Here is a 40,852-nt window from a genome sequence, read left to right as displayed (position 1 = left end):
TAAGTAATATCCGGGAGACACACGGCGGGTGCTAACGTCCGTCGTGAAGAGGGAAACAACCCAGACCGCCGGCTAAGGTCCCAAAGTTCTGGTTAAGTGGGAAACGATGTGGGAAGGCTCAGACAGCTAGGATGTTGGCTTAGAAGCAGCCATCATTTAAAGAAAGCGTAATAGCTCACTAGTCGAGTCGGCCTGCGCGGAAGATGTAACGGGGCTCAAACCAGGCACCGAAGCCGCGGATTCACACTTATGTGTGAGTGGTAGGGGAGCGTTCTGTAAGTCTGCGAAGGTGTATCGAGAGGTATGCTGGAGATATCAGAAGTGCGAATGCTGACGTAAGTAACGATAAAGGGGGTGAAAAGCCTCCTCGCCGGAAGACCAAGGGTTCCTGTCCAACGTTAATCGGGGCAGGGTGAGTCGACCCCTAAGGTGAGGCCGAAAGGCGTAATCGATGGGAAGCAGGTTAATATTCCTGCACGACTTGTAATTGCGATGGGGGGACGGAGAAGGCTAGGTGGGCCAGGCGACGGTTGTCCTGGTGAAAGTGCGTAGGTGGTGTTTCTAGGCAAATCCGGAGACACAACACTGAGACACGAGACGAAGCCACTACGGTGGTGAAGCCATTGATGCCCTGCTTCCAGGAAAAGCCTCTAAGCTTCAGATTACAAGTCATCGTACCCCAAACCGACACAGGTGGTCGGGTAGAGAATACCAAGGCGCTTGAGAGAACTCGGGTGAAGGAACTAGGCAAAATAGAACCGTAACTTCGGGAGAAGGTTCGCTCTTGACAGTGAAGTCCCTTGCGGATGGAGCAGTTGGGAGTCGCAGTGACCAGATGGCTGGGACTGTTTATCAAAAACACAGCACTCTGCAAACACGAAAGTGGACGTATAGGGTGTGACACCTGCCCGGTGCCGGAAGGTTAATTGATGGGGTTAGCGCAAGCGAAGCTCTTGATCGAAGCCCCGGTAAACGGCGGCCGTAACTATAACGGTCCTAAGGTAGCGAAATTCCTTGTCGGGTAAGTTCCGACCTGCACGAATGGTGTAACCATGGCCATGCTGTCTCCACCCGAGACTCAGTGAAATCGAATTCGCCGTGAAGATGCGGTGTACCCGCGGCTAGACGGAAAGACCCCGTGAACCTTTACTACAGCTTGGCACTGAACATTGAACCTACATGTGTAGGATAGGTGGGAGGCTTTGAAGGCGTGACGCCAGTTGCGCTGGAGCCGTCCTTGAAATACCACCCTTGTATGTTTGATGTTCTAACGCAGGTCCCTGAATCGGGATCGCGGACAGTGCCTGGTGGGTAGTTTGACTGGGGCGGTCTCCTCCCAAAGAGTAACGGAGGAGCACGAAGGTTGGCTAATCCTGGTCGGACATCAGGAGGTTAGTGCAATGGCATAAGCCAGCTTAACTGCGAGACGGACAGGTCGAGCAGGTACGAAAGTAGGTCATAGTGATCCGGTGGTTCTGAATGGAAGGGCCATCGCTCAACGGATAAAAGGTACTCCGGGGATAACAGGCTGATACCGCCCAAGAGTTCATATCGACGGCGGTGTTTGGCACCTCGATGTCGGCTCATCACATCCTGGGGCTGAAGTCGGTCCCAAGGGTATGGCTGTTCGCCATTTAAAGTGGTACGCGAGCTGGGTTCAGAACGTCGTGAGACAGTTCGGTCCCTATCTGCCGTGGGCGTTGGATGATTGAAGGGAGTTGCTCCTAGTACGAGAGGACCGGAGTGAACGAACCTCTGGTGTTCGGGTTGTCACGCCAGTGGCACTGCCCGGTAGCTAAGTTCGGAATCGATAACCGCTGAAAGCATCTAAGCGGGAAGCGAGCCCTGAGATGAGTCATCCCTGACCCCTTGAGGGTCCTAAAGGGCCGTTGGAGACCACAACGTTGATAGGTGGGGTGTGTAAGCGCGGCGACGTGTTGAGCTAACCCATACTAATTACCCGTGAGGCTTAACCATACAACACCCAAGAAGTGTTCTGAGACTTGTAGCAAGTGCGAGACTACTTACCTAATTCAGTGATAACGACCAGGCAATAGCCAATCAGTCGTTACTCACGTCAGCTTTCCGAGATTGAAGTTATTTGCCTGGCGGCCATAGCGCCGTGGAACCACCTGATCCCATGCCGAACTCAGAAGTGAAACGCGGTAGCGCCGATGGTAGTGTGGCATTCGCCATGCGAGAGTAGGACACTGCCAGGCACCCAATTAAACGGTGATGTGAAAACACATAGCCGGCTGCGAGGATGACACCTCAATGAAGCGGCAGACAATTTAGCAAAAAGCTAACCAGACAGCGGAGCGGTAGTTCAGTCGGTTAGAATACCGGCCTGTCACGCCGGGGGTCGCGGGTTCGAGTCCCGTCCGCTCCGCCAATATTTGAAAAGCCCTGAACGCAAGTTCAGGGCTTTTTTCATTTTAGATATCCAAGAATTCAGCATTCGCTGCCAGTCCTTCCCCTCTTCCAGTATCCATACCACCTCATCCGATGATGTCGCGGGTCCTTGTTGCCGCTATAATGGCCGCCCTCAAGCAAGGTGGTGGTATGAAAGCAGAATATCTACAGCGATTCGGGGGCATTGCCCGTCTTTATGGTCAGAGTGCACTTGGCTCCTTCAGTCAGGCCAGGGTCTGCGTGGTGGGAATAGGCGGGGTCGGCTCCTGGGCGGCCGAGGCGTTGGCCCGCGCCGGCATCAATCAGATCACCCTGATCGACATGGATGATATCTGCATCACCAACACCAATCGCCAGATCCACGCCATGCAGGGTACGGTCGGCCGCCTCAAGACCGAAGTGATGGCAGAGCGCATTCGTGCCATCAATCCGGATTGTGAAGTGGTCGAGGTGGATGATTTCGTCACTCCTGACAACCTGGCCGAGCATATCAAGCGGGAGTTTGACTATGTGGTGGACGCCATCGATTCGGTCAAGGCCAAGGTGGCGCTGATAGCCTTCTGCAAGCGCAACAAGATCCCTGTGATAGTGGCTGGCGGTGCCGGCGGGCAGATGGACCCCACCCAGATCACAGTGGCCGATCTGGCCAAGACCATTCAGGATCCACTGGCGGCAAAGGTGCGCTCGGATCTGCGCCGGCTGCACAACTTCAGCAAAAACCCTGCTCGCAAGTTCGGGGTGGAGTGTGTCTTCTCAACCGAGCAGTTGAGTTATCCCGACGGCAATGGTGGCACCTGCCAGGCCAAGGCGGCCAGCGACGGCAACATGAAGATGGATTGTGCCTCCGGCTTCGGGGCCGTGACGCCGGTGACGGCGACCTTTGGACTGGTCGCCGCTTCCCGGGTGCTGAAGAAGATTGCCGAGCGGGGGGCCAAAGTGGAGCGCCTTGAGGCAGCCGCGAAGGCAGAAGAGATATCGCGGGTGGCCGGAGATCAGACCGACGCCTGATCCCGGATCGCCAGTACTATCGCCCTGAGCCCGTTACCCCGTGACGGGCTCAGGTGTTTTTCCAGCCCCAGTTCGGTGAAATAGGCCTCCATATCAAAGGCCTGAATCACTTCTGCGGATTGGTGGTTGAGCGCCGCCAGCACAATAACGATAAGGCCGCGTACTATGCGGGCATCGGAATCGCAGGCAAAGTGCCAGCATCCATCCTCGGTACTCTCTCCTTTTAGCCAGGCCAGGCTCTCACACCCCTTAAGGCGAAACTCCTCCTGCTGCCATTCGGGCGGCAGCGCAGGCAGTAGCTTGCCGAGCTGGATGATGAGCCGGTACTGGTTCTCCCAGCCGTGGGCGGCGGCGAATTGTCGGCGAATTGCTTCAGCGTCGGGTTCCAGGCCTATAGGGGTGTAGTGCTCGAGGCTTTTCATGTCGGTCATGGCTTAAAAGAAATCTTCCAGTCTGGTCAGGGCTGCCAGCAAGGCATCCACGTCGTCGTGATTGTTGTAACAGGCCAGCGAGGCCCGCATGGTACCGCCGATACCCAGGCTCTCCATCAGCGGCATGGCGCAGTGATGGCCGACCCGCAGCGCGATTCCCTGCATGTCGAGCAGGGTGGCTGCATCCTGCGAGTGGATATCCTGCAGCAGAAAGGAGACGGCGCCGGCGCGCTGGCCGGGTTCGCCGATCAGACGCAGGCCCGGCACCTGCCGCAGACCCGCCACCAGATAGTCGGTGAGAGCCTGCTCATGGCGCACCAGGGCAGCTCTGTCCAGCGTTGTGATGAAGTCGATGGCGGCAGCCAGGCCTATGGCACCGGCGATGTGCGGGGTGCCGGCCTCGAACTTGAACGGCAGGGCGTTGAAGGTGGTGCCGCTGAAACTGACCCTGTCGATCATCTCGCCGCCCGCCTGCCAGGGTGGCATGCGTGCCAGCAGTTCGGTTTTGCCCCACAGCACACCGATCCCGGTCGGGCCATAGAGTTTGTGCCCGGAGAAGGCATAGAAGTCGCACCCTATGGCCTGCACATCCACTTCCAAGTGAGCTACCGCCTGGGCGCCATCGATCAGGGTCAGGGCGCCAACCGCCTTGGCCGCGGCTACTATCTGCGCGACCGGATTGACGGTACCGAGCGCATTGGAGACATGTGCCACGCTCACCAACCGGGTGCTCGGTCCCAGCATGGCTAGATAGGCGGCCATATCGAGATCGCCCCGCTCATCGAGGGGGATGACCCGAATAATGGCACCGGTGCGCTCGGCAATCAACTGCCAGGGCACTATGTTGGCGTGGTGCTCCAGGGTGCTGAGTACGATTTCGTCCCCCGCCTTGAGCTCGCTCAGGCCCCAGCTCTGGGCGACCAGGTTGATCGCTTCCGTGGTACCACGGGTCCAGATCACTTCTCTGCTGTGAGGCGCCTTGATAAAGCGAGCGACCGTCTCGCGGGCGGTCTCGAAGGCCCGGGTGGCGCGGCTGCTCAGGGCATGGGCGGCGCGGTGCACGTTGGCATTGTCGGCACTGTAGTAGTGATTGATCGCATCCAGCACCGCCTGGGGTTTCTGGGTGGTGGCGGCATTGTCCAGATAGACCAGAGGGTGGCCGTTGACCTGCTGCGCCAAGGCCGGAAACTGGCCGCGCAGCCTCGCGTGCTGTTGCTGATTCATGCTCCCCTCGTCATCATCTGGAAAAGTCGGCCATGATCCTGAAAATGGCGCTCGAACACAAGGCGCACGATGCTTGCCGACTGATGGTGTGTGGCGCAGCGATGCGGCTCGCCCGCTGATTTCTGTTACAATGCCGCCCCTCATCATAAGCCAAGAGATCCGGCCCATGAAGCTCAACCCCAATCAGAACGAAGCGGTCAAGTTTGTCTCCGGCCCTTGCCTGGTGCTGGCGGGAGCCGGATCGGGCAAGACGCGCGTCATCACCAACAAGATCGCCTACCTGGTGCAGCAGTGTGGCTATAACGCCCGCAACATAGCTGCCGTCACCTTCACCAACAAGGCGGCGCGGGAGATGAAGGAGCGGGTCGGTCAGACTCTGGGTCGCAAGGAGGCGCGGGGACTCATGGTCTCCACCTTCCACACCCTGGGTCTCGACATCATACGCCGCGAGCACAAGAGTCTGAATCTCAAGGCTAACTTCTCCCTGTTCGACGACACCGACCAGCTGGCGCTGCTCAAGGAGCTGACCGAGGCTGAGCTGGATAACGACAAGGACAAGCTGTCGGCCCTGATCAGCCAGATCTCCAACTGGAAGAACGACCTCATACTGCCGGCGCGGGCCATGCGTATCGCCCAAGGGCCGGAAGAGGTGCTGATGGCCCAGCTCTACGAGCGCTATCACCGCCAGATGGTGGCCTACAACGCGCTCGACTTCGATGACCTTATCGTGATGCCGACCCTGCTGCTCAAGAGCAATGACGAGGTCCGCACCCGCTGGCAGAACAAGATCCGCTACCTGTTGGTCGATGAGTATCAGGACACCAACACCAGCCAGTACGAGCTGGTGAAGCAGATAGTCGGCGAGCGGGCCCGCTTTACCGTGGTTGGGGACGATGACCAGTCCATCTACTCCTGGCGTGGCGCCAAGCCGCAGAATCTGGTGCTGCTCAACGAAGACTTTCCGAGCCTCAAGCTCATCAAGCTGGAGCAGAACTACCGCTCCAAGGGACGCATTCTGAAATGCGCCAACATACTGATCGCCAACAATCCTCACGTGTTCGACAAGGCGCTCTTCTCCGAGCTCGATTACGGGGTGCCGGTTAAGGTGTTGTTTGCCAAGAACGAGGAGCACGAGGCGGAGCGGATCGCCGCCGAGCTGATGGGGCACAAGTTCATGAACCGCACCCGCTTCAAGGATTACGCCATCCTCTACCGGGGCAACCATCAGTCGCGCATCTTCGAGAAGGCGCTGATGACCAACCGCATCCCTTATCGCATCTCGGGTGGCACCTCGTTTTTCTCCCGTACCGAGATCAAGGACATCATGGCTTACCTCAAGCTGCTGGTGAATCCGGACGAGGACACCGCCTTCCTGCGGGTGGTCAACCTGCCGCGGCGGGAGATAGGTCCCACCACCCTCGAGAAACTTGGCCAGTATGCCAACCAGCGCGGCAAGAGCCTGTTTGCCGCCAGCTTCGAGCTGGGGCTGGAGCAATCGCTCTCCGGCCGTGGTCTGGTGGCCCTGCAGGCCTTCACCAACTGGCTGGTGCGACTCGGCGATCAGGCCCTGCGCGGCAACCCGGTGGAGGCGGTGCGGGACATGATTAAGGAGATCCACTATGAGGAGTGGCTCTACGAGACGTCCCCCAGCCCGAAGGCGGCCGAGATGCGGATGCAGAACGTCTCCACCCTCTATCGCTGGATCACCGAGATGCTGGAAGGGGATGAGCTGGAGGAGTCGATGACGCTCGCCCAGGTGGTCACCCGCCTTACCCTGCGTGACATGATGGAGCGCAACGAGGGGGAGGATGATGCGGATCAGGTGCAGCTGATGACGCTGCACGCCTCCAAGGGGCTGGAGTTCCCCTACGTCTTCATGGTGGGGATGGAAGAGGGCCTGTTGCCCCACCAGACCAGCATAGATGAAGACAATGTGGAGGAGGAGCGACGTCTCGCCTACGTGGGTATCACCCGCGCCCAGACCGAGCTGACCTTCACCCTCTGCAAGGAGCGGCGCCAGTATGGCGAGTCGGTGCGGCCCGAGCCGAGCCGCTTCCTGCTGGAACTGCCTCAGGACGATCTGGAGTGGGAGAACCAGAAGAAGGTGACGGCCGAGGAGCGCCAGCAGAAGGGGCAAGTCGGGGTTGCCAACCTGAGGGCGCTGTTCAAGAAGGATTGAGTCGGCGGCTAGCCGCGCTCACTCTTGGTCTGGGTGAGCAGGGGTGTGATATCGGCTCCCGGCATGGGGGGGGAGATGTAGCGCCCTTGCCCCATCAGGCAACCCATGTCGATCAGCTTCTGCAACTGCTGCTGGTTCTCGATGCCTTCGACTACCAGGGTGAAGTCCAGATCCTGGCAGATATCCCGCATGGCGCGGATCAGCGCCAAATCCTTGGGGGATTGCAGCATGCGATGGGTGAAGCTGTCATCCACCTTGATGTAATCCACCGGGAAATGGAACAGGGCGTTGAGGGAGGAGAAGCCGGTGCCAAAATCATCCAGACTGATCTGAATGCCCTTGGCCCTCAGTTCGTGCAGGGAGGTGAGGGCGTCGGAATCCTGCCGCGACAGCTCCCGCTCGTTGAATTCAAAGATGAGATAGCCAGGCGCTATCCCCTCGGTTTCTATGATGTCCATCAGCCGCATGATCTGCTCGTGATTGACCAGATGCTTGCCGGAGAGGTTGATGGCGACCTTGAACTTGCTCTGGCCCGAGATGGGCAACCACTCTTTCAACTGTTGGCAGGTGTGGCGCAGGATCTGGTAATCCAGCTCCTGAATGAGGCCGCACTGCTCCGCCAGTGGGATGAAGTCGAAAGCATCCTTGAGCACCCCCTCTTCGGTGATCCAGCGCGCCATCACCTCCAGTCCGGTCAGGCGGCTGTCCTTGAGCCGGATCACCGGCTGGAAATAGGGCAGTATGCGGCCCTCCCGCAGGGCCCTGGCCAGCATCTCTTCCGGTGAGGCCCAGGTCTGGGCAGAACACTCTTCCGAATAGCTGACGATACGGCTGCGCCCGTTGCGCTTGGCTTGGTACATGGCCAGATCGGCTTGATGCAGCAGCTGGCTGATGTCGGTGGTCTGCTCCGATACGCTGGCCACCCCCAGGCTGACCGTGATGCTCAGCTCGTTGCCTTGCAGCCGGAAGGGATAGGAGAGGCGGCTGATGATGCGATTGAGCACAGGGCTGATGTCATCCTCATTCTTGCTGTTGTCCAGATAGATGACGAACTCGTCTCCTCCCAGCCTGGCCACCATGTCGTTCTGCCGGATGCAGGTTTGCAGACGGCGGCTCATCTCCTTTAGCAGTTGATCGCCGGCGCCATGACCCAGGGTGTCATTGACCTGCTTGAAATGATCCACATCGATGAAGATCAGCGAGAACCCGGGGGATTTGTAACGGTGGAAGTGGGTCATGGCATGGTTGAGGTGGTTCATCAGCAGGGCCCGGTTCGGCAACTGGGTCAGCGGATCGTGCAGGGCATCGAACTGCAACCTGCGCTCCAGCTCCTGATGCTGCTTGAGCTGCTTCTGCAATCTCAGGTTGGTCTGCCGCAGCTGTTGCAGGCGTTGATTGATGGAGTCTTCCGAATTGATATCGTGCAGCTGTTGCCGGATCCGTCTCAGCTCCAGTAACAGAGTCAGCTGGCTGCGCAGGAAGTCGAGGAACAGCCGATCGTCCGTCTCCAGTGGCTGCGGGGTGCTGATGATGAAATGGGCGAAATATTGCTGCTGCAGCCGCAGAGGCTGGCTGTACCAGAACAGCTGCTCCCTGTGCTGCTCCATGTTGTTGGTGCTGTGACACATGCCTGCGATGAACTCATCGCCGTGCAGCGGCAGCTCGGGATAGATCTTTTCCAACTGGTGGCTGTCGATGCGCACCAGCAGCATGTCCTGGATGCTCAGCATCTGGCGCAGCACGGCTTCCAGCTGGGAGAACAGGGCCTGGCTGGGCAGGGTATTGGCCAGGCGAATGATGCGATTGATGCTCTCGATTTTTTTCTGCCAATCCGGATCCTTGCGGATGAGCGGAGAAGCCAGTTCCGAGAGTTGCGAGCCGGCCTGGGTTTCATTCAATCGCTTGGCGAGGCACTCCAGCAGCAGGCGCAGGGTGGGCAACTCCTTGGGCTGGCTGCAGGCCAGCAACCACTGCACCTGGCCATGCTCGATGGGAAACACGCACCAGCCCTGGGCTTCATCAAGCTGGGTCAGCTGTTCTGTGAGTCGTGATTCCTCCAGCCCCAGCTGCAGCTTGAAACTGTCGGAAATCTGATGTTCGCATACCCAGTGCAGCCCAGCCTCTGACAAGCCCAGCATGCCGAAATGTTGCAGCGGGCAGAGCTGGTCCAATTGCTGGATCAGGGTGTCGTAATCTTTGGGCGTGGCAGAGGAGGGGGCAGGGAAATCCATAATAGCGGACACCAACGCCAGCAAGGGAGTCGAATACTGTGGTGCTATGGGTTGCGCTGACATAGAAACTCCCGGTTTGCCTACCCTACAAAGAGTAGTCGGAAGTGAACAGATTGAAAGGGCCGCAATTGCGGCCCTTTCAATCACTTAGAGCTTGTCGATCATATAGTGAATTGCGTTTTCGATCTCTTCATCGCTACAGGTGGCGCAAGTCCCCCGTGGCGGCATGACGCCGGTCTTGCCAGCGAAGCCTTCGATGGCATGTTTCTTCAATGTATCAATGCCTTGGGCAATACGTGGCTCCCACGCTGCCTTGTTACCGCGTTTCGGTGCACCGGCAATCCCCATGTCATGGCAGGCGAAGCAAGCGCCCTTGAACACGGCCTCGCCATCGCGTGGGCCTGAGGGGGCCGCCGTTGCAGGAGCTGCGCCTGCGGTCGCAATTCCTTCCAGATCCTTGGCGGTATAGACTTGACCGACAGGCTTGATCCGTTCGGCAATCGCTTCCGGTGACATATCATCGGCAGCAAGCACCACGCCGGACAGACTGGCAGCCGTCATCCCGACAACCAGCAAATAGCTCAGTTTTTTCAACACGCTCATGTACTCCCAGCAGGCTTTTATTATCCCTAGAAAACGACTGGATTATAACCGAATAGTTACAGCCATTTAAACGCTTGTGTGTGAAGTGTTAAGCACTCTGCGTGCAAAGTTTCTTCGTCAGATCACAAACTGGCGAGGAGAGGCGCAGAAAAAGAAACCCGGTCTTCACCGGGTTTCATGGGATTGAGCCGCCGGGAGGCTTATTTATCCCAGCTGAGGATCACCTTGCCGGACTGGCCGGAGCGCATGGCATCGAAGCCCTGCTGGAAGTCATCTATATCAAAACGGTGGGTGATGATGGGGGAGAGGTCCAGTCCTGACTGGATCAGGCTGGCCATCTTGTACCAGGTCTCGAACATCTCGCGACCGTAGATCCCTTTGATAAACAGACCCTTGAAGATCACCTTACCCCAGTCGATGGCCATGGTGGCGGGCGGGATGCCGAGCATGGCGATCTTGCCGCCGTGGTTCATCTTGTCGATCATGTCCTGGAAGGCGCTGGGCACACCGGACATCTCCAGCCCCACATCGAACCCTTCGGTCATGCCCAGCTCGCTCATCACGTCGGAGAGTTTCTCCTTGGCCACGTTGACTGCGCGGGTGGCGCCCATCTTGCGGGCCAGCTCCAGCCGGTATTCGTTGACGTCCGTGATCACTACATGGCGGGCGCCCACGTGGCGGCAGACGGCGGCAGCCATGATGCCGATGGGGCCTGCGCCCGTGATCAGTACGTCTTCACCGACCAGGTCGAAGGAGAGGGCTGTGTGCACCGCGTTGCCGAACGGATCGAAGATGGCGGCCAGTTCATCGGGGATGTTGTCCGGCAGCTTGAAGGCGTTGAAGGCCGGGATCACCAGATACTCGGCGAAGGCGCCCGGGCGGTTGACGCCCACGCCTATGGTGTTGCGGCACAGATGGGTGCGGCCGGCGCGGCAGTTGCGGCAGTGGCCGCAGGTGATATGGCCTTCACCAGAGACGCGATCCCCCACGGCGAAGCCGCGCACTTCCTGGCCGATGGCGACCACTTCCCCGACGTATTCATGGCCGACCACCATGGGCACCGGGATGGTTTTCTGGGACCAGTCGTCCCAGTTGTAGATGTGGATGTCGGTGCCACAGATGGCGGTCTTGCGGATCTTGATCAGCAGGTCGTTGTGGCCGAGCTCGGGGGCCGGTACGTCCGTCATCCAGATGCCGACTTTTTTGTGCAGTTTGGAGAGTGCTTTCATGGTTGTTCCTTCACGATGAATGCAGAAAAAAGGGGCGTTCGGCCCCTTGATTCAAATCAGATAACGCCGAGTTCACGGCCGATGCGGATGAAGGCATCAATGGCCTTGTCCAGCTGCTCGCGGGTGTGGGCGGCAGACATCTGGGTGCGGATGCGGGCCTGGCCCTTGGGCACGACCGGGAAGGAGAAGCCCACCACATAGATGCCGGCAGCCAGCATGCGGCTCGCCATCTCGGAGGCCAGCTTGGCATCCCCCAGCATCACAGGGATGATGGCGTGATCGGCACCTGCCAGGGTGAAGCCGGCGGCGCTCATCCGCTCGCGGAAATACTGGCTGTTCTCTTTGAGGCGAGCGCGCAGCGCGTGGCCCTCCGCCAGCATGTCGATCACCTTGATGGTGGCCGAGACGATGGACGGCGCCAGCGAGTTGGAGAAGAGATAGGGGCGGGAGCGCTGACGCAGCCAGTCGATCGCCTCTTTCTTGCCGGAGGTGTAGCCGCCGGAGGCGCCGCCGAGCGCCTTGCCCAGGGTGCCTGTGATGATGTCGACCCTGTCCAGCACGCCGCAGTATTCGTGGGTGCCGCGGCCGTTCTCGCCGATGAAGCCGACGGCGTGGGAGTCGTCCACCATCACCAGGGCATCGTATTTGTCGGCTAGATCGCAGATGGATGTGAGGTCGGCGATGACGCCATCCATGGAGAAGACCCCATCGGTGGCGATCAGCTTGAAGCGGGCGCCGTCGGCGTCAGCCTGCTTGAGCTGGGCTTCCAGCTCGGCCATGTCGTTGTTGGCGTAGCGATAGCGTTTTGCCTTGCACAGCCGCACACCGTCTATGATGGAGGCGTGGTTGAGGGCATCGGAGATGATGGCGTCTTCTGTGCCGAACAGGGTCTCGAACAGGCCGCCGTTGGCATCGAAGCAGGAGGAGTAAAGGATGGTGTCCTCGGTGCCGAGGAAGGTGGACAGCTTCTGTTCCAGCACCTTGTGATTGTCCTGAGTGCCGCAGATGAAGCGCACCGAGGCCATGCCGAAACCGTGGCTATCCAGCCCCTGATGGGCCGCTTCGATAAGGTCCGGGTGGTTGGCCAGCCCCAGATAGTTGTTGGCACAGAAGTTCAGTACCTGCTCGCCACCCACCGCAATCTGGGCCTGCTGGGCCGAGGTGATGATGCGCTCCTGCTTGTACAATCCTTCCGCCTGCACCTGGCTAAGTTGCTCGGTCAGGTGACGATAGAATCCGTTAGACATCCTCGATCCTCATTGGCTATTTCAGCTGATTATCAACAATGGGCAGTATTTTACTGCAATCTGTTGCGGTGAATTCAAATTATTGTGCTGATATTCAACAATTGTGAAACAGATCTCACCCTGCTGGTTGGGCCAGTTGGCGGTAATGCTGCTCCAGCTGGCGGATCTGCCCGGCCACCTGGGGCTGTACATAGGGGCGCAGCAGGAACAGCACCCGCAATACCCCCTGATAGAGCAGCGGCTTGGTGATGCGGGTATTGGGCGCCTGGGCAATCTGGAACGGGATCCAGCAGGTCACCACCATCTTGATGGTCTGGCCAAGGTCGGGCAGGTCTTCGTCGTTGACGTCAATGATGCCCCCCTCACGCAGGCTCCTGAGCAGGGCAACCACGGAGGAGCGCAACTGCTCCTGGGCCTTGAGGTATTTCTGCTGCAGCGGCTCATCGCGACTCAGGATGTCCGGTAGATTTGCGTAGAAGAAACGGAACTGCCACATCAGATAGAAGATGGCATCCAGGTAGCCCATCAGGTTTTCCAGCTTGATCTCGTTGCTGCGCGCCGGGGTGAAGCTCTCGCTCAGGTGGCGGGCGTATTGATCAAAAATCGAGTGGATGATGTCTTCTTTATTCCTGAAGTGGTAATAAAGGTTGCCAGGGCTGATGCCAAGATGGGCGGCAATGTGGTTGGTGGTGATGTTGCGCTCACCCTGATCGTTGAACAGCTCTGTGGCGCTGTGAATGATCCTGTCTCTGGTTTTCATCACTGTTCCCTCTGGCGGGCCCGTTGCATCAAGGTCGAATCCCCTTGCAGCCCGTGATAAACTTTTCGGCAATTTCAAATTGGCTCACTATACACAGCTTTAACAAGCAGTCACACGTGACCATCAACGTACGCGAGGCAAACTCCATGATCGTAGTAACTGGCGGTGCTGGCTTTATCGGCAGCAATCTGGTCAAGCAGCTGAACGCTCAAGGACGGACCGATATCGTGGTCATCGATGACCTGACCGACGGCACCAAGTTCGTCAACCTGGTCGATCTGACCATTGCCGATTACATGGATAAGGACGAGTTCCAGGCGCGGATCGTCTCCGGTGACGAGTTTGAAGAGTGGGACGACGGCATCGAGGTTATCTTCCACGAAGGTGCCTGCTCCGCGACCACCGAGTGGAACGGCAAGTTCATCATGGAGGTCAACTACGAGTACTCCAAGGATCTGTTCCACTACTGCATCGAGCGGGAAATTCCGTTCATCTACGCCTCTTCCGCTGCGACCTACGGTGGCCGCAACGACAACTTCATCGAAGATCCCAAGTTCGAGCAGCCACTCAACGTCTATGGCTACTCCAAGCAGCTGTTCGACCAGTACGTGCGCCGCTGGATGCCGGAGATAAACTCCCAGGTCGTGGGTCTGAAGTACTTCAACGTCTACGGTCCACGCGAGCAGCACAAGGGCTCCATGGCTTCCGTCGCCTTCCACCTCAATACTCAGGTGAAGAAGGGCGAGAATCCCAAGCTGTTCGAAGGCTGTGACGGTTTCCCAAACGGTGGCCAGATGCGTGACTTCATCTATGTGGATGACGTCTGCAAGGTGAACCTCTGGTTCTGGCAGAACCCGCAGCACTCCGGCATCTTCAACTGCGGTACCGGTCGTGCCGAGCCGTTCCAGAACGTGGCCGAAGCCGTTATCCAGCATCATCAGAAAGGGGCCATCGAGTACATTCCCTTCCCGGATCACCTCAAGGGTCGCTATCAGAGCTTCACCCAGGCAGACATGACCAGGCTGCGCGGTGTCGGTTATGACGCCGAGTTCAAGACAGTGGCCGAAGGCGTGGCCGACTACATGGCCTGGCTCAACCGCTAACGGGTGAGCACAAGGCGGCAGTGTTGCGCGCAAAACCGGAAGCAGGCACTCGCCAGCTTCCGGTTTCTGGCGTCTGTTACGGCTTGCCGTTCCTCTCTTCTCTACCGGGTAACCGCGCGATGAACATATTGATGGCACTCTCCCAGCTCGAAGTGACGGGAGCTGAGGTCTATGCCACCACGGTCGGTAACGAATTGACCCGGCGTGGTCACAACGTTTTTTACGTTTCAGACACGCTGACCAAGCCCACTCTGGGTGCGGTGTTCAAGCTGCGTTTCAACAAGCGCAGCATACTGCGCCGCTTCTGGCATGTGTTTTATCTCATCTACCTCATCAAGAAGCATCACATCCAGTTAGTGCATGCACACTCCCGAGCCTCCGGCTGGAGCAGCTATGTGGCCTGCAAGCTGACCGGTACGCCGATGATCACCACGGTTCATGGCCGTCAGCCGGTGCACGCCTCCCGCAAGGCTTTCCATGCCCTCGGGTTCAGGGCCGTGGCCGTCTGCGAGGATATTGCCCACCAGATCATCGACAATCTGGGGGTGGATCCGGCCATAGTGCAGGTGCTGCGCAACGGCATCGAGACTGACAAGTTTCAGCCAGTGCCGGCCCCGCACAACGCCAGGCCGGTGATCGCCATCATAGGGCGGCTGAGCGGGCCCAAGGGCGAGCTCTGTTATCGCCTGCTGGACGAGGTGTTGGATCTGGATGCCTGTCAGGTTCGGGTGGTGAGCGGCAGCCAGCTGCCTGGGCGTTTCCACCGCTTCCAGCAGCAGGTCGATTTCGTCGGTTATGTGGATGATGTGCCTGCGCTGATGGCGCAATGCGATCTGGTGATCGGTGCAGGCCGGGTGGCGATGGAGGCGTTGCTGTGCGGGCGTCCCGCGTTTGCCATCGGTGAGGCCAAGGCGATTGGTCTGGTGACCGAACAGAATCTGGCCGAGGCGCTGGCTAGCAACTTTGGTGACATAGGCCCCCAGGATCTGGCGATCGACTTCAGTGCCTTGAAGACACAGATAGCACCCGCATTGGCCAGCAAGAGTGTGCCTGAGGTCATTCGCCTGCGCATTCAGGATGAGTACGGCTTGGAGAAAGTAGTATCCGGGCTGGAATCCATCTATCAGGATGCCGTGGTCGAGACCCTGCGCTGCGAGATGCCTGTCATCATGTACCACCGCTTCATCGAGCATGACAGCGAGAAGGGGGTGCACGGCACCTGGATGCCGATTGCCATGTTCGAGAAGCATCTTCGTTTAATGAAATGGTTGGGTTATGAAACTCTGACCTTCCGCGATCTGGCGGACAAGGGCTTCATTCACCGCCTGCAGTACGGCAAGAAGTACCTGATGATTACCGCCGATGACGGCTATCAGGACAACCTGACCCGCATGCTGCCACTGCTGGAAAAATACGGTTACAAAGCAGTGGTATACGTGGTCACGGGAGAAGGTTATAACCGCTGGGATGTGGAGCATGCGAGCAACCCGGACACCCGGGTTGACCTGATGAATGGCGAGCAGCTCAAGGCGCTGACGGCCTCCGGCCATGTGGAGATCGGCGGTCATACTCTGACCCATCCCAGGCTTAGCAAACTTACACCCGATCAGCAAGCTCATGAAATAAGAGAAAATAAACGGCAACTTGAGGCATTGCTCGGTCACTCTTTGCTGTCGTTCGCCTACCCTTATGGGGATATGGATGAGAGTGCCAAGGTGCAGGCGCAGGCCGCAGGCTACCGTTTTGCTGTTGCCACCAACAGCGGGCCCAGAGCCATGCACCAGGACCCCTTCCGGATCCGCCGCATCGCCATTTTCCCGCGTACCGATGTTTTTGGCCTGTGGCGCAAAATCCGGGGTAACTATGTCTTCAGGAAGTCTTGATTGATGCCCAGCAAAAGAAGTATTGAATTGTTAGATAGAATTACCACTGCCCTGTTTGGGCTGACCATCATCTTTTCTTTTTGTGGCCTGTTTCTGGTCCCTTTCGGCCAGAGCATTCAATCCAATCTGCTGGCCGTAACCGGCATATTCGGTTTGTTGAATTACTTTGTCGGCAAACAAGGGGATGTCGGGCTCAAAGACCGTCGCATTCTCTGGGGTCTGCTGGTCTATGCCGCCATGATCTTCGTCAACCGGTTGATCCACGGTGATCAATACGGGGTCATGCGCGGGCTGTTCTATGTCCTCGTCTTTGCGCTGATGATGCCGCGCAAGCCGATCCTGTTGATGCTGGGTTATCTGGCCATCGTGCTGGGCGGGATGGGATTGGGTATCCTCAGCATCTGGCAATACCAGCACGGCATTGCCAGGGTGGAAGGGTTTACCAATGCTATTCTCTTTTCGCAGGCCGCGCTGACCTTAGTCATTCTCAACTGGTTCGTCTTTCAGCAGGAACGGCTGCCTGGATGGTTGAGGGCGGGGGGGCTGGTTGGCTTGATGGCAGCCCTGTTTGCGCTTTATCTCTCCCAGAGCCGGGGGGTTTGGCTCGCCTTCGGGGTCATTCTCGCCTACGTCATCTGCTACAAAGCCTACTTCAAGCCGTGGAAATACGTTGCGGTAGCCATGCTTTGCGTGGCTTCAATTGGAGTTATTTATCATACCAATCAGCTGGTACAGAGCAGGGTTCACTCTGCCGTGTCGGATCTCAAGTTGGTAGAGGAAGGTTCATATGATTCATCTTGGGGCTTGCGCGTTGTGGCATGGCAGAGCGCTTGGCTAGGATTTTTGGATGTACCCTTGGCCGGGGTGGGGACAAATGGATTTGACGCACTGAAGCGAAGCCAGGCTGAGAGCGGGGTTCTATCTCCATCGATTCTTAGCTCAGAGCTGGCCCATGCCCATAACCAATATATGCAGAATCTGGTGATCCGCGGCAGCATAGGATTTATTGCACTGGTGATCTTTCTTGGCCTGCCACTCTATCTTGCCGCGAAAAATATAAACAGGATTTCTGCAGGGGTACTGGTGCCTCTGGCGTTTGCGATTAATTCGCTAAGCGATGTTCCGTTTGAACATCAAGGGGTGCTCTATTTGTATACGCTCAGCCTGGTTTTCATCTGGTTTGCCCATGAGTTTGAAAAGGATACCTGTACGTCATGATTCCGGTTTTTGTCATCAGTTTGGCTCGCAGCGTTGAGCGGCGGGCGATGGTTGTACAGCAGATGGCGCATCTTGGCATCAATTTCGAGTTTGTAGATGCGACCGATGGGAAAGCATTGAGCAGTGCGGAACTTTCCAAGGTTGATTTGGAGCTGGCCAAAGAAGTGTGTGGCCATGAGCTGAGTTTTGGCGAGATTGGCTGTGCCATGAGCCATATCCGTGTTTATGAGCGCATAGTCGCCGAGGGAATTGATCGCTGCGTGGTGTTGGAAGATGACATTTACCTGCACATGCACAGCAAGGCGATCATCGAGACGATAGTGCGCTCCTGCCATTCGGAGATCGTCTTCCTGCATCATGGCAAAGCCAAGCGCTGGCCAATTCTTTCCTCCTTGCCGGGTGGTTATCGGCTTGCCAGATATCTGACACCGAGTCGCACCTCCAGGAGAGGGATCCTGTCGACCGCAGGGTATGTTCTGACCCTGGCCGGGGCGAAGAAATTATTGCAGTGTGCTTATCCGCTGCGCATGCCTTCCGATTATCTGACTGGTCGCCTGCAGCTTAATGGCCTGGCTGCCTCCGGTGTTGAGCCCTGTTGCCTGGATGTGGATCTCTTCACCACCACGATTGATGATCGGGCTTACGGCCACTATCTGGAATAGGCGGGTTGTCCTGGCCGGGATTGGGGTCAGTAAACACCCCTGTTGTCCTGGTCGGCGAAGTGGGGCCATACATGCTGGATAATCTATGAATTTCAAAAAGTTGCTTACCCATTCCATTGCCAAGTGGGTCATTGGCAGCCAGCCTGCTGCCCTCCCGAGCCCCGTCGGAACAGAATTGGCAAGCGTGCTGCTGGTCGGTTATGACGCCATCGGCGACTTCATTCTGTCATTGCCGGCCATTGCGCAGCTCAGGCGCCTGTATCCAGCCGCCCGATTTGACCTTGTGTGCAGCCAGCGCAATGCGCTGCTGGCGGCATCTGTGCCCGGTATTGATCAATGCCATGTGATCACCCTGAACGACACCCTGTTGCCAGCGGGCATGTGGTGCAAACTGCGCGAGCTCAGGCAACGGCACTATGACGTGGTCATCAACCTGTTCGATGAGCCCGACGATATCGCCATGGCCAAGCTGCTGTTGCTGGCCAATGGTCGATTGCAGTCATTGCCCCTGCGCTTCAAGAGCGAACAGCAGCAGCGGTTGCTGCCGCTGTTCAACGAAAAGGCCACCATAGTGCCGTCACGTCCCATCCGGGATCATTTCGTCTATCGCATGCTCAGCGTGGCGGGGGATCAAACGGATGTACCGGTCACCATACCATCGCCCTGCAATGAACAGCTGGATACCAGTGGCTATGGGCGTTATCTGCTGGTCAATCTGACCGGCAGTCAGGTGGGCAATTCGATGGCGGATGAGCAAATCAACGGCATTCTGGCCCAATTGCCTGTGTATCCTGGGGTTTCCTATCTGGTCTTCTCCAGGCGCCCTTTGGCATGCCCGCGGCAGGACATGACAGCCCTGTTTCCCGACACCATTCTCGATGCGGCAAAGATTATCAAGGATGCGCAGGGTGTCATCTCGACCGATACCTCCATCATCCATATCTCGTCTTCGTTCGGGGTGCCCACCCTGGTGTTGATGAACAACGAGTCCTGGCGCGATGCCTTTATTCCGCTCTCTGGCCGCAATCTCATCCTGAGATCGACCACGGACAACCTTTCCGCGCTTTCGCCTGCCGAGATCAGCCGTCAGGTCGATGCCTTGATGGCGCTCTAGTTGCGTCAGACTGTTATCATACCTTCCCAATTCAACGGCCATCCTGGTGGATTCATGTCATTAATCAACGACCTGCAACTCAAGCGTGACATTCTTCGCCGCAAGATGGGACGGTTCCTGTTTGATCGAAAACGGCCTGAACCTACCAGGGAGAGTGAGGGAAAAGTCGTCCTGCTGCGCTGGGATGCCAAACTGGGCGATGCGATCGTCTCGTCCTGGGTGGCCCGCGAACTAAAGCGGGTCAACCCGGCACGCGAGGTATGGATAGTTACAACGGCAGCCATGGCTCCCCTGTTTCGCGATCATTTTGGCATGGATAGGGTCATCGAGGTGCCCAAGCGCCCCGGTTATTGTCAACTCAGGCGACTGGCACTGTCACTGGGGGAGGTCGGTTGCCTGGTTCACTTTGGCAAGATGTTGAAGATGAAGGATATCTTTTTCATCAGCCAGGTCAGGGCAGATTGGGTCGCTGGCATGGACGATGCCCTGCAGGCCATCAATCTCAAGCTGGGAGCCGCGTCCAGCGGCATGCACTTCTCCGACAAGTTTGCCCTGCTGTTGAATCGACTCGGGGTGGCAGACCCTGATCGGCGCTACATCATCCCCGCTTTGGGTCAGGAGGCGTCGGTGGCGAGCTGGTGGCCAGATGATGTCGTGCTCTGCTTCAACCCTTATGGCAGCGGCAGCTCCCGCCGCCTGAAGCCGGAGCTGATCCGGCAGATGCTGGAGAGGATGCTGGACGCCTGCCCATTTGCCATCTGCCTGCTATATCCGCCGGGAATGGAGGCGGAAGTCGCTGGGATCCGGGCCGGACTCTCCCGACCCGAGCGCATGGTATTGTCACCCGATGCACCCTCGCTGGCGAGCCTGTTTGCCCAGTTGCGTCAGAGTCAGGGCCTCATCTCGGTGGATACGGCGACCATACATATCGCTGCCGGGCTGGAACAACCCATTCTGGGTCTCTACAACCCGGATATAGGGGGTGGCAACGAGAATTTCCTGGAGTGGCATCCCAACTCCCCGTCAGCGACCGTCCTGTTCTCGGAGAATCTCCGCGAACAGGACATCAACTCTCTCAACCTGACCGAATTCGACCGGCTATTCAGGCAGTGGCTGCTTGCCAATCAGGCAGCGCTGTCAGTCGGGCAATCACCAGCTCGGGTGTGATGGCGCGCAACAGGGTGTCATCGATGAAGTCTTTCTCCGCATTTTGCGGCAGCTGGAAGGTCGGCCCTTTGGCATCGAAGATATCGATGGCCTGATAGCGGGGGTGGTTGACCGGATTGGCGATGATCTTGTCGCCGCCGGGGGCCACTATGGTCAGCAGGGGCAGGTCTATGGCCTGGGCCATGTGGCGGGGGCCGGTATCGTTGCCGACAAACAGCTGGCAATGGGCAAACAGCCCCACCAGTTCCCGCACCGAGCGGGTCTTGATCTGATCAAACACGCGGGCCTGCAAGGCGGCAGGCAGCAGCGGCTTGAGACCGCGGTTGTACTCTTCTTCGCCCGGCCCGCAGTAGATCAGGATCTGGGCGTTGTGCTGTTCGATGAGCCACTGGGCAACCTGGGCGAAGCAGTCGATGGGCCAGCGCTTGTAGTGCCCCAGCGAGTTGACGCCCATGGCGATCAAGGGCCGTGCGAGATCGACGCCGGCCGCCTGCAAGGTTTCCCGTCCCTGCTGTTTCTCCTCTTCGCTCAGCCAGAGATGGTAGTTGCGATCTTCTTTGGCCAGTTTGAGCGGCTTGAGCAGCGAGAAGCGGTCGTCGATCAGGGTACTGTTGCCTTGGAATTCGGTGTCTTTGCGAAAGCGCACTATACGGTTGTGGCCGAGCCGCCAGGGGAAGGAGTCAAATCCTATCCGCAACCTGGCGCCGGAGAAGAGGCAGGTCAGCAGGCCTATCATCTGGCCCTGGCTGTTGACCACCACGTCATAGTGTTCGCGGCGGATAGCCAGCAGCAGGTCTTTCATGTAGCGCCAGTCGTTGCGCCTGGCTTTCTCTATGATGAGGAGTCGATCGATATTGGGATTGCCCTGCGCCATACCCGCGCAATAATCCATGACCAGATAGTGAACTTCCCCGGTTGGATCGTTCTGCTTGAGGTTGTTGCACAGCGCGGTGGAGATCAGCACATCCCCTATCTGTTTGGTTTGTACTACAAGGTATTTCATAAGGCAGGCCTCAATAGAGGTCGTTGTTGAGCATCAGCGTGACAGCATACCGCACAAGCGAGTCAGATGCTGTCGGTCAGGAATGAAAATCCGATCTGGCTCAAGCCAAGGGTAGTGTGGTGCAGGCATGGAGTAGAAGCCCGTCGTTGACGGGCTTCTTGCATCCATTACTCGATGTTCTGGATCTGCTCGCGCATCTGCTCGATGAGCACCTTCAGCTCGACGGCGGACTGGGTCACCTCGGCGTTGATGGACTTGGAGCCCAGCGTGTTCGACTCGCGGTTGAACTCCTGCATCATGAAGTCGAGACGGCGGCCACAGGCGCCCCCCTTCTTCATGATCTTGACGGTTTCGCTGATGTGCATCTCCAGGCGATCCAGCTCCTCGGCCACGTCGATCTTCTGGGCCAGCAGCACGATTTCCTGCTCGATGCGGGCCGGATCCAGTTCCACCTTGGCCTCGGTCAGGCGATCGGTGAGCTTCTGGCGCTGCCACTCGATGATCTGCGGCAGGTGTATGCGCACCTTCTTCACTTCCACCTGGATGCCGTCCAGACGCTGCTGGATCAAGTTCTTGAGGTTGGCCCCTTCGCTGGCGCGGGAGGCGATGAAGTCTTCCATGGTCTGGTCAAACCCGCCGAGCAGCTCGGTGGCAACCGCGTCCATGTCCTGCTCGGCGGCGGCCATGACACCCGGCCAGCGCAGCACGTCGACCGGGTTGAGCTGACCTTGGCCCGCTTCTTTCATTACCCAGTTGGCGCTGTCGATGATGAGCCTGGCCAGCTCTTCATTGATGTGCAGCTGGCTGGCGGCGGCCTGAGCGGCTTCGAAACGCAGGTTGCACTCCACCTTGCCGCGCTGCAGCTTGGCACGGAAACGCTCACGCAGTACCGGCTCCAGGCTGCGCAGTTGCTCCGGCAGACGGATATAGGTTTCCAGATAGCGCTGGTTGACCGAACGAATTTCCCAAACGGCTGTGCCCCAGTCGCCCTTGAATTCCTTGCGGGCGTAGGCGGTCATGCTGTGAATCATTGATTGTTCCGGGCTTGATGAAGTGTGCGGCCAGTATACTCAGCCAGACTTGTCCCGTCAGCCATAGCCGTGGCTTTAGAACCCGTTCCGGCTTTTGTGGGACAGTGTTGAGCCGGGCCCGGTGCTGCCCCGGCTCATGAACGAGGGTGATGGACGCAGGTTTCTGCGTGCTTCCTCACCCTTGCGATGACTGCTCACGACCGATGATGAACGGCTTCTTAGCGGCTGATATTTGGGGCTGGATCACTTATACTCCTTCGCCAATTTGAGCCAGCCCAGAGGTCCGTTCCATGTCACGTCCAAGCGATCGCAGTGCCGCGCAACTTCGCCCGGTTACCATTACCCGCAATTTCACCAAACATGCAGAAGGCTCAGTGCTGGTGGAGTTCGGTAACACTCGCGTGCTCTGCACCGCCAGCGTCGACACCAGCGTTCCGCGCTTCCTGAAAGGGAAGGGTCAGGGTTGGGTCACCGCCGAATATGGCATGCTGCCGCGCTCCACCCATTCGCGCATGAACCGTGAAGCCGCTGCCGGCAAGCAGAGTGGCCGTACCCTGGAGATCTCCCGTCTGATCGCCCGCTCCCTCCGTGCTGCAGTCGATCTGACCGCGCTGGGCGAGCACTCCATCACGGTGGACTGCGACGTGCTGCAGGCCGATGGCGGCACCCGCACCGCCGCCATTACCGGTGCCTGTGTGGCCTTGGTGGACGCGCTGAACTGGATGGTAGGCAAGGGCATGCTCAAGCAGAGCCCGCTCAAGCAGATGATCGCTGCGGTCTCCGTCGGCATGTATCAGGGCGAAGCCATCTGCGATCTGGAGTACATCGAAGACTCCGCCGCCGAGACCGACATGAACGTGGTGATGACCGAAGATGGTCGCATCATAGAGGTGCAGGGCACCGCGGAGGCGGAACCCTTCACCCATGAGGAGCTGCTGGCGATGCTGGGGCTCGCCAAGGGCGGCATTGAAGAGATCATTGGGCTGCAGAAGCAGTCGCTTTCATAATTTTAAAAACGCGGCATTGACCGCGTTTTTTTATACCCCCACACAAGTAAACGACAAGCCAAGCAAGGAGCCAGAATGAAAGCCTACCAGCGTCAATTTATCGAGTTCGCTCTGGAGAAACAGGTCCTCAAATTCGGTGAATTTACCCTGAAATCCGGTCGTAAAAGCCCCTACTTCTTCAACGCCGGTCTGTTCAACAGTGGTCGCGATCTGGCCCGCCTCGGCCGCTTCTATGCCGCCGCCCTGATGGATGCCGGCATCGAGTTCGATGTGCTGTTTGGCCCGGCCTACAAGGGGATCCCCATCGCCTCCGCCACCGCCGTGCAGCTGGTGGAGCAACACGACGTGGATGTGCCCTGGTGCTTCAACCGCAAGGAGGCCAAGGATCACGGCGAGGGCGGCAATCTGGTGGGCAGCCCGCTCAAGGGGCGCATCATGCTGGTGGACGACGTCATCACCGCCGGCACCGCCATCCGTGAATCCATGGATCTGATCCAGACCAACGGTGCCTCCCTGGCTGGCGTACTGATCGCGCTGGACCGTCAGGAGAAGGGCAAGGGGGAGCTCTCCGCCATTCAGGAGGTGGAGCGTGACTACGGCGCCCACATCATCGCCATCATCCAGATGAGCGACCTGATCCAGTATCTGGAAGAGAAGCAGGCCGAGCAGCCGGCGCTGGCGGCGCAACTGGCCGCCATGCAGGCTTATCGCGCCCAGTACGGTATCTGATCGCCGGCTGCTCTTATAAGGCGTGACGTCAATACGGCGGCGCCCGTCGCCTGCCCGGGGGATCCGGCAGGGGGCGGGCGCCGTTTTTTTTCATGTTTAAAAAAGTGCGTGTCGTGGCTTGAGCTTGCCCTTACAGTAAAGGTTAGGGTTTAGCGGTCGGCAGCCAGTTTGGCCGATTGGTTCCGAGGAGGAACAGCATGAGCACCCAACTTCAACCCCCCATTCATCTGCAACTGCCGCTCAGCGGCATGAGCTGCGCCAACTGCGCCAGCCGCATCAGCACAGCCCTCAACCAGCTCGATGGCGTGACGGCCACCGTCAACTTCGCGCTGGAGCAGGCGGCCATCGAGCTAGGTGACCCGGCCCGCTTGCCCGAGGTACTCGACAGCATCACAGGGCAGGGTTACGGCTACGGCCACGAGACCCTCTCCTTCCAGATCAGCGGCATGACCTGTGCCGGTTGCTCCGCGCGTCTCAACAAGATGCTGGCGGCGCTGCCGGGCGTGCTCTCGGCCGAGGTCAATTTCTCCATTGAGCAGGCCCGCATCGAGCTGGTGCCCGGCATGCAGACCCCGGCCTCGTTGCGCGAACAGATAGAGGCACTCGGCTTTGGTGCCCAGCTGGCGCAGGGCTCGGCCAGTGCGCGCCGCCAACAGTTGCAGGCGCGTGAAGAGCAGGAGGCCGCCACCGCGCACAAGGCGCTGATCCAGGTTGTTATTTCGGCCCTGCTGACCCTGCCGCTGCTGGTGGGCATGATCGCCATGGCGGGGCTGCTGCCCTGGCATATACCCGCCTGGCTGGAGCTGGTGCTGGCCACCCCGGTGCAGTTCTGGATCGGGGCCCGTTTCTATCGCGGCGCCTGGCTCGCCCTCAAGAACCGCGCGGCCAATATGGATGTGCTGGTGGCGACCGGCACCAGTGCCGCCTACTTCTACAGCCTCTACCTGCTGCTGACGCTGGGGATGGCCGCCAGCGGCAAGCTCTATTTCGAGGCGAGCGCCATCATCATCACGCTCATTTCGTTGGGCAAACTGCTGGAGGCGAGAGCCCGCCGCAGCACCCAGTCCGCCATTCGCGAACTGATGGCGCTGCGGCCGGAAACCGCCACCGTCTGGCGTGGCGAGAGCTGGCAGAGCCTGACCATCGACGAGGTGCTGCGCGGCGATCGGCTGCGGGTGCTGGTGGGTGAGCGGGTACCGGTGGATGGCAAGATAGTGAGCGGCGAGAGTGAGCTGGATGAATCCATTCTCACCGGCGAGAGTCTGCCGGTGCCGCGGGGTATCGGGGAGAGCGTGCTGGGCGGAGCCATCAACCGCTCCGGCGTGCTGGAGATCGAAGCCACTACTGTGGGGGAGGATTCCAGCCTCAGCAAGATCATCGCCCTGGTGGAGAGCGCCCAGATGGGCAAGGCGCCGCTGCAACAGCTGGTGGACAAGGTGTCCGCCGTGTTCGTGCCTGTGGTGATGGCCATAGCCCTGTTCACCCTGCTGGTGTGGTACGCCATCGGCAACGACTTCGGTCAGGCGCTGCTGGCCGCCGTGGCCGTGCTGGTGATCGCCTGTCCCTGCGCGCTGGGGCTGGCGACGCCGGCAGCCATCGTCACCGGCACCGGGGTGGCGGCTCGCCACGGCATCCTGATCAAAGACGTGGATACCCTGCAGAAGGCCCACGCCATCAAGGCGCTCATCTTCGACAAGACAGGCACGCTCACTCAGGGGCGGCCCGTGCTGGCGAGCTGGAGCGGCAATGACGAGCAGTTGCGCCTGGCAGCCGCCCTGCAGCAGGCGAGCGAGCATCCGCTGGCACTGGCCATGCGTGAGGCGGTCGGCGCAGACGTGGTGCTGCCCCAGCCGGAGGAGGTCGAGGTGCGGGTCGGTGCCGGGATCACAGGCCTGGTGGCGGGCCATGAGGTGGCCATCGGCAACACCGCCCTGCTGGCCCAGCTCGGGATTGAGCAGCCGCAGCAGGATGAACAGCCTGCCGACGGTGCGACCCGGGTCTGGGTCGCCATCGACGGTGTAGCCGTCGGCATCGCCGCCCTGGCCGACACCCTGAGGCCGGAGAGCCCAGAAGCCATCGCCACCCTGCGCCAGCGCGGCATCGCCAGCTGGCTGGTGAGCGGCGATGCGCCGGCACCCGTGGCCCATATCGCAGCCAAGCTGGGGCTGGACGGGGCGTTCGACTCCGTGCTGCCCGCCGGCAAGGTAGACAAGGTGGAGGCGCTGCGCGCACAAACTACCGGGCTGGTGGCCATGGTGGGGGACGGGGTGAACGACGCTCCTGCGCTGGCGGCGGCGGACGTGGGCATCGCCATGGGCTCAGGCTCGGACGTAGCGATGGAGACGGCCTCCATCACCCTCATGCGATCGGATCCGCGGCTGGTGGCCGATGCCATCGACATCTCGGCGGCCACTTGGCGCACCATACAGCAGAACCTGTTCTGGGCCTTCGTGTTCAACATCATCGGCATTCCGCTGGCGGCACTGGGCTATCTCAGCCCCGAGCTGGCAGGCGCGGCCATGGCCCTGAGCAGCATCACGGTATTGAGCAATTCCCTGTTACTGAAACGCTGGCAGCCCAAGGCGGGCACCCATGCCGGCGCTCACCTGGATTCGTAAGGAGTCATCAATGAACATCAGCAAGGTTGCCAAGGCCACGGGGCTGACCGCCAAGACCATACGTTACTACGAGAGCATAGGCCTCATCTCGGCGCCGGTACGCAGCGATAACGGCTATCGCAGCTACACGGAAGGGGCGCTGCGGGAGCTGCGCTTCGTCAAGCGGGCGCGGGAGACAGGCTTCAATCTGGAGGAGTGCCAGGAGCTGCTGGCGCTCTACCGGGACGAGCACAGGACCAGTGCCCAGGTGAAGAAGCTGGCACAGGAGAAGATTGTCGATCTGCGGGCCCGCATCGCCGGCTTGCAGGCCATGCTGGCCTCCCTCGAGGGGCTGGTCTGCTGCTGCCACGGGGATGAAAGCCCCGAGTGCCCCATCCTGGACGAGCTGGAGCGCGGCTGACCAACCGCTTAATAACGGACGTTTTATTGTTGGCCCGGAAGGGGTAGTGGTAGACTGTGCGGCTCTTGTACAGGGAGTACGCAGTTGACTCAGAGTGTGACACGTCAGGTGAAGCAGGCCATCATGGCCCAGCTCTATACTCACGCCTCATTCAGCCTGCCTTGCCTGGGTCTGCTGGCGCTCGGCTGGAGCCTGTTGTTCCACGATTACCTGCCTGCCGGCGAGGCGCTCGGCTGGCTGGCACTGGTCAGCCTGCTGCTGCTGTGTCGCGGCTGGCACCTGCGCTGGCGTCAGCCCAGGCTGGCGCAGATCCCCTTGCCTGTGCTGGAGCGCGAGCTCTTCATCGGGGTCACCATCACCTCCATCATCTGGGCGCTCGGCGTGCTGCTCTACATGGACAAGCTGCCCGACACCTATCGCGCCGCCATGATGATGCTCTCCAGCCTGATCCTCACCGGCAGTGCCATCATGCTGTTTGGCAGCCGCCGTTCCCTCTACGGCGCCGTCTTGCCGCTCGGGCTCGCCATGCTGTTCGAGCTGGGGGCCGGCAACGAGCAGGAGCGGATCGTCTCCTGCATGCTGGCGGGCTATCTGTTTGTCTTCTTGCCGACCCTGCTGCGCCGTCTGCGGCGGGATCAGGTCGCCTCCCTCTATCACCGTTTCTCCAACGCCGATCTGGTGGCCGAGCTGAAGGCGGTCTCAGAGCACCTCAAGCTCACCTCCCGGCTGGATGGCCTGACCGGCATCGCCAATCGCGCCCATCTGGATTACAGCCTGGAGCGGGCCTGGCGCCGCTGTCATCGTGCCAGGGCGCCCCTGTCACTGGTGCTGGTTGATGTAGATTACTTCAAGCAATTCAACGATCTATATGGCCATCAGCTGGGGGATGAGTGCCTGCAGCGGGTGGCGGGCCTGCTGGCCGAGGTGCAGCGCCGCGAGGATGATCTCGCCGCTCGCTACGGCGGGGAGGAGTTTGCCCTGCTGCTGCCCTGTACCAGCATGCAGGGGGCGCTGCAGATCGCCGAAAACGTGCGGGTGGCGCTCAAGGAGCTGGGCATTCCCCACCAGAAGTCCCTGGTCTCCGGTCGGGTCAGTTGCAGCTTCGGGGTGGCGACCCTGGTGCCGGATCAGAACGGCTCCATCGCCGAGCTTATCCAAAAAGCGGATGCGGCCCTCTATCAGGCCAAGCATAATGGGCGGGATCGTATCGAAGTAGCCTTGATGGGTAAGGTTGCCTGAGTTTCACATGACAGATTTAAAGAGGTTGTCTATGCAATGTCATCGTATCGAAGAGCTGCTGGAGTTGTTGCAGCCTGCCTGGATCAAGGAACAGGACCTCAGCCTGGTGCAGTTTGTGGCCAAGCTGGCGGCGGAAGCCGGCTATGAGGGTGCCTTGTCCGACCTGACCGACGACATGCTGATCTACCACCTCAAGATGCGGGAGTCCGACAAGCAGGCGATGATCCCCGGCCTGGCCAAGGATCATGTACCCGACTTCAAGGAAGCCCTGCTCAAGGCGCGCGGCATCAAGTAAAGATTGCTCCAGCTGGAGCCTTTGATGGTGTTCAAAGGAATCTCTGAGAAAGGCGTTTCGTCAACTGGCGACACGCCTTTTTTGTTGCTTGAAATTGCGACATCACTCGAACATTAGATACATTTTACCCACACAATTAGCAGGTTGTTTAAGATATAATCCGCCCCATAACAAATAAGGGAGCTGTGTCTTGCAATGGCCGATCATGAAAAAATCGATATCAAGGATGTCACCGGCGATGTAACGGGGACGTACAACCCCAATACCTTCAAAGCCGGCGATGACAGGTTCAATCCTGGCAACCGCATCTACGTGAGGGCGCAACCCGGTTACTGGCAGCGGGTGCGCAAGGCCATGGGCTGGTTCTTTGTGGTGCTCTTCGTCGCCTTGCCCTGGTTGCGTTATGACGGTCGTCAGGCCGTGTTGTTCGATATCGGCCATCAGCAGTTCCACATCTTCGGTGCCACCATCTGGCCGCAGGACCTGACCCTGCTGGCCTGGATCTTCATGATCGCCGCCTTCGCGCTCTTCTTCGTGACCACCTTCCTCGGCCGGGTCTGGTGTGGCTATCTCTGCCCGCAGACGGTGTGGACCTTCATGTTCATCTGGTTCGAAGAGAAGCTGGAAGGGGCGGCCAACAAACGGCGCAAGCTGGATGCGGCTCCCTGGAGTGGCGAGAAGCTGGCCCGCAAGGGCGCCAAGCATCTGGCCTGGATCCTGTTGTCGCTGGGCACCGGTCTCACCTTCGTCGCCTACTTCCAGGATGTATTCCAGCTGGTGCCTGACTTCTTCACCCTGCAGGCGAGCGGCTGGGTCATCTTCTGGGTGCTGTTCTTCGCCGCCTGTACTTACGGCAACGCCGGCTGGATGCGCGCCATCATGTGTATCCACATGTGCCCCTATGCCCGCTTCCAGTCCGCCATGTTCGACAAAGACACCTTCATCGTCGGCTATGACACCAAGCGTGGCGAGACCCGGGGAGCCCGTGCCCGCAAGGCCGATCCCAAGGCGCTGGGGCTGGGTGACTGCATCGACTGCGATCTCTGCGTGCAGGTCTGCCCGACCGGCATCGACATCCGCGACGGCCTGCAGTACGAGTGCATCAACTGCGGCGCCTGCGTCGATGCCTGTGACCAGACCATGGATCGCATGGGCTATCCGAAGGGGCTGATCAGCTACACCACCGAACACAAGCTGGCTCACAACAGCACCCATGTGGCGCGGCCCAAGCTGCTCGGCTACGGCCTGGTGATGGTCATCATGCTGGGGGTGTTCGTCTACAACGCCATGTCCATCATGCCGATGGGGCTCGATATCCTGCGGGATCGCAACCAGCTGTTCCGCGAGAACAGCGAGGGGCTTATCGAGAACACCTACACCCTCAAGATCCTCAACAAGACCCTGCATGCCCAGACCTATCAGCTGGATGTGGAGGGGCTGCCGGAGCACCAGTGGTTCGGTCCGCGCGAAGTGACCCTGAAGGCGGGCGAGATCTACACCCTGCCGGTGAGCGTGGCCGTCGACCCCTTCAACCTGAAGAAGCCGACTCTGGACATCCAGTTCGTGCTCAAGCGGGATGGAACGGCACCGGATGACAGCAAGGGCACACTGCGCCAGGCCAGCAAGTTTATCAGCCGGCTGTGATGCCGGAGAGCGCTATGGGGGGCCAGCCAGTTCAGGCCCCCAGTGACCGCAGTGATGGCAGGAAAGCGTGGCGCAACCGGTTGGGTTGAACGCCATTGAACCGAGTGGTGATAGACTGGGGCGCAACGGCGCCCCTTTCTTATGGTGGATGACATGCGTTTCAACTATTCCGACCTCAATCCCGATCTCATCATGGACGCGCTGGATCTCAGCGGCCTGCGTATCGACTCCGGCCTCATCGAGCTCAACAGCTACGAGAACCGGGTCTACCAGTTTCAGGACGAGGATCGTCGCCGCTACGTGGTGAAGTTTTATCGTCCCGGTCGCTGGAGCCGGGCCCAGATCCTCGAAGAACACGACTTCGCCGCCCGCCTCAATGAGGCGGAGATCCCGGTCGCCGCCCCCATCGTCTTCGCCGGCGAGACCCTGCTGGAGCATCAGGGTTACCCCTTCGCCATCTGGCAGAGCGTGGGGGGCCGCCAGTTCGAGGTGGACAACCTGGATCAGCTGGAGTGGGTGGGGCGCTATCTCGGCCGCATCCACCAGATAGGCGCCAGCCGCCCCTTCCATCACAGGGTCCGGCTGGATGTGGAGAGCATGCTGCACGAGCCGCGTCAGCTGCTGGCGTCCGGCGAATGGCTGCCGAGCGGGCTGGCCAAATCCTTCTTCGGCGTGCTCGACGAGCTGATCAAGCACGTCTGTGACGCCATGACCCTGGATGTGGCACAGATCTCCCTGCACGGCGACTGCCACCCGGGCAACATACTGTGGCGCGACGGTCCCATGTTCGTCGATCTCGATGACTGCCGTACCGGCCCCGCCATCCAGGATATCTGGATGCTGTTCAACGGCGAGCGTCACGAGCAGCTGATCCAGCTCGATACCCTGCTGGCGGGCTATGAGGAGTTCATGGAGTTTGACCCGCGTGAGCTGGCGCTGATCGAGCCGCTGCGGGCCATGCGCATCGTCCACTACATGGCCTGGCTGGCCCGGCGCTGGGAAGATCCGGCATTTCCACGCCACTTCCCCTGGTTCAATACCGACCACTACTGGCGCCAGCAGATCGCCATACTGCACGACCAGTTGGAGGCGCTCAAGGCACCGCCTCTGACGTTGACGCCGGGGTGGTGACGCAGCAGATCCCCATATCTGCCGCACGACCAGCTGGAGGCGCTCAAGGCACCGCCTCTGACGTTGACGCCGGGGTGGTGAGGCGGCAGGTCTCCATATCTGCTGCACGATCCGCTGGAGGAGCTCAAGGCACCGCCTCTGACGCTGACGCCGGGGTGGTGACGCGGCAGATCACCATATCTGCTGCACGACCCGCTGGAGGCACTCAAGGTAACGCTTCTGATGCTGGCGCCGGGGTGGTGAGCAAAGGGAGATACGGTTGGCCGTCGGCATATACCCAGCGATTGTCAGCCGATGGCGTTCCCTGCCGTTGAGCCTGCCGGTGTGGTCCTTTGCCATTGACGCCGGCATGGCGACACAATAGGCTTGGCACTGCTTCGGTTCGCCGGGCGTGCCTCACAGTGATCCCTTAACAGGAAACGTCATGAAAAAAGTACTATTTTTCCTCGCTGCCATGCTGATGATCCCCATGGTTCACGCCGCCCCCGAATTCAAGGAAGGCGTTAACTACGACGTGGTCAAACAGACGGGTAGCGCCCAACCTGAAGTGCTGGAGTTCTTCTCCTACTACTGCCCCCATTGCGCCAAATTCGAGCCGATTGCCGCGGATCTGAAGAAGAATTTGCCGGAAGGCGTGCCGATGAAGAAAAACCCGGTGGCCTTCCTGGGCCGCGAGATGGGTCCGGAGATGCAGCGTGCCTACGCCGTTGCCAGCCTGCTGAATGTTGAAGGCAAGCTGACCCCGGCCATCTTCGACAAGATCCACACCCAGCGTCAGTACCCGCAGAGCCGTACCGACGTGAAGCAGATCTTCGTGGACAACGGCGTGCCGGCCGAAGAGTTCGACGGTGCCGTCGACAGCTTCGCCGTCTCCGGCATGGTTTCCCAGTTTGACCGCAACACCGAGAGCTACAACATCCGCGGTGTGCCGGCCTTCCTGGTCAACGGCAAGTACATGGTGAAGATCGAATCCATTACTTCCCAGGAGCAGTTCAACCAGCTGGTGAAATTCCTGCTGGCCAAGAAAGACTGATGATTGCCTGACCTCATGAAAAAAGCCCGCCGGTGCAAACCGGCGGGCTTTTTGTTTTTTTGGGCCTGAGCCTGGTCAGCATGACATCGACCAGGAACCCGGCCTCAGATCTGGCAGTCCCGCTGGGAGGGCGCGGGGCGCGGCAATCGGGAGCTGCGGCTGATCCCCTCCGCCAGCCAGACCAGCAGCAAGATGGCCAGGATCAGGGTGGACGCCTGATCGTAACGGAACAGGCTGAGCGACACATAGAGCTGCTGCCCCAGTCCGCCTGCACCCACCACCCCGAGTATGGTAGCGGCTCTCAGGTTCATCTCGCCGCGATAGAGGCTGTAGGCCAGCCACTGGCGTGACACCAGTGGAAACAGACCGTACCAGAAACTGGCCGTGGGGCTGGCGCCGCTCAACTGCAGGGCGAGGCGAGGGGCCTGATCCGCGTTCTCCAGCGTCTCCACGAACAGCCGGGCCAGCACCCCCGTGGTGTGCAGGGTGAGCGCCAGTATGCCCGCCACCGGCCCCAGCCCGACCGCGATCACCAGCAGGCTGGCGAAAATGAGCTCGGGTACGGATCGCAGCAGGTTGAACAACAGCCGCAGCGGCCAGCAGTGGCGGGCGAGGCAGGCCAGCGGCAGCGCCAGCAGGGCGCTCAACAGGGTACTCAGCAATGCCATCTGCACCGTATCGAGCAGGCCGGTGCCGACCGTCAGCAGGAAGGGGGGTGACCAGTCCGGTTGCAGAAACTCGCCGATGAACTGGCCCAGTCCGCCGAGGGAGAAGCTCAGCATGCGCCAGTCGAGCTGGTGGAACGCCATGGCGCTGGCCAGCCCCAGGCAGGCCAGCAGTTGCAGGCCGGGGGAACGGGTGTGGCGCAGCCAGGCGCTGAGGCCGTCGGCCAGGGTCACCAGCAGGATGAAGGCCAGCAGCAGGGTCACCACCTCGCCGCCGGCAAACATGCGCAACGAGAGTTCGAGCTGCTGACCGAGCCCGCCGGCACCGACGAAGCCCATGATGACGGAGGCGCGCAGGGCACACTCCCAGCGATAGACGGTGTAGGAGAGCAGCTCCTGACGCACCGCAGGCAGCACGCCGTACCAGAGCGCCTGCAGACGGCCGCTGCCGCCGAGCAGCAGGGCGCGGGCCGGTTGCAGGGCACCGCTCTCCATGATCTCGTTGTAGACCTTGGCCAGCATGCCGCCGTAGCTGACGGCAATGGCCAGGATGGCGGCCAGCGGCCCGAGCCCGGACAGGCGCACGAACAGCAGCGCCCAGATGAGCTCGGGCAGACTGCGCAGCAGGATGGCGATGAGTCGGCTGAAGGCGCGCAAGGCGCCGCGCAGCGGGTTGGGGATGGGGCCCAGCTCGGCCAGCGACAGGGCGCGGGAGCCGAGCAGGGCGAACGGAATGCCGAGCAGCAGGGCGCCGGCCAGCCCCAGGGTCGCCACGGCCAGACTCTCCAGGGTGGCGGTCAGGGTCAGGGCGAGAAAGTCCTGATCCACCCGGGGTGGCCAGCTGGTGGCGAGAAAATTGCCCATCTGTCGCCAGCTCTGGCCTTCGAGCAGGCCGAGCCAGCCGTCGGCCTGCTGCCACAGGCTGTAGCCGACCAGGGCCAGCAGCCAGGGCAGGGGATGGCGCCAGCGGCTCATCAGCCGATGCACGGCAGGGCCTCCTGATCGCCGGCGTAGAGGGCGGCCAGCATGGCCGGGGTGACGGCGGCGGCAGAGCAGTCGAACTGCAGCCGGCCCTCGCGCAGGCCTATGATGCGGGGGAAGCGATCGAGCGCCAGGTCGACCGCGTGCAGGCTGGCGATCAGGGTGCTGCCACGGGCGCGGGCTTGTGCCAGCAGGGCATCCAGGCTGCTTTGAGCGAGCACGGGATCGAGGGCGGAGACGGGCTCATCGGCCAGCATCAGATCCGGCTGCTGATAGAGCACCCGGGCTATGCCGACCCGTTGCAACTGGCCGCCGGAGAGTTCGCCACAGCGCTGCTGCCACTTGTCGGCGAGGCCGAGGCGGGCCAGTTCGGCCCGTGCACCTTGCGGATCGCAGGGACGCAGCAGCGAGAGCAGGGCGCGAGCGAGGGACCACTGGCCGAGCCTGCCGGCCAGCACGGCGGTTACCACAGGCTGGGAGGCGGGCAGCGGAGGCTGCTGCCAGACCATGCCGATCCGGCTGCGCAGCTGCTGGCGGGCCCGGGTGGAGAGGACCCAGGGATCTTCCCCCCAGAGGGAGAGTGCCAGCTCACCGCGCAGCTCTGTGCCGATCAGCCGCAGCAGGCTGGTCTTGCCCGCGCCGCTCGGCCCTATGATGGCGACACACTCCCCCGCCTCGATCCGCAGGCGAAGCGGATGCAGGATGCGACTCTCGCCGAGCCGCAGCCCTGTCCCGTCCAGTGCGACGGCGATCACTTCAGCAGACCGGCCTGAGTCGCGGCCGCTTCTATGCCCTGGTAGTTCTCTGGTTTGGTCTCGATGAAACGGCTGGCCCGCTGCAGCTTGAGGATCTCGGCCTGGGCCGGGACGGCAGGATCCAGGCTGAGGAAGGCCTGCTTGATCTTCTCCTGCAGCACCGGGTCCAGGTCGCCGCGCACCGTCCAGTTGTAGTCAAAGTAGGTCGGCGTGGTCCAGATCACCTTGACCTTGGCGGTATCGACCTTGCCCTCTTCCACCAGCTTGTCCCACACGGAGGCGTTGAGCGCACCGGCCGGCACCTTGCCGGAGGCGACCCAGGCGACGGTGGCGTCGTGGGCGCCGGAGAAGGCGACATGGGCGAAGTCACGCTCCGGATTGATGCCCTGCTCGGCCAGGAAGTGGCGCGGCATCAGGTGGCCAGAGGTGGAGGAGGGGGAGCCGAAGGCGAAGTCCTTGCCTCTGGTGTCGGCCAGGGTCTTGATGCCGCTGTCGGCGTTGGCGATGAACTTGGAGGTGAACTGGGCATCTTCCTGGCGCTGCACCAGCGGTACCACCTTGTCGGCCCGGCGATGGGCCTGCACATAGGTGAAGCCCCCGAGCCAGGCCATGTCGAGCTTGCCGGCGGCCAGCGCCTCGACCACGGCGGCGTAATCGTTGACCGGCACGAACACCACCTCGCGCCCTGTCTTCTCGGCCAGGTATTCGCCCAGCGGGGCAAACTTGCGCTGCAACTCGGTGGGGGCTTCGTCCGGGATGGCGGAGACCCGCAACGGCTCGGCGGCGGTAGCGCTCAGGCTGGCCAGCAGGGTGGTGAGGGCAAATATCCATTTAGAGGTCATGGGCAGTTCCTTGTGGTCTGTCGTTCGGGCAAGAGAAAGGCCCGACACGAGTCGGACCTTTTCAGTGGGGTCATGGTAGGGGGCCACTGGCGCTCTGCGCAAGATGGGCCCCGCAAAAAGGCGCGTTACACCCCGACGTGGAAGGCCTGCTTGAGGTTGCGGATGAAGTCCGCATCCCGGCACAGGGTCTTGCCCGGGCTGTCGGAGATCTTGGCGACCGGACCGCCGTTGCATTCCATCAGCTTGAAGACGATGTTCATCGGGCTGACGCCGGGCAGATCGCAGGTGAGCTTGGTGCCTATGCCGAAGCTGGTGTTGATGCGGCCCCGGAAGTGGCGGAACAGCTGCACCGCCTTGTCGAGGTTGAGCCCATCGGAGAAGACCAGCGTTTTGTCGGTGGGGTTGATGCCGAGCTGCTGGTAGTGGCTGATGGCCTTCTCGCCCCACACCACGGGATCGCCTGAGTCGTGGCGCAGCCCCTGATAGCGGCTGGCCAGCTCAAAGTCGAAGTCACGCAGGAAGGCATCCATGGTGATGCAGTCGGTCAGGGCTATGCCGAGGTGGTTGGTGAACTCGTCCAGCCAGCTGGTGAGGGCGGCGCGCTGGCTGTGTTCCAGCGGGAAGCCGAGCTGCTGGTGGGCCTGGAACCACTCGTGGGCCTGGGTGCCCACAGCCGACAACTGGTACTTCTGGGCCAGCAGGTAGTTGCTGGTGCCGCGAAACGCCGGCAGGCGCTCCTTGAGACGGCCCACCACGGCATCCTGCACCGCGTGGGAGAAGCGGCGGCGGGTGCCAAAATCGATGAGGTTGAACTCGCTCATCTCCTCGCTGCTCAGCTCATGCTCCAGCCTGTCGATCTTCTGATCGAGCCGATCCAGCGCCTGGCTGACGCCAAACTGGGGGTAGCGGAAGCGGTTGCGCATCTCGCTGATGATGGCGAGCACAGGGATTTCCCACAGGATCACATCCTGCCAGGGCCCTTCGACCCGCACATTGATGCGGCCATCCTGCTCGAACACCTTCAGCAGGGAGGCATCGAGCGGCTTGCGGCGCAGGTGATCCAGGTAGTCGGTGGTGAAGAAGGGGCGCTCGGCCAGAAAATTGAGCTCGGGTCTGGTCAGCCGCAGGGAACCGGCGAGGCGCAGCTGCTCCTCGATCTGGCCCATCATGGGCAGCAGATCCTCTTCGTTGCGGCTGTGGAACTCGGCCACCACCTCGGCATCCGGATAGCGATGGAACACCGCCTGCTGCATATGCAGCTTGTAGGCGTCGGTGTCGAGCAGGCTGGTGAGGATCGGTGGCATATCAGGCTCCCCGCAGGCTGGGGAGCGCGATGACGTTCCCCTGCCGCATAGGTAAGGTGCAGGCGCCGGTATCGGCTTGGCGGGTGAGGATAGGCGGCATATCAGGCGTCCAGCAGGCGTTGTACATCGATCAGGGTCTGGGCCAGTTCGGCACCCGCCTCGATCATCTGGGTGCAGGCGCAGGCAACCGTCTCGGGAGCTATGCCACGGCAGGCATCGAGATGGACGATCACCCGGAAACCGGCGTGGCGCAGTTGCAGCACGCTGGTCTTGACGCAGTAGTCGGTGGCGAGGCCGCCGACCAGCACGGTACTGACGCCACGGGCATGCAAAAACTCGATGAGCCCGGTGCTGCGCCGTTCGGCCAGATCGTGGAAGCAGGTGCCGTAGGGATGCAGATCCGGCTCGACCCCCTTCCAGACGAAGAAGTCGTAATCGACTGGGGCCGGCAGGCCGTCGAGCAGCTCGAAGCCCCGGGTGCCCGGCACGCAGTGCACAGGCCAGGTGAGGTCGGCGTTGGGCAAGTCCAGCGGCAGCAGCATGCCGGCGGGATCGCTGACGGCCCAGGCGGCGTTGGCGGGATGCGAATCCTTGCTGCCGACCCGCAGGCTGGCGAGGGTGGCCTGAGCGTTGAGCGCAGCCACAATATCATCCCCGCCCACGACGGGCAGTTCGTTCGGGCAGAGGGGGGTAAATCCCTTCTGCGCATCAATATCCAGGCTGGCGACGGTTCCCATTGAGTGGCTCCTGCACATACTATTCGTGTGATATTATCTACCAAACATTAATCGAAGGCGAGCAGGGCGATCGGCATGTTGAGAATGAGTCTGGATATGGTGGTGCTGCGGTTGAACGAGGAGCGGCTCGAGCTGCTGCTTGAAACCCGCGATCGCCCCCCCTTTGCCCACTGCTGGCAACTGCCGGCGCTGCGCATCGACGAGACTCGGGATCGGGACTTGGACGCGGCTCGCCACCGTCTGCTGGGGGAGTGGGGGCTGGGCCACTGCTACAGCGAGCAGGTCTGCACCCTCGGCAATCTGGAGCGGGATCCCCGCGGCTGGTCCACGACGCTGGTCTATCTCTGTCTGGTCGAACCGGATGTCGAGGCCATTCACGGCTGCTGGCATCCGCTCTCGTCCCTGCCCGGCCTCAGCCTCGCCTTCGATCACACCCAGCTGATCGCCCGAGGGCTGGAGCGGCTGCGGATCAAGAGTCGCTACAGCACCTTGCCGCTGCAACTGCTGGGGCCCGAGTTCACTCTCTCCGAGGTGCAGCGCGCCTTCGAGATCATCCTGCAAACCCCCATGAACACGGCAGCGTTTCGCAAGCGGATCCATCGCGCCGATATTCTGGTGGATACGGGTCGCAAGCGGACCGGCAAGCAGCGTCCCGCCATCCTCTACCGGATGGAGAGCCCCTGCTGCGTCATGTTCGATCAGGTGATGCATGGAGCGGAAGCATGAGCAAAACGCCGCCCCGGGTGCTGGTGAGTGCCTGCCTGCTGGGTCAGCCAGTGCGTTACGACGGCCAGAGCAAGGGGATCGTCAGCGACTGGCTGACGGCGCTGGGGGCCGAAGGGCGGACGCTGGCCTTCTGCCCCGAGGTGGCGGGCGGCCTGCCGACCCCGCGTCCCCCTGCCGAACGACAGGGCGAGCGGGTGCTGACCGCGAGCGGGCTGGATGTGACGACCGAGTTTGATCGCGGCGCCGAGCTGGCGCTGGCACTCTGTCAGGCGCAGGGCATTCGCTTTGCCCTGCTCAAGGAGGGGAGCCCCTCCTGCGGCAGCGGCCGCATCTACAATGGCCGCTTCGAAGGCGTGTCAGTAGCGGGCGAGGGCAAGACCACGGCCCTGCTGCGTCGCCACGGGATCAATGTCTTCTCGGAGGATCAGTTGGCCGAGCTGGCCTCTGCACTCCCTTTGGATCCCTCTTTGGCGGCATCTGGCAGCGGTTCCTGATCCCGCTGCCAGCCGTCCAGCACCTCGTCCTTCTCCTGCCAGCACTGGTTCAGCCAGCCCTGAAAACCCCGCTTGAACTGCTTGTCATTGAAGTAGTCACCGACCAGCGCCTCGTCCACCGGCAGCTCCTCGATGCGCACCCGAATGCGCTTCATCCGCCCCATCAGGAAGTCCTTGAACGGGGTCTCTGCGTTGTCCGGATAGCTGATGGTGACGTTGATCAGGCTGTCGAACTGCTCCCCCATGGCCGCCAGGGTGAAGGCCAGCCCGGCTGCCTTGGGCGGCATCAAATGACGGTAGCGGGAGCGGGCCGCATCCCGCTTGGGCTCGGTGAAGCGGGTTCCCTCCACGAAGTTGATGACTGTGGTGGGGATGTGGCGAAACTTCTCGCAGGCGTTGCGGGTGGTCTCTATATCCTTGCCGCGCAGATGCGGATTTCTTAACAGAAACTCTCTCGAATAACGGCGCATAAAGGGCATGTCCAGCCCCCAGCAGGCGAGCCCCAGCAGCGGTATGTAGATCAGCTCGTGCTTCATGAAGAACTTGGGCACCGGCAGCCGATCCCGAAACAGGTGGCCCAGCACCACTATGTCGGTCCAGCTCATGTGGTTGCTGACGATGAGATACCAGCCATCCTTGCGCAGTCGGGTGTCATCCTCAATCTGCCAGTCGATGCGGGTGGTGAGGCGGATCACCAGGGCGTTGCAGGCCAGCCAGAGGCGCATGAAACGGTTGTTGAGGCGGCTGCAGGCGCGGCCAAAGGCCGGAATGGGCAGCAGCAGCTTGGCCAGCGACACCAGCAGGATCAGGCTGGCGCACAGGGCGGTGAACAAAATGGTCAGGCTGGTGCTGATGAGCAGCACCAGGGGGCCGGGGAGCAGGGTTGGCATGGGCGTCGTTTACTGCGTCTTGTCCGCCAGCAACTGGTTCAGAGTCTGGTCCTTCTCGCGCCAGATCCCGTTCAGCCACTGTTGAAACTCTTGTTGGAACTCGGGGTCATTGAAGTAATCCCCCACCAGATTGCGTTCGATCGGCAGAAAGCGGACCCGAACCTTGATCTCCTTGACCCGACCGCACATGAAGTCCCAGTAGCTGGGGATGCCGCCCGGATAGGCGATGGTCACATCCACCAGCTTGTGCAGCTGATCGCCCATGGCTGCCAGGGTGAAGGCGATGCCGCCAGCCCTCGGGTGCAGCAGGTGGCGATAGGGCGCGGCCTGTTTGTCGTGCTTGTGTGCGGTGAAGCGGGTGCCCTCCACGAAGTTCATCACGCTCACCGGAATGTGGCGAAACTTGGCACAGGCCTGGCGCGTTGTTTCTATGTCTTTTCCCTTCAGATGCGGCCTTTTTTCCAGAAATTTACGGGAATATCGCCGCATGAAGGGGAAGTCCAGCGCCCACCATGCCAGACCGAGAAAAGGTACCCAAATCAGTTCTTTCTTGAGGAAAAACTTCAGGAAGGGGATTTTTTGATTAAAAATCCGCTGCAGCACCAGTATGTCGACCCAGGATTGATGGTTGGCAATGACCATATACCACTCATTCCGGTTCCCTTTGTCCACTCCGACCACCTCGAAAGGTGTCCTGATGATGGTTTTCTGGATCAGATTGTTGAAACCTATCCAGCAACTGGCACAGCCGTCCAGCAGAGCATTGCAGAGGGTGCGCCAGCCCTTGAGCGGCAGCAGCAGCTTGATCAGACCAAGCAGCAGTATGGGGACAAACCAGAACAGGGTGTTGAGGAAAT

At 60.5% G+C, this 40,852-nt stretch carries 35 protein-coding genes, 1 tRNA gene and 2 rRNA genes (2 of these 38 running past the window's edge); 22 read left to right on the top strand and 16 right to left on the bottom strand.

What is annotated here, in order from left to right:
- The 4 genes from IU367_RS21385 to tcdA form a co-directional block, all read left to right on the top strand.
- Window positions 1-1,977: ribosomal RNA gene (locus IU367_RS21385) — 23S ribosomal RNA — on the top strand (it extends 913 nt beyond the left edge of the window).
- A gap of 127 nt (window positions 1,978-2,104) precedes the next feature.
- Window positions 2,105-2,219 (top strand): 5S ribosomal RNA (gene rrf, locus IU367_RS21380).
- 96 nt (window positions 2,220-2,315) lie between these two features.
- Window positions 2,316-2,392: transfer RNA gene (locus tag IU367_RS21375), tRNA-Asp, on the top strand.
- Between the two features lie 170 nt (window positions 2,393-2,562).
- On the top strand, window positions 2,563-3,420 hold the full coding sequence (tcdA, locus tag IU367_RS21370) for a tRNA cyclic N6-threonylcarbamoyladenosine(37) synthase TcdA (protein ID WP_274453047.1): 858 nt from the start codon (window positions 2,563-2,565) through the stop codon (window positions 3,418-3,420).
- Here the strand turns inward: tcdA and IU367_RS21365 are convergent.
- Both IU367_RS21365 and IU367_RS21360 read right to left on the bottom strand, forming a co-directional pair.
- The gene (locus IU367_RS21365; protein ID WP_274453046.1) at window positions 3,405-3,842 is read right to left on the bottom strand and encodes a SufE family protein; all 438 of its coding nucleotides are present in this window, start codon (window positions 3,840-3,842) and stop codon (window positions 3,405-3,407) included. The two genes, tcdA and IU367_RS21365, sit on opposite strands and share 16 nt — an antisense overlap.
- Before the next feature lie 12 nt (window positions 3,843-3,854).
- Complete coding sequence (locus IU367_RS21360; RefSeq protein ID WP_274453045.1) at window positions 3,855-5,075, bottom strand: aminotransferase class V-fold PLP-dependent enzyme; 1,221 nt, start codon at window positions 5,073-5,075, stop codon at window positions 3,855-3,857.
- 166 nt (window positions 5,076-5,241) lie between these two features.
- Here IU367_RS21360 and rep point away from each other — a divergent pair, with 166 nt between their 5' ends.
- Window positions 5,242-7,254, top strand: a complete 2,013-nt coding sequence (gene rep / locus IU367_RS21355) for a DNA helicase Rep (protein ID WP_098981367.1) — start codon at window positions 5,242-5,244, stop codon at window positions 7,252-7,254.
- Window positions 7,255-7,262: 8 nt separating this feature from the next.
- Here rep and IU367_RS21350 read toward each other — a convergent pair whose 3' ends face one another.
- The 5 genes from IU367_RS21350 to IU367_RS21330 form a co-directional block, all read right to left on the bottom strand.
- Window positions 7,263-9,548 carry a putative bifunctional diguanylate cyclase/phosphodiesterase gene (locus IU367_RS21350; RefSeq protein ID WP_098981370.1) on the bottom strand — a complete coding sequence of 762 codons (2,286 nt, stop codon included), beginning with the start codon at window positions 9,546-9,548 and terminating at the stop codon, window positions 7,263-7,265.
- An 84-nt stretch (window positions 9,549-9,632) separates the two neighbouring features.
- Window positions 9,633-10,088: a c-type cytochrome gene (locus IU367_RS21345; protein WP_274453044.1), complete on the bottom strand. Its 456-nt coding sequence runs from the start codon at window positions 10,086-10,088 to the stop codon at window positions 9,633-9,635.
- 200 nt (window positions 10,089-10,288) lie between these two features.
- Complete coding sequence (gene tdh, locus IU367_RS21340; RefSeq protein WP_274453043.1) at window positions 10,289-11,317, bottom strand: L-threonine 3-dehydrogenase; 1,029 nt, start codon at window positions 11,315-11,317, stop codon at window positions 10,289-10,291.
- 56 nt (window positions 11,318-11,373) lie between these two features.
- Entirely contained in the window at window positions 11,374-12,564 is a 1,191-nt protein-coding gene (locus IU367_RS21335) for a glycine C-acetyltransferase (protein ID WP_274453042.1), read from the bottom strand.
- Window positions 12,565-12,679: 115 nt separating this feature from the next.
- Complete coding sequence (locus IU367_RS21330; RefSeq protein ID WP_042870427.1) at window positions 12,680-13,324, bottom strand: TetR/AcrR family transcriptional regulator; 645 nt, start codon at window positions 13,322-13,324, stop codon at window positions 12,680-12,682.
- 146 nt (window positions 13,325-13,470) lie between these two features.
- Between IU367_RS21330 and rfaD the strand changes: the two genes are divergently transcribed.
- From rfaD to IU367_RS21300, 6 genes are all read left to right on the top strand, one after another.
- On the top strand, window positions 13,471-14,427 hold the full coding sequence (rfaD, locus tag IU367_RS21325; protein WP_043142960.1) for an ADP-glyceromanno-heptose 6-epimerase: 957 nt from the start codon (window positions 13,471-13,473) through the stop codon (window positions 14,425-14,427).
- A gap of 119 nt (window positions 14,428-14,546) precedes the next feature.
- Entirely contained in the window at window positions 14,547-16,310 is a 1,764-nt protein-coding gene (locus tag IU367_RS21320; protein WP_274453040.1) for a bifunctional glycosyltransferase family 4 protein/polysaccharide deacetylase, read from the top strand.
- 3 nt (window positions 16,311-16,313) lie between these two features.
- Window positions 16,314-17,528: an O-antigen ligase family protein gene (locus IU367_RS21315; RefSeq protein WP_274453038.1), complete on the top strand. Its 1,215-nt coding sequence runs from the start codon at window positions 16,314-16,316 to the stop codon at window positions 17,526-17,528.
- On the top strand, window positions 17,525-18,190 hold the full coding sequence (locus IU367_RS21310) for a glycosyltransferase family 25 protein (protein ID WP_274453037.1): 666 nt from the start codon (window positions 17,525-17,527) through the stop codon (window positions 18,188-18,190). Before IU367_RS21315 ends, IU367_RS21310 begins: the two co-directional genes overlap by 4 nt.
- A gap of 85 nt (window positions 18,191-18,275) precedes the next feature.
- On the top strand, window positions 18,276-19,304 hold the full coding sequence (locus tag IU367_RS21305; RefSeq protein ID WP_274453036.1) for a glycosyltransferase family 9 protein: 1,029 nt from the start codon (window positions 18,276-18,278) through the stop codon (window positions 19,302-19,304).
- Window positions 19,305-19,358: 54 nt separating this feature from the next.
- Window positions 19,359-20,471 (top strand): glycosyltransferase family 9 protein, encoded by a 1,113-nt coding sequence (locus tag IU367_RS21300; RefSeq protein ID WP_274453035.1) that lies wholly within the window; start codon window positions 19,359-19,361, stop codon window positions 20,469-20,471.
- Here the strand turns inward: IU367_RS21300 and IU367_RS21295 are convergent.
- Window positions 20,407-21,474: a glycosyltransferase family 9 protein gene (locus IU367_RS21295; protein ID WP_274453034.1), complete on the bottom strand. Its 1,068-nt coding sequence runs from the start codon at window positions 21,472-21,474 to the stop codon at window positions 20,407-20,409. The genes IU367_RS21300 and IU367_RS21295 overlap by 65 nt on opposite strands.
- A gap of 167 nt (window positions 21,475-21,641) precedes the next feature.
- Window positions 21,642-22,505 (bottom strand): YicC/YloC family endoribonuclease, encoded by an 864-nt coding sequence (locus tag IU367_RS21290; RefSeq protein WP_103472337.1) that lies wholly within the window; start codon window positions 22,503-22,505, stop codon window positions 21,642-21,644.
- Window positions 22,506-22,795: 290 nt separating this feature from the next.
- Here IU367_RS21290 and rph point away from each other — a divergent pair, with 290 nt between their 5' ends.
- From rph to IU367_RS21245, 9 genes are all read left to right on the top strand, one after another.
- Window positions 22,796-23,512 (top strand): ribonuclease PH, encoded by a 717-nt coding sequence (gene rph / locus IU367_RS21285; protein ID WP_043142571.1) that lies wholly within the window; start codon window positions 22,796-22,798, stop codon window positions 23,510-23,512.
- Between the two features lie 75 nt (window positions 23,513-23,587).
- Window positions 23,588-24,241: an orotate phosphoribosyltransferase gene (pyrE, locus tag IU367_RS21280; protein WP_274453032.1), complete on the top strand. Its 654-nt coding sequence runs from the start codon at window positions 23,588-23,590 to the stop codon at window positions 24,239-24,241.
- A 197-nt stretch (window positions 24,242-24,438) separates the two neighbouring features.
- Window positions 24,439-26,859: a heavy metal translocating P-type ATPase gene (locus tag IU367_RS21275; protein ID WP_274453031.1), complete on the top strand. Its 2,421-nt coding sequence runs from the start codon at window positions 24,439-24,441 to the stop codon at window positions 26,857-26,859.
- 10 nt (window positions 26,860-26,869) lie between these two features.
- Entirely contained in the window at window positions 26,870-27,259 is a 390-nt protein-coding gene (gene cueR / locus IU367_RS21270; protein WP_042035872.1) for a Cu(I)-responsive transcriptional regulator, read from the top strand.
- 84 nt (window positions 27,260-27,343) lie between these two features.
- Window positions 27,344-28,498: a GGDEF domain-containing protein gene (locus IU367_RS21265; protein ID WP_274453030.1), complete on the top strand. Its 1,155-nt coding sequence runs from the start codon at window positions 27,344-27,346 to the stop codon at window positions 28,496-28,498.
- 31 nt (window positions 28,499-28,529) lie between these two features.
- Window positions 28,530-28,793: a YihD family protein gene (locus IU367_RS21260; protein WP_042870400.1), complete on the top strand. Its 264-nt coding sequence runs from the start codon at window positions 28,530-28,532 to the stop codon at window positions 28,791-28,793.
- 195 nt (window positions 28,794-28,988) lie between these two features.
- Entirely contained in the window at window positions 28,989-30,437 is a 1,449-nt protein-coding gene (gene ccoG / locus IU367_RS21255) for a cytochrome c oxidase accessory protein CcoG (protein WP_043142559.1), read from the top strand.
- Between the two features lie 141 nt (window positions 30,438-30,578).
- Complete coding sequence (locus IU367_RS21250) at window positions 30,579-31,568, top strand: serine/threonine protein kinase (protein ID WP_043142557.1); 990 nt, start codon at window positions 30,579-30,581, stop codon at window positions 31,566-31,568.
- 424 nt (window positions 31,569-31,992) lie between these two features.
- Window positions 31,993-32,601 carry a thiol:disulfide interchange protein DsbA/DsbL gene (locus IU367_RS21245; RefSeq protein WP_042870394.1) on the top strand — a complete coding sequence of 203 codons (609 nt, stop codon included), beginning with the start codon at window positions 31,993-31,995 and terminating at the stop codon, window positions 32,599-32,601.
- Window positions 32,602-32,705: 104 nt separating this feature from the next.
- On the opposite strand, the gene phnE is transcribed toward IU367_RS21245, so the two are convergent.
- From phnE to IU367_RS21220, 5 genes are all read right to left on the bottom strand, one after another.
- Entirely contained in the window at window positions 32,706-34,241 is a 1,536-nt protein-coding gene (gene phnE / locus IU367_RS21240) for a phosphonate ABC transporter, permease protein PhnE (RefSeq protein WP_274454406.1), read from the bottom strand.
- Window positions 34,241-35,002, bottom strand: coding sequence for a phosphonate ABC transporter ATP-binding protein (locus tag IU367_RS21235; protein ID WP_274453028.1), 762 nt, complete (start codon window positions 35,000-35,002; stop codon window positions 34,241-34,243). The genes phnE and IU367_RS21235 overlap by 1 nt, the downstream gene beginning before the upstream one ends.
- Entirely contained in the window at window positions 34,999-35,844 is an 846-nt protein-coding gene (locus IU367_RS21230; protein ID WP_253627179.1) for a putative selenate ABC transporter substrate-binding protein, read from the bottom strand. The genes IU367_RS21235 and IU367_RS21230 overlap by 4 nt, the downstream gene beginning before the upstream one ends.
- Before the next feature lie 125 nt (window positions 35,845-35,969).
- The gene (gene pncB / locus IU367_RS21225; RefSeq protein ID WP_274453026.1) at window positions 35,970-37,148 is read right to left on the bottom strand and encodes a nicotinate phosphoribosyltransferase; all 1,179 of its coding nucleotides are present in this window, start codon (window positions 37,146-37,148) and stop codon (window positions 35,970-35,972) included.
- Window positions 37,149-37,249: 101 nt separating this feature from the next.
- The gene (locus tag IU367_RS21220; protein WP_274453025.1) at window positions 37,250-37,885 is read right to left on the bottom strand and encodes a nicotinamidase; all 636 of its coding nucleotides are present in this window, start codon (window positions 37,883-37,885) and stop codon (window positions 37,250-37,252) included.
- Between the two features lie 75 nt (window positions 37,886-37,960).
- Here IU367_RS21220 and IU367_RS21215 point away from each other — a divergent pair, with 75 nt between their 5' ends.
- Both IU367_RS21215 and IU367_RS21210 read left to right on the top strand, forming a co-directional pair.
- Window positions 37,961-38,611, top strand: a complete 651-nt coding sequence (locus IU367_RS21215) for an NUDIX hydrolase (protein ID WP_241279438.1) — start codon at window positions 37,961-37,963, stop codon at window positions 38,609-38,611.
- Complete coding sequence (locus tag IU367_RS21210) at window positions 38,608-39,105, top strand: 2-thiouracil desulfurase family protein (RefSeq protein WP_274453024.1); 498 nt, start codon at window positions 38,608-38,610, stop codon at window positions 39,103-39,105. Before IU367_RS21215 ends, IU367_RS21210 begins: the two co-directional genes overlap by 4 nt.
- Here the strand turns inward: IU367_RS21210 and IU367_RS21205 are convergent.
- Complete coding sequence (locus tag IU367_RS21205) at window positions 39,036-39,995, bottom strand: acyltransferase (protein WP_274453023.1); 960 nt, start codon at window positions 39,993-39,995, stop codon at window positions 39,036-39,038. The genes IU367_RS21210 and IU367_RS21205 overlap by 70 nt on opposite strands.
- A 9-nt stretch (window positions 39,996-40,004) precedes the next feature.
- Window positions 40,005-40,852, bottom strand: partial view of an acyltransferase gene (locus tag IU367_RS21200; RefSeq protein WP_274453022.1) — the 3' portion only. The gene runs 52 nt beyond the window's last position; 848 of the gene's 900 nt are visible here — the last part of the coding sequence; its start codon lies off the right edge, out of view; its stop codon occupies window positions 40,005-40,007.

It is taken from the genome of Aeromonas bestiarum, from assembly GCF_028751155.1.
Lineage (GTDB): Bacteria > Pseudomonadota > Gammaproteobacteria > Enterobacterales > Aeromonadaceae > Aeromonas > Aeromonas bestiarum.
Note: the sequence above shows the minus strand (reverse complement) of the source record. Positions and strands in the feature narration are given on the sequence as shown.

Coding starts and splice junctions, on each gene's coding strand:
- pyrE (WP_274453032.1), top strand. CDS start 23,588: ATGAAAGCCTACCAGCGTCAATTTATCGAGTTCGCTCTGGAGAAACAG.
- IU367_RS21260 (WP_042870400.1), top strand. CDS start 28,530: ATGCAATGTCATCGTATCGAAGAGCTGCTGGAGTTGTTGCAGCCTGCC.
- rph (WP_043142571.1), top strand. CDS start 22,796: ATGTCACGTCCAAGCGATCGCAGTGCCGCGCAACTTCGCCCGGTTACC.
- pncB (WP_274453026.1), bottom strand. CDS start 37,148: ATGCCACCGATCCTCACCAGCCTGCTCGACACCGACGCCTACAAGCTG.
- cueR (WP_042035872.1), top strand. CDS start 26,870: ATGAACATCAGCAAGGTTGCCAAGGCCACGGGGCTGACCGCCAAGACC.
- IU367_RS21290 (WP_103472337.1), bottom strand. CDS start 22,505: ATGATTCACAGCATGACCGCCTACGCCCGCAAGGAATTCAAGGGCGAC.
- IU367_RS21275 (WP_274453031.1), top strand. CDS start 24,439: ATGAGCACCCAACTTCAACCCCCCATTCATCTGCAACTGCCGCTCAGC.
- IU367_RS21215 (WP_241279438.1), top strand. CDS start 37,961: ATGTTGAGAATGAGTCTGGATATGGTGGTGCTGCGGTTGAACGAGGAG.
- IU367_RS21320 (WP_274453040.1), top strand. CDS start 14,547: ATGAACATATTGATGGCACTCTCCCAGCTCGAAGTGACGGGAGCTGAG.
- IU367_RS21330 (WP_042870427.1), bottom strand. CDS start 13,324: ATGAAAACCAGAGACAGGATCATTCACAGCGCCACAGAGCTGTTCAAC.
- IU367_RS21335 (WP_274453042.1), bottom strand. CDS start 12,564: ATGTCTAACGGATTCTATCGTCACCTGACCGAGCAACTTAGCCAGGTG.
- rfaD (WP_043142960.1), top strand. CDS start 13,471: ATGATCGTAGTAACTGGCGGTGCTGGCTTTATCGGCAGCAATCTGGTC.
- tdh (WP_274453043.1), bottom strand. CDS start 11,317: ATGAAAGCACTCTCCAAACTGCACAAAAAAGTCGGCATCTGGATGACG.
- IU367_RS21310 (WP_274453037.1), top strand. CDS start 17,525: ATGATTCCGGTTTTTGTCATCAGTTTGGCTCGCAGCGTTGAGCGGCGG.
- IU367_RS21315 (WP_274453038.1), top strand. CDS start 16,314: ATGCCCAGCAAAAGAAGTATTGAATTGTTAGATAGAATTACCACTGCC.
- ccoG (WP_043142559.1), top strand. CDS start 28,989: ATGGCCGATCATGAAAAAATCGATATCAAGGATGTCACCGGCGATGTA.
- IU367_RS21295 (WP_274453034.1), bottom strand. CDS start 21,474: ATGAAATACCTTGTAGTACAAACCAAACAGATAGGGGATGTGCTGATC.
- IU367_RS21345 (WP_274453044.1), bottom strand. CDS start 10,088: ATGAGCGTGTTGAAAAAACTGAGCTATTTGCTGGTTGTCGGGATGACG.
- IU367_RS21350 (WP_098981370.1), bottom strand. CDS start 9,548: ATGTCAGCGCAACCCATAGCACCACAGTATTCGACTCCCTTGCTGGCG.
- IU367_RS21210 (WP_274453024.1), top strand. CDS start 38,608: ATGAGCAAAACGCCGCCCCGGGTGCTGGTGAGTGCCTGCCTGCTGGGT.
- tcdA (WP_274453047.1), top strand. CDS start 2,563: ATGAAAGCAGAATATCTACAGCGATTCGGGGGCATTGCCCGTCTTTAT.
- IU367_RS21230 (WP_253627179.1), bottom strand. CDS start 35,844: ATGACCTCTAAATGGATATTTGCCCTCACCACCCTGCTGGCCAGCCTG.
- IU367_RS21250 (WP_043142557.1), top strand. CDS start 30,579: ATGGTGGATGACATGCGTTTCAACTATTCCGACCTCAATCCCGATCTC.
- IU367_RS21365 (WP_274453046.1), bottom strand. CDS start 3,842: ATGAAAAGCCTCGAGCACTACACCCCTATAGGCCTGGAACCCGACGCT.
- IU367_RS21300 (WP_274453035.1), top strand. CDS start 19,359: ATGTCATTAATCAACGACCTGCAACTCAAGCGTGACATTCTTCGCCGC.
- IU367_RS21220 (WP_274453025.1), bottom strand. CDS start 37,885: ATGGGAACCGTCGCCAGCCTGGATATTGATGCGCAGAAGGGATTTACC.
- rep (WP_098981367.1), top strand. CDS start 5,242: ATGAAGCTCAACCCCAATCAGAACGAAGCGGTCAAGTTTGTCTCCGGC.
- IU367_RS21360 (WP_274453045.1), bottom strand. CDS start 5,075: ATGAATCAGCAACAGCACGCGAGGCTGCGCGGCCAGTTTCCGGCCTTG.
- IU367_RS21305 (WP_274453036.1), top strand. CDS start 18,276: ATGAATTTCAAAAAGTTGCTTACCCATTCCATTGCCAAGTGGGTCATT.
- IU367_RS21245 (WP_042870394.1), top strand. CDS start 31,993: ATGAAAAAAGTACTATTTTTCCTCGCTGCCATGCTGATGATCCCCATG.
- IU367_RS21205 (WP_274453023.1), bottom strand. CDS start 39,995: ATGCCAACCCTGCTCCCCGGCCCCCTGGTGCTGCTCATCAGCACCAGC.
- phnE (WP_274454406.1), bottom strand. CDS start 34,241: ATGAGCCGCTGGCGCCATCCCCTGCCCTGGCTGCTGGCCCTGGTCGGC.